At 65.7% G+C, this 56,994-nt stretch carries 49 protein-coding genes (1 of these 49 only partly in view); 21 read left to right on the top strand and 28 right to left on the bottom strand.

The features are described 5' to 3' along the window. On the top strand, positions 1-519 hold the end of the coding sequence (ppc, locus tag LQR33_RS08445) for a phosphoenolpyruvate carboxylase (RefSeq protein WP_231468335.1). 2,178 nt of this gene lie to the left of the window's left edge; 519 of the gene's 2,697 nt are visible here — the last part of the coding sequence; its start codon lies off the left edge, out of view; it ends in the stop codon at positions 517-519. 158 nt (positions 520-677) lie between these two features. On the opposite strand, the gene LQR33_RS08440 is transcribed toward ppc, so the two are convergent. After that, complete coding sequence (locus LQR33_RS08440) at positions 678-1,925, bottom strand: M28 family metallopeptidase (protein ID WP_221668974.1); 1,248 nt, start codon at positions 1,923-1,925, stop codon at positions 678-680. A 91-nt stretch (positions 1,926-2,016) separates the two neighbouring features. Continuing rightward, positions 2,017-3,486, bottom strand: coding sequence for a M4 family metallopeptidase (locus LQR33_RS08435; protein ID WP_166438852.1), 1,470 nt, complete (start codon positions 3,484-3,486; stop codon positions 2,017-2,019). A 352-nt stretch (positions 3,487-3,838) separates the two neighbouring features. On the opposite strand from LQR33_RS08435, the gene LQR33_RS08430 reads away from it, so the two are divergent. Continuing rightward, positions 3,839-4,105, top strand: coding sequence for a hypothetical protein (locus LQR33_RS08430; protein ID WP_221668973.1), 267 nt, complete (start codon positions 3,839-3,841; stop codon positions 4,103-4,105). Positions 4,106-4,151: 46 nt separating this feature from the next. Here the strand turns inward: LQR33_RS08430 and pdxH are convergent, their stop codons facing one another. The 3 genes from pdxH to LQR33_RS08415 all read right to left on the bottom strand — a co-directional run bounded on the left by pdxH (position 4,152) and on the right by LQR33_RS08415 (position 6,764). Further along, positions 4,152-4,793, bottom strand: a complete 642-nt coding sequence (gene pdxH / locus LQR33_RS08425) for a pyridoxamine 5'-phosphate oxidase (protein ID WP_221664563.1) — start codon at positions 4,791-4,793, stop codon at positions 4,152-4,154. Between the two features lie 101 nt (positions 4,794-4,894). Further along, entirely contained in the window at positions 4,895-5,719 is an 825-nt protein-coding gene (locus tag LQR33_RS08420) for a S1/P1 nuclease (RefSeq protein ID WP_021478874.1), read from the bottom strand. Between the two features lie 145 nt (positions 5,720-5,864). Then, positions 5,865-6,764: a LysR family transcriptional regulator gene (locus LQR33_RS08415; RefSeq protein WP_231468333.1), complete on the bottom strand. Its 900-nt coding sequence runs from the start codon at positions 6,762-6,764 to the stop codon at positions 5,865-5,867. Between the two features lie 91 nt (positions 6,765-6,855). On the opposite strand from LQR33_RS08415, the gene LQR33_RS08410 reads away from it, so the two are divergent. Continuing rightward, positions 6,856-7,770 (top strand): DMT family transporter, encoded by a 915-nt coding sequence (locus LQR33_RS08410; protein ID WP_221668972.1) that lies wholly within the window; start codon positions 6,856-6,858, stop codon positions 7,768-7,770. A gap of 74 nt (positions 7,771-7,844) precedes the next feature. Here LQR33_RS08410 and LQR33_RS08405 read toward each other — a convergent pair whose 3' ends face one another. From LQR33_RS08405 to LQR33_RS08375, 7 genes are all read right to left on the bottom strand, one after another. Further along, positions 7,845-8,651: a DUF2145 domain-containing protein gene (locus LQR33_RS08405; RefSeq protein ID WP_231468331.1), complete on the bottom strand. Its 807-nt coding sequence runs from the start codon at positions 8,649-8,651 to the stop codon at positions 7,845-7,847. After that, positions 8,648-9,112, bottom strand: a complete 465-nt coding sequence (locus LQR33_RS08400) for a hypothetical protein (RefSeq protein WP_221668970.1) — start codon at positions 9,110-9,112, stop codon at positions 8,648-8,650. The genes LQR33_RS08405 and LQR33_RS08400 overlap by 4 nt, the downstream gene beginning before the upstream one ends. A gap of 69 nt (positions 9,113-9,181) precedes the next feature. Next, positions 9,182-11,914, bottom strand: coding sequence for a DEAD/DEAH box helicase (locus LQR33_RS08395; RefSeq protein ID WP_231468329.1), 2,733 nt, complete (start codon positions 11,912-11,914; stop codon positions 9,182-9,184). Between the two features lie 100 nt (positions 11,915-12,014). Further along, positions 12,015-13,304: a hypothetical protein gene (locus LQR33_RS08390; protein ID WP_231468327.1), complete on the bottom strand. Its 1,290-nt coding sequence runs from the start codon at positions 13,302-13,304 to the stop codon at positions 12,015-12,017. A 153-nt stretch (positions 13,305-13,457) separates the two neighbouring features. Next, positions 13,458-14,735 (bottom strand): glutamate-1-semialdehyde 2,1-aminomutase, encoded by a 1,278-nt coding sequence (gene hemL, locus LQR33_RS08385; protein WP_221664558.1) that lies wholly within the window; start codon positions 14,733-14,735, stop codon positions 13,458-13,460. A gap of 85 nt (positions 14,736-14,820) precedes the next feature. Further along, positions 14,821-17,004 carry a peptidase domain-containing ABC transporter gene (locus LQR33_RS08380; protein WP_231468325.1) on the bottom strand — a complete coding sequence of 728 codons (2,184 nt, stop codon included), beginning with the start codon at positions 17,002-17,004 and terminating at the stop codon, positions 14,821-14,823. A 1-nt stretch (position 17,005) separates the two neighbouring features. Next, positions 17,006-18,256 carry an HlyD family secretion protein gene (locus LQR33_RS08375; RefSeq protein ID WP_221664556.1) on the bottom strand — a complete coding sequence of 417 codons (1,251 nt, stop codon included), beginning with the start codon at positions 18,254-18,256 and terminating at the stop codon, positions 17,006-17,008. A 497-nt stretch (positions 18,257-18,753) separates the two neighbouring features. Between LQR33_RS08375 and LQR33_RS08370 the strand changes: the two genes are divergently transcribed. From LQR33_RS08370 to LQR33_RS08350, 5 genes are all read left to right on the top strand, one after another. Next, the gene (locus LQR33_RS08370) at positions 18,754-18,924 is read left to right on the top strand and encodes a hypothetical protein (RefSeq protein WP_221664555.1); all 171 of its coding nucleotides are present in this window, start codon (positions 18,754-18,756) and stop codon (positions 18,922-18,924) included. Positions 18,925-19,031: 107 nt separating this feature from the next. Next, on the top strand, positions 19,032-20,309 hold the full coding sequence (locus LQR33_RS08365) for a cupin domain-containing protein (protein WP_221668966.1): 1,278 nt from the start codon (positions 19,032-19,034) through the stop codon (positions 20,307-20,309). Positions 20,310-20,343: 34 nt separating this feature from the next. Further along, positions 20,344-21,645, top strand: coding sequence for a hypothetical protein (locus tag LQR33_RS08360; RefSeq protein WP_231468323.1), 1,302 nt, complete (start codon positions 20,344-20,346; stop codon positions 21,643-21,645). A 91-nt stretch (positions 21,646-21,736) separates the two neighbouring features. After that, complete coding sequence (locus tag LQR33_RS08355; protein WP_021478861.1) at positions 21,737-21,910, top strand: hypothetical protein; 174 nt, start codon at positions 21,737-21,739, stop codon at positions 21,908-21,910. A gap of 188 nt (positions 21,911-22,098) precedes the next feature. Further along, the gene (locus LQR33_RS08350) at positions 22,099-23,484 is read left to right on the top strand and encodes a radical SAM/SPASM domain-containing protein (RefSeq protein ID WP_231176395.1); all 1,386 of its coding nucleotides are present in this window, start codon (positions 22,099-22,101) and stop codon (positions 23,482-23,484) included. A 51-nt stretch (positions 23,485-23,535) separates the two neighbouring features. Here the strand turns inward: LQR33_RS08350 and LQR33_RS08345 are convergent, their stop codons facing one another. The 3 genes from LQR33_RS08345 to parC are packed head-to-tail and all read right to left on the bottom strand — an operon-like array spanning position 23,536 to position 28,752. Next, positions 23,536-24,852, bottom strand: coding sequence for a sigma-54-dependent transcriptional regulator (locus LQR33_RS08345; RefSeq protein ID WP_166438835.1), 1,317 nt, complete (start codon positions 24,850-24,852; stop codon positions 23,536-23,538). Beyond that, positions 24,845-26,401, bottom strand: a complete 1,557-nt coding sequence (locus tag LQR33_RS08340) for a two-component system sensor histidine kinase NtrB (protein WP_166438869.1) — start codon at positions 26,399-26,401, stop codon at positions 24,845-24,847. The genes LQR33_RS08345 and LQR33_RS08340 overlap by 8 nt, the downstream gene beginning before the upstream one ends. Then, complete coding sequence (parC, locus tag LQR33_RS08335; protein WP_231468321.1) at positions 26,401-28,752, bottom strand: DNA topoisomerase IV subunit A; 2,352 nt, start codon at positions 28,750-28,752, stop codon at positions 26,401-26,403. The genes LQR33_RS08340 and parC overlap by 1 nt, the downstream gene beginning before the upstream one ends. A 98-nt stretch (positions 28,753-28,850) precedes the next feature. On the opposite strand from parC, the gene LQR33_RS08330 reads away from it, so the two are divergent. Next, complete coding sequence (locus LQR33_RS08330; RefSeq protein WP_221664549.1) at positions 28,851-29,312, top strand: GNAT family N-acetyltransferase; 462 nt, start codon at positions 28,851-28,853, stop codon at positions 29,310-29,312. A gap of 52 nt (positions 29,313-29,364) precedes the next feature. Here LQR33_RS08330 and LQR33_RS08325 read toward each other — a convergent pair whose 3' ends face one another. Beyond that, on the bottom strand, positions 29,365-31,992 hold the full coding sequence (locus LQR33_RS08325) for a TonB-dependent receptor (RefSeq protein WP_166438833.1): 2,628 nt from the start codon (positions 31,990-31,992) through the stop codon (positions 29,365-29,367). A gap of 405 nt (positions 31,993-32,397) precedes the next feature. Between LQR33_RS08325 and hemA the strand changes: the two genes are divergently transcribed. Further along, positions 32,398-33,651, top strand: coding sequence for a glutamyl-tRNA reductase (gene hemA / locus LQR33_RS08320; protein ID WP_221664548.1), 1,254 nt, complete (start codon positions 32,398-32,400; stop codon positions 33,649-33,651). Continuing rightward, a complete protein-coding gene (gene prfA, locus LQR33_RS08315) occupies positions 33,651-34,727 on the top strand; it encodes a peptide chain release factor 1 (RefSeq protein WP_166438831.1) in 1,077 nt (358 codons plus the stop codon). The genes hemA and prfA overlap by 1 nt, the downstream gene beginning before the upstream one ends. Before the next feature lie 149 nt (positions 34,728-34,876). Here the strand turns inward: prfA and LQR33_RS08310 are convergent, their stop codons facing one another. The 4 genes from LQR33_RS08310 to LQR33_RS08295 form a co-directional block, all read right to left on the bottom strand. Then, positions 34,877-35,470 carry a c-type cytochrome gene (locus LQR33_RS08310; protein WP_231468319.1) on the bottom strand — a complete coding sequence of 198 codons (594 nt, stop codon included), beginning with the start codon at positions 35,468-35,470 and terminating at the stop codon, positions 34,877-34,879. A gap of 77 nt (positions 35,471-35,547) precedes the next feature. Then, on the bottom strand, positions 35,548-35,955 hold the full coding sequence (locus tag LQR33_RS08305) for a DUF6691 family protein (RefSeq protein WP_231468317.1): 408 nt from the start codon (positions 35,953-35,955) through the stop codon (positions 35,548-35,550). A 9-nt stretch (positions 35,956-35,964) separates the two neighbouring features. After that, a complete protein-coding gene (locus tag LQR33_RS08300) occupies positions 35,965-36,393 on the bottom strand; it encodes a YeeE/YedE family protein (RefSeq protein WP_231468315.1) in 429 nt (142 codons plus the stop codon). Further along, entirely contained in the window at positions 36,393-36,710 is a 318-nt protein-coding gene (locus LQR33_RS08295) for an ArsR/SmtB family transcription factor (RefSeq protein ID WP_166438827.1), read from the bottom strand. Before LQR33_RS08295 ends, LQR33_RS08300 begins: the two co-directional genes overlap by 1 nt. A gap of 111 nt (positions 36,711-36,821) precedes the next feature. On the opposite strand from LQR33_RS08295, the gene LQR33_RS08290 reads away from it, so the two are divergent. The 5 genes from LQR33_RS08290 to LQR33_RS08270 all read left to right on the top strand — a co-directional run bounded on the left by LQR33_RS08290 (position 36,822) and on the right by LQR33_RS08270 (position 41,262). Next, positions 36,822-37,178, top strand: a complete 357-nt coding sequence (locus LQR33_RS08290) for a carboxymuconolactone decarboxylase family protein (protein ID WP_166438826.1) — start codon at positions 36,822-36,824, stop codon at positions 37,176-37,178. Positions 37,179-37,278: 100 nt separating this feature from the next. Continuing rightward, positions 37,279-39,189 (top strand): B12-binding domain-containing radical SAM protein, encoded by a 1,911-nt coding sequence (locus tag LQR33_RS08285; RefSeq protein WP_231468313.1) that lies wholly within the window; start codon positions 37,279-37,281, stop codon positions 39,187-39,189. A 67-nt stretch (positions 39,190-39,256) separates the two neighbouring features. Next, complete coding sequence (locus LQR33_RS08280) at positions 39,257-39,907, top strand: MBL fold metallo-hydrolase (RefSeq protein WP_269326228.1); 651 nt, start codon at positions 39,257-39,259, stop codon at positions 39,905-39,907. Further along, entirely contained in the window at positions 39,907-40,224 is a 318-nt protein-coding gene (locus LQR33_RS08275) for an MGMT family protein (RefSeq protein ID WP_166438823.1), read from the top strand. Before LQR33_RS08280 ends, LQR33_RS08275 begins: the two co-directional genes overlap by 1 nt. 246 nt (positions 40,225-40,470) lie before the next feature. Next, entirely contained in the window at positions 40,471-41,262 is a 792-nt protein-coding gene (locus LQR33_RS08270; RefSeq protein ID WP_221664542.1) for an outer membrane protein OmpK, read from the top strand. An 85-nt stretch (positions 41,263-41,347) separates the two neighbouring features. Here the strand turns inward: LQR33_RS08270 and LQR33_RS08265 are convergent, their stop codons facing one another. Further along, on the bottom strand, positions 41,348-42,943 hold the full coding sequence (locus LQR33_RS08265) for a GGDEF domain-containing protein (RefSeq protein ID WP_231176414.1): 1,596 nt from the start codon (positions 42,941-42,943) through the stop codon (positions 41,348-41,350). A 117-nt stretch (positions 42,944-43,060) separates the two neighbouring features. Between LQR33_RS08265 and LQR33_RS08260 the strand changes: the two genes are divergently transcribed. Together LQR33_RS08260 and LQR33_RS08255 are read left to right on the top strand one after the other, a co-directional pair. Continuing rightward, the gene (locus tag LQR33_RS08260) at positions 43,061-44,935 is read left to right on the top strand and encodes a ribonuclease catalytic domain-containing protein (protein WP_166438821.1); all 1,875 of its coding nucleotides are present in this window, start codon (positions 43,061-43,063) and stop codon (positions 44,933-44,935) included. A 292-nt stretch (positions 44,936-45,227) separates the two neighbouring features. Further along, complete coding sequence (locus tag LQR33_RS08255) at positions 45,228-46,889, top strand: AMP-binding protein (protein WP_221664541.1); 1,662 nt, start codon at positions 45,228-45,230, stop codon at positions 46,887-46,889. Between the two features lie 11 nt (positions 46,890-46,900). Here LQR33_RS08255 and LQR33_RS08250 read toward each other — a convergent pair whose 3' ends face one another. Further along, on the bottom strand, positions 46,901-47,722 hold the full coding sequence (locus tag LQR33_RS08250) for an HDOD domain-containing protein (protein ID WP_166438819.1): 822 nt from the start codon (positions 47,720-47,722) through the stop codon (positions 46,901-46,903). Between the two features lie 223 nt (positions 47,723-47,945). Here LQR33_RS08250 and LQR33_RS08245 point away from each other — a divergent pair, with 223 nt between their 5' ends. Next, positions 47,946-49,574 (top strand): methyl-accepting chemotaxis protein, encoded by a 1,629-nt coding sequence (locus LQR33_RS08245; protein WP_221664540.1) that lies wholly within the window; start codon positions 47,946-47,948, stop codon positions 49,572-49,574. A 98-nt stretch (positions 49,575-49,672) separates the two neighbouring features. Beyond that, on the top strand, positions 49,673-50,413 hold the full coding sequence (locus LQR33_RS08240; protein WP_221664539.1) for a glycoside hydrolase family 16 protein: 741 nt from the start codon (positions 49,673-49,675) through the stop codon (positions 50,411-50,413). A gap of 48 nt (positions 50,414-50,461) precedes the next feature. On the opposite strand, the gene LQR33_RS08235 is transcribed toward LQR33_RS08240, so the two are convergent. The 6 genes from LQR33_RS08235 to LQR33_RS08210 form a co-directional block, all read right to left on the bottom strand. Continuing rightward, a complete protein-coding gene (locus LQR33_RS08235; RefSeq protein WP_221664538.1) occupies positions 50,462-51,283 on the bottom strand; it encodes a class I SAM-dependent methyltransferase in 822 nt (273 codons plus the stop codon). A 551-nt stretch (positions 51,284-51,834) separates the two neighbouring features. After that, complete coding sequence (locus LQR33_RS08230) at positions 51,835-52,503, bottom strand: META and DUF4377 domain-containing protein (protein ID WP_231176422.1); 669 nt, start codon at positions 52,501-52,503, stop codon at positions 51,835-51,837. 55 nt (positions 52,504-52,558) lie between these two features. Further along, entirely contained in the window at positions 52,559-53,212 is a 654-nt protein-coding gene (locus tag LQR33_RS08225; protein WP_231468311.1) for an META domain-containing protein, read from the bottom strand. A 75-nt stretch (positions 53,213-53,287) separates the two neighbouring features. Then, complete coding sequence (locus LQR33_RS08220) at positions 53,288-54,661, bottom strand: NAD(P)(+) transhydrogenase (Re/Si-specific) subunit beta (protein ID WP_221663790.1); 1,374 nt, start codon at positions 54,659-54,661, stop codon at positions 53,288-53,290. A gap of 2 nt (positions 54,662-54,663) precedes the next feature. Next, a complete protein-coding gene (locus LQR33_RS08215; RefSeq protein ID WP_166438812.1) occupies positions 54,664-54,963 on the bottom strand; it encodes a proton-translocating transhydrogenase family protein in 300 nt (99 codons plus the stop codon). Further along, on the bottom strand, positions 54,956-56,122 hold the full coding sequence (locus LQR33_RS08210) for a Re/Si-specific NAD(P)(+) transhydrogenase subunit alpha (protein ID WP_231176427.1): 1,167 nt from the start codon (positions 56,120-56,122) through the stop codon (positions 54,956-54,958). The genes LQR33_RS08215 and LQR33_RS08210 overlap by 8 nt, the downstream gene beginning before the upstream one ends. Positions 56,123-56,627: 505 nt before the next feature. On the opposite strand from LQR33_RS08210, the gene LQR33_RS08205 reads away from it, so the two are divergent. Next, the coding region (locus tag LQR33_RS08205) for a hypothetical protein (RefSeq protein ID WP_231468309.1) at positions 56,628-56,994 on the top strand (367 nt) is incomplete at its 3' end.

The raw sequence follows: 56,994 nt of genomic DNA, 5'->3' as shown, positions 1-56,994 counted from the left end.
GACCTGCGGGCGATACCGTGGGTGTTCTCGTGGTCGCAGTCGCGGCTGATGCTGCCGGGCTGGTTCGGCGTCGGCTCGGCGGTGGCCGCCTATGTGCAGAAGCACGGCGACGCCGGCCTGGCCAAGCTGCAGCATCTGTACCGCCATTCGCCGTTCTTCCAGGTGGTGCTGTCCAATATGGAGCAGGTACTGGCCAAGGCCGACCTGGGCATCGCCCGCCGCTTCTCCGAGCTGGTGGACGACCGCGAGCTGGCGGCGCGGCTGTTCGACGCGATCGAGGCCGAATGGCGCAAGACCCACGACGCCTTCTTCGCCATCACCGGACAGGCCGAGCTGCTGGAAAGCAACCCGACGCTGCGCCGCAGCCTGGAAACGCGGCTGCCCTTCCTCGACGCGCTGGGCCTGCTGCAAGCCGACTTGCTGGCCAGGCTGCGCGCCGAGCCGGAGGACGAGGACACGCTGTACGCGATCCACCTGACCATCAACGGCACCTCGGCCGGCCTGCGCAACACCGGCTGAGCGTCCGCCAGGCGCGGCATCAAGCTTCCTGGCGATTCGTCTGGAGGCCCGCCGCGAACCGGCGGGTGGTTGCCGACAAAAAGAACGCGGGGCCGGCAAAACCGGCTCCGCGTCGCGGCAACCGCCGCGGCAGGAGCGCCGCCGCGGCGAAAACAGACTCAGCGCAACTTGGCCGCCGGGCCGTCGCTGCCCAGCTCAACCGCGTAGGCCAGCGCCAGCTGCGAGAATTTCAGCGCATGCTTGGCCTGGTTGCCCGAGCTCGCCAGCGTATCGTTGCGGCTATGGATGTAGGGATTGGAGTTGTTGAAGCTGGACTCGAACGGGAACGATGCCGCATAGCCCTGCGCGTTCCACGAAGCGTGGTCGGAGCAAGCGTAGCCGCACTGGCTGTAGCCGACTTTCAGGCTGGGCAGGTAGACCTTGGCCAGATTGGCCAGGAAGGTGTTCTGCGCGGCGTTGGTGTAGTCGGTGAACAGGAAGATGTCCTGCGCGTCGCCCTGATAGTTGGTCATGTCCAGCTGCAGCGCACCCACCACCTTGGCCTGCTGCTGCTTGAAGCGCTTGGCGATGTCGGCCGAGCCGCGCAGGCCCACTTCTTCCGCCGAGTACGCCATGAACTTGATGGTGCGGCGCGGCTGGTAGTTGCCGGCCAGCAACACGCGGATCACCTCGGTCAGGCTGGCGACGCCGGAAGCGTCGTCGTCGGCGCCCGGCGCGCGGCTGCTCTCGCCGGTGCCGCTGCCGACGGTGGAGTCCAGATGGCCGCCCAGCACGATGGTCTCGGCCGAGTTGTCGGTGCCCTTGATGGTCAGGATCACCGATTTCTGCGGCCAGCTGGCGTGGGCGAACTGCTCGACGGTGACGTCGCCGCGGTTGCCAGCGAGCTGCTTCCATTGGGCGGCGATCCAGTTGGACGCGTTGACGCCGTGGCTGGTGGTGTAGAAGCGGTTCTGATAGTTGGACAGCGACTGGATGGTGCCGAGGATGTTGCTGTCCTGCAGTTGCGGCAGCAGCTGGTTGACCGCGGCCTGATTGTCTATCGCGTAGCTGGGCGCGACGAGGCCGGCCAGCGGCGCGGCCGCGCCTTTCAGCGCGGCCTGGGCCTCCTTCAGGTCGCGATGGACGATGAAGCCGCCGCAATGGCGCAGGTTTTCATGGATGGAGTCGGACAGCTTGGGCAGCAAGGCCTCGTCCACCTGAACCAGATGCACGGTTTCTCCGACGGCTCCTTTGGCGAGACGGCCGTCCGCCGCCAGCTGGCGGCTTTCCCGGCTCTTGGCGCCGGCATCGAGCTTGCGCAGCAGCTGGTAGCCCTGATCGCCTACCGAAATCCAGACCGGCTGGGCCTGGGCGACACCGGCCAGGCCCAACAGGACCAGCAGGGCGCTTTGACGCAGTTTCAACATATGAGGGACTCCCGAGCGAAGGCCGGCGCCTCACAGCGCCGGCCGGGCAGTCAGATGCGACCCCGGACGGGGCCGCGTTGGCAATGATGGCTTATTGGCAAGTCACGCCGACAGCGGCGAAGGCCTTGGTGACGTCGGCGCTGCTGTAGCCGCGCGCATCGGCCGCCTTGATCACGCCGCAAGCGGCGCTGTTGTAGGTGGCGTTGGCGGTCCAGTACAGGCGGTTAGCGTCGACGAACACTTCAAAAGCCTTGCGGGTGTTCCAGCTCGGGCTGGTGGCGATCAGGTAGAACGCCTTGTTGTACACGCCGCTGGAGTAGTGCACATCCAGACCGTTGTAGTAGTCCTTGGCGTGGCCGATCGACTGGCCATCCTTGGTCGGATCAGCGAAGTAGCGCAGCGCGCCGGTCTTCTTGAAGATTTCAGCGCCGACCAGGAAGTCGTTCTTGCCCTTCATGTAGTACTCGGCGGCTTCGCCGGCCATGTCGGAGAACGCCTCGTTGATGCCGCCGGACTGGCCGCTGTAGACCAGGCCGGAGTTCTGCTCGGTAAAGCCGTGGCTGACCTCATGCGCGGACACGTCCAGCGACACCAGCGGATAGAAGGTGCTGGCGCCATCGCCGAAGGTCATCGCGGTGCCGTCCCAGAACGCGTTCTCGTAGTTGCGGCTGTAGTGCACCTTCATCAGCAGCTTCTGGTTGATCGGCTTCAGGTTGAACCAGTCCTTGTACAGGTTGAACACCACGTTGCCGAAATAGTGGGCATCGTTCAGCGGCGAATAGGCGCCGTTGATCTGCTTGTAGGTATTGGTCGGGCAGGCGAATTTGTACGGGGTGGTGCCGCTGGTGCCGCCGTTCAGGTTGACGGTGGCGACGTTGCCGCTGTCCATCTTGCAATCGCTAGTGACGATCAACGGACCGTAGTCGGTGCCGTACAGGTACTTGCCGGTCTTAGTGTTGCCGCCAGGGCCGTTGGCCTCGGCATGGTTCAGGCCTTCCCACTGCTTCAACACTTGGCCGCTGTTGGCGTCGATGATCAGGTGAGGACGGCTCGGCTCCTTGCCGTCGACGACGAAGGACACCAGGTAAACCAGCTGAGCGACGTTGCGCTCGTTCAGACGCACTACCAGCTCGGCTTTGTCGTTGTAGGTGGGGTTGCCGTTGGCCTTCAGCGACTTGGCCTGGCTCAGCACCTGCGCGCCGCTCAGCGTCGGCTTGGCCGAAGCCAGATCCGACTGGATGCCGGCGATGTAGCTGCCGGACAGCTTGCCTTGAACCGCCTTCAGCGCGGCGGCCGGCTTCTCTTCCACCACGGCCTCGCCCCATACCGGCACGCCCTGGTAGTACTGCTGATAGCGGGTCACCACCTTGCCGGAGGCGAATTGGGTGCTGCGCAGCGGCTTCAAATCAGCCTGGTTGACGCCGGCGAACGCCGAGGCGCTGCTGGCCTGGGCCTTGCCCAATTTTTCCAGGTCGATACGCTCGGCAGCCATCGCCGAGGCGCTGAAGACAGCCAAAGCGGACAGGACCAAACCACGCAGCATCAGTTGCTGTTTTCTCATCACGGAACTCCAAATGTAGACGGAGCGGGACGGGATGCGTCCCGCGCAACACCGCCAGCTCATGGCCGGCGGTACCGGGAGCCGCGATCTGGCCGGGTCGGGTGGGTCGCTCCGCGGCGGAAGCGCCGTCGGAGAAGGCGGATGGCCGCGACAGACGATGATGGCCGCCGGCGCCATTCTGTGCGGGCCGTGCGCATCGTCTGCCACCGCCGGCCGCCGCCCGGTACTGCTGCCGGACAGGCCTGCGACTAGCCTTGGGACGAGCTGGAAGCGTCTGCCACGCCTCCGGACTTAACCCGGATTATCCCGGCCCGTTAAATCCCAAATGCATAAAATATGTATTGGATTTTTCTTGCCGAGATTCATCTGTACTTTTGATCAGTTGCTGAAATCATTGCAAAAAAAGACTGCGCTGAATCAATTGTCAATCAATGAATTACGTGATGATCTTGGAGTTCCGATTCAAACTGAAGAACAACAAATATTTACACATTTGTTTTTCTGTACCGGTCCTATTTGCAAAAATATGACAATTGCAGAAGAGCATGCGCCACGCGATGGCGAGGACCGCCGGAGCAGAGGAATGGCAAAGGCCCGGTTGACCGGGCCTTTTCAATGACAGGGAGAGAGAAGCGGACCGCGAACCCAGCCCGGAGGGCCAGGGGTCAGGGCGCGAGGCGGGAGCGGCGCCAGAGGCCGTCAGGCTGCAGCGTGTACAACACCCGGTCGTGCAGGCGGCTGGGGCGGCCCTGCCAAAACTCGACCCGCTCCGGCACCACCGCGTAGCCGCCCCAATGCGGCGGGCGCGGCACATTGATAGGGTGCCGGGCGCCGAACATCGCGGCGCGCGTCACCAGCACGGCCTTGGACGCGATCTCGCTGCTCTGCTCGCTGGCCCAGGCGCCTAGGCGGCTGGTATACGGACGGCTGGCGAAATAGGCGTCCGACACCTCCGGCGCCACGCGCGCGGCCTTGCCCTCCACCCTCACCTGGCGCTCCAACTCCGGCCAAAAGAAATTCAAGGCGACATAAGGATTGGCTTCCAGCGCCTGCCCCTTGCGGCTGTGGTAGTTGGTGTAGAACAGCAGCTGGCCATCCTCCACGCCCTTGAGCAAGACGATGCGGGACGACGGCCGGCCATCGGCGCCGACCGCGGCGAGGTTCATCGCCGTCGGCTCCGGCACCTGCGCGGCGATCGCCTCGTTCAGCCAGACTTCGAACTGCGCCGCCGCGTCGGGCAGGCAATCTTCCGGCGACAATTCTTTCTTCGAGTATTCCAGACGGATATCGGCAAGGTTCAGCGACATGTTTCCTCCTTGGCCGTCCATCTTAGTCGAACGCGGCCGCGCCGGAAATGCGCGCGATCAGGTTCCGCCCGCGACAGGCGGAACCTGAACCGGCGCGGCGCTTAGTTCAGCGCCTGGTTGATCACCGCCGCGATGCGGGCGCCGGCCTTGGCCAGCTGTTGGTCCACCAGCAAGCCGCCGGCGCGCAGATAGGTGTTGTCCAGATAGACCGGCGTGGACGGCGATGCGCCGCAGCTGAAGCCGGCCAGCGGGCCGTAAACATCGGCGCGCGCGTACTGGTTGGACTCATGCACCCAGTCCATCACGCTGCCGCTTTGCCAGCCGGCGACGTTGCGCTGGTACTGCTGCAGATCGCTGGCGGCCCAGGTCTTCTCGTTGGCGCCGTTCAGCTCCTGCTGCACCAGCGCGGTATCCCACACCGAGTGCAGATTGCTGACCTTCTTGCTGCCCGGCAGCTGCACCTTGAAGTCGTTGCCGCCGCGGTCCAGGTTGTCTGCCGCATGCAGCGGCTGGTGGATGTCGCCGACCATGTGGATCAGGAAGGTCAGCGCCTGCGCGCGGTCAGCCTTGCTAGCGGCGCGGTCGGCCAGCACCTTGCGGTAATGGTCGATCTGGTTGGACGCGCAGTTGCCGTCCGGGCACTCGTCCTCGGTCACGCCGCTGCAGACCGGCTCGTCGTTGTAATGCCATTGGTCGGAGCCCGGCAGGGTCTGCTTCAGATCCTGCTTGTGCTGGTCCATATACAGCGCCAGCTGGGCGAAATCGGCGTTGGGAACCAGCTTGGCCACTTCGGCCTTGGCCTTGGCGCTCAACAGTTGCTGGGCGATGTAGCCGGTGATGCGGTGGCCTTCCTGGCCCCAGGCCAGCGCCTGGGCGCTGCTGGCGGCGAACGCGGCGGACAACAGCAGTGCGAGTGCTTTCTTCATGTTCTCTCCCGGATGATTGCTTTTGTTTTGGTGGCCGGCGGAATGCCAGCGCGGCGCATCATACGGGACAAATATGAAAAACAGATAAATATTTTCACATCGAACTAATTTGATGATTTATTTTTCAGCATGAAAATATTTCAAATCAATCATTTGTGGAATCGCCTAGCCCGCTTCCCGCCCAAGCGCGCTTAATCAGCATTGTTTCCAAAGCGTGCAAGGCCGGCAGACAAGTCTGCCGGCGGCGGATCAGCAAGGTCGGCGCGCGGGACAGGTCGTCCGGCAGCGCGTGCGTCGACACCTGCGCCGCCATCTGCGGCATGCTGTCCAACAAAGCTTGGGGCAGCAAGGCCAGGCCCATGCCGCAAGCCACGCAGCTGAGCATCGCATGGTAGGAGCCCAACTCGACGATGCGCCGCGGCTGCACGCCCTGGCGCCGCAGCCAAGCCTCCAGCCGCTGGCGGTACGAGCAACCGCTGCCGAAGGTCAGCAAGGTGGAATCGGCCAGTTCTTCCAGCGACGGCGCGCCCCGCGCCGCGGCGGCCACCAGCACGATATCCTCCACCGCCACCACGGTCTGCTCCAGCCTGTCGTCGTCCAGCGGCCCGCTGGCCAGCGCCGCGTCCAACCGTCCGTCCAGCACCGCGGCGGTCAGCGTCCGCGACTCCCCGGTCTGCAACTCCAGCTGCACCGCCGGATAGCGCGCGTGATAATCGGCCAGTACCGGCGCCAACCTGGCCGCCGCCGTGCTCTCCATCGCGCCCAGCCGCAGCCGTCCGCTGGGCGCGGCGTCCGCCATCGCCAGCCTGGCCTCCTCGGCCAGGTCCAGCAGCCGCTGGGCGTAATCGTTGAGCCGCCAGGCAGCGGCGGTGGGTACCAGCCGCTTGCCCTCGCGCAGAAACAGCGCCACGCCCAGCTTGTCCTCCAGCTGGCGCAAGCGGGTGGTGACGTTGGACTGCACCCGGTGCAGCCGCTGCGCGGCGCGGGTGATGCCGTCCTCCTGCAGCACCGCCTGGAAGATTCTCAGCTCGTCCAGCTCCATCATTCTTTCCTTGAGATTATTTCAATCACAATAATTCATTTTTTAAGAATAATGAAGCGGTCTAGGATGCGGGAAACCCTTCTGGAGAATCATCATGACCTCACCAAGCATCAAGCAAGGCTATCTGGCGGCGGCCGGAGCCGTCGCCATCTGGACAGGCTTCAACATCGTGTCGCGGCTGGCCGGCAAGAGCGCGCTGGCCGGCGCCGACATCCTGGCGCTGCGCGTCGGCACCGCCGCGTTGATCCTGCTGGCCTGCGGCGGCCTGCCGCGCGGCGCGCTGCGCGACGCCCGGCTGTGGCTGCTGACCTTGCTCGGCGGCCTCGGCGTCAGCATCTTCGCCTATTGCGCGTTCAAATTCGCGCCGGCGGCGCACGGCGGCCTGTTGCTGCCCGGCCTGCAGCCCTTCTTAGTGGCGCTGGCCGCCTGGCCGCTGCTGGGGGAGACGCCGCAAAAACACAAGCTGCCCGGCTATGCGCTGATCGCGCTGGGCTTGCTGCTGAGCGCGCTGCCGCAGTTGGGCGGACACGATGCCGGCCAGGCCTGGATAGGCGATCTGATGTTGCTCGCCGCTTCGGTCAGCTGGGCGGTGTTCGGCGTGCTGGCCCGGCGCTGGAGTTTCGCAGCCTGGCCGCTGACACGCGCGATCACCATCATGGCCGCGCTGCTCTACCTGCCGGTCTATCTGCTGTGGCTGCCCAAGCATCTGGCGGAAGCCTCCTGGGGCATGCTGGCCTTCCAGGCGCTGTACCAGGGCGTGGGCGCGGCGATCCTGGCGATGCTGTTCTACCTGCGGGCGGCGGCCGTGCTGGGCGCGGTGAAGATGGGCGTGCTGTTCGCGCTGATTCCGATTCTGGCCGGCCTGTTGGCCGCGCCCTTGCTGGGAGAGCCCCTGACAACCAGCTTGGCGGCGGGCCTCGGCAGCGTCAGCCTGGGGGCATGGCTGGCGGCGCGGGAACAAAAGGCAGCGTCTCAGCCAATTCCCGCGCCCGCCGCGAGCAAGGCCTAAACACCACGCTCATGATGCGGCCAAACGCGAAAACGGCCCCGCGGGGCCGTTCAGCTCTGGTAGCCAGGAAAGTCTCAGTAGCGGCGCGGCTGCGCCCCGGCGATCTCCTCCACCTTCCAGCCTTCCTCGCGCGCGTCGAGGAACTGGATGATGGAATCGACCGACACCGTCTGGATGCGATCGGCGAAACGCAGTTCGTTGGGGTGGTCGTCGAAGGCGACGTTGGCCTTGAACATGCGGCCGCCCAGCCGGGTCATCGGCCCCAGCTTCAGCTCGGTGGGCTGGTAACCGTTCAGCTTCAGCCACATCTGCGCCTGCTCGCGGCTGCGTATCGCCGTCTCATGGCTTTCCGCCGCCACCAGCTGCTCCAGCACCCAGACGTTGGAATTCTCGTAACGGGTGGAGAACGGATAGGCCAGCAGGTTGTACTTCGCGGTGTGCAGCTCGCGCAGCTTGGCCGGCTGGTTCAGCCGCGCCAGCAAGCGCGACGCGACCTGGGGCGGCGGCACCAATGCCACCGAGTCGAAGCGGAACATGTCGTCGAGGAAGAAATTTCCCAGACCCTCGTACCACAGCTCGGAATGGTCGGTGCCGCAGTCGTTCAGCAAATGCGCCACCCGCCAGCGACGGTCCGGCTCGGCGCGATAGACGATGCCGGCGTGGGTGTAGCGCAGATTGTACTGGCTGAGGTCCTGGCCCATCCGGCCCAGCACCACTACGTCGCTGCCCAGCTGGTCCAGCCGCTGCTGCACTTTCTGCGCGGTCTGCATCGCCATGCGGAAAGTCTCCGGCGTCAGCGGCTTTTCCTCGCAGCTCTGACCGGCGACGGCCAATGCCGGCAGCATCAGCGCGAGCGCGGCAAGCAAGCGCGCCGGCCTCATCCCGGAATCCTCGAATGTTCCAGCAGCGCCTCGCCCACCTTGTTGGGGATGAAGGCCAGCACCTTGCCCGAGGCCACCAGCAGCGTGCCGCTGGCGGTGGCGGTCACCTGCACCGAAGCGCCGACGGCGGCGCCGGACGCCTTCACCGCGGAGCCGGAAACCTTGACCAGCAGCTTGGCGCCGCCCTGCACCGATTCCAGCGTCAGCTCGGCCACGTCGCCCACGCCCTGGACGATGCCGGCGATCACATAGGCACTGCCGGTCACCGCCAGCACCGGGCCCAATGCCGATTCGCCATGGCCCTGCGACGCGCCGCCCACGCTCACCACAGGCGCGGCCAGGATGGACAAGGCCCCCATGCCTATGGTTTGCGAGCCGTTATTGCCGATGGAGGGATCCGCCAACGCGGGCCAGGAAGCGGCCAGCAGCACAGCGCCGGCCAACAGGGAGTAACGCGACATGATGCAACCTTGGTGTCATGAAGATGGCTGCCATCATGCCAATTCAATTGTAAACAGGCAATTGTCCCATTACCGGACATCGCCGCGCAGCAAGGCCAGCAAGGCCTCGCCGTCCAGCCTGGCGCTGGCGTCGCCGCCAGCCAGCAGGCTGTCGGCCAGCGCGCGCTTGTCGCGGTGCAGCTCGACAATCTTTTCTTCGATGGTGCCGGCAGCCACCAGCCGGTACACCGTCACCGGCCGCTGCTGGCCCATGCGGTAGGCGCGGTCGGACGCCTGGTCTTCCACCGCCGGGTTCCACCACGGGTCCAGATGGATCACGTAGTCGGCGGCGGTAAGGTTGAGGCCGGTACCGCCGGCCTTCAGGCTGATCAGGAACATGTCGCCGTCGCCGGCCTGGAACGCGTCCATGCTGGCCTTGCGCTGCTTGGTCGGCGTGCCGCCGTCCAGATAATGGAAGCGGATGCCTTGCTGCTTCAGGTGCTCGGCCGCCAGCGCCAGGTGGTCGACGAACTGGCTGAACACCAGCGCCTTGTGCCCATTGTCCAGCAGTTCCTCGCAAATCTCGGCGAAAGCCGCCAGCTTGCTGGCCGGCAGCGCGCTGTCGGGCTGGGTGAGCCTGGGATGGCAGCAAAAGCGCCGCAGCCGGGTCAGTTCCGCCAGCGCCTGCATGCTCTGGCCGCCGGCGGCCGGATCGGCCTCCGCCACCCGCGCCAGCGCTTCCTGCCGCATCGCTTCGTAGACGTGGCGTTCTTGCTCGGACAATTCGATCAAGCGCGTGGTCTCGGTCTTGGGAGGCAATTCGGTCAGCACCTCGCGCTTGGTCCGCCTGAGCAAATAAGGCTGGATCAAGGCTTTCAGCTGCGCGCGCGCGGTTTCGTCGCCGTCGGCGATCGGCTGGGCGTAGCGCTGCTCGAACTGCGCCAGATTGCCGAGCAGGCCCGGCGCGATGAAACGGAACAGGCTCCACAGCTCGCCCAGGTGATTCTCCACCGGGGTGCCGCTGGCGGCCAGGCGGAAATCGGCGCGCAGGCTTTGCGCCACCTGGGCGCGCTGGCTTTGCGGGTTCTTGATCGCCTGGGCTTCGTCCAGCACCACCGACGCCCAATGCACGTCACCGAACGCCTCGGCCTCCCGCTGCAGCAGGCCATAGCTGACGATCACCAGATCGCCCGGCCCGACGTCGTCCAGCCTGCGCTGCTGGTGGTAGGCGCGCAAGCGCAGGCTGGGCGCGAAGCGGGCAGCCTCGGCCAGCCAGTTCAACGCCACCGAGGTCGGCGCCACCGCCAGCTGCGGGCCCAGATGGGCGCGGGTCAGCAACAGCGACAGCGTCTGCACCGTCTTGCCCAGCCCCATGTCGTCGGCGAGGCAGGCCCCCATACCCCAGTGCGCCAGCCGCGCCATCCAGGCGAAACCTTGCAGCTGGTAAGGCCGCAACGTGGCGTTAAGGTTTGGCGGCACCCGCGGCTCGAACGCCGCCGCCTCGCGCCAGCGCGCAGCCTGCTGTCGCCAGCCATCGTCGCCGTCGAACTGGCCGGCCTCCTCGCCCAGCGCCTGCAAGCGCGGGCCGGCCAAGGGGCTGATCGCCAGCCCGTCCGGCCCGGCGTGGTCCACCATCCGCGCCAATTCGCCCAGGCGCTCGCCCAGGCTGCCGGACAAGGCCAGCCAGTCGCCGTCGGACAGCTGCAGATACTTGCCCTTTTGGTTGGCCAGCGCCGCCAGCAGATGGCGCAGCGTCAGGATGCGGCCATCGTCCAGCTCCAGTTCGCCGTCGGCCTGCAGCCAGCCGCCGCGCCGCTTCACTTTCAGTTTCAGCTGCGGCATACCGTCGGCGGCGGCCAGGCGGATCTTGTCGCCCTGCGGCCACAGGCAGACGACGCGCGCCTCGCCGGCCTCCTGCAATTGCGACAATAGCGACAGGGCCGAATGCTGGTCTGCGAACAGCCAGCCGTCGCCGTCGCGCTGGCCGCGTCCTATCGCCGGGCAGGCCTCGCGCAGCGCGCGCAGCCGGGCGGCCTCCGCGGCCAAGTCGCGGATGAATTGGCGGTACGCCCCATCGACATCCAGCACCAATCCGGCCGCGCCGCGGCCCGGCGCGCTCCAGGCGGCGGCTGGATGCGGCTTGACCTTCAACTGCAAACGCAAGCCCTCCGGTTGCCGGGTCAGCAAGGCGAACAAAGTCGGATCTGCCGCCTCACTGGGCAGCGCCGGATCGAAAGCCGGGCTGGCATCCACCAAGGGCAGCCCAGGCGCGACATCGCGTATCGCCTCCAGCACCCGCTGCCGCGCCTGCCACGGCACGGTCAGGCCATGGCCGACCAAATCGGCCAGCGCCTTCAGCTCGTCGGTCAGCTGGTAGACCAGCAGCCGCTCCGGCTGCGGCCGCTGCCACAGCGCGCCGCCGCAGCCGGCCAGGCCATCCGGCAACAGCTTCAAGCGCAGCTCCGCGCCCACCCGCTCCATCTGCAGCGCCGCCTGGCCGGCCTCGACGCGGATGCGCCGCGCCGGCGCGTCGGCATCGAACAGTAGCGGATGGTCGACCAGCGCCGGCAGCAATGGCGCGGCGTCGATCAGGCCGGCGTCGCCGTCGTGCCGCTCCAGCAGCGCCAGTAACTGGCGCAACAACGGCAGGTCGTGCGGCCGCACCACCTCGGCCTGGTCTTGCAGCAAGCCGGACAGCGCACAGGCGCGGCCGCGGCTCCAGCCATCGGGGCCGGCGGTTTGCAGCAAGGGCTGCAACTGGGCGCCGGAGTCGGCCAGGCGCAAGCGCCAGATCAAGCGGGAAGAGGGTTGCGGTTCGGTCATTACGCATCGAGAAACGAGAGGTGGGGCCGATGTTGCCGGATTCGGGGCGAGCTGCAAAGGCGAATGCGAAAACGGCGGACTCAGCCGCCGTTTCCATTCGCTACGCGCTGCCGCCGTCGCAGCCGCCGGCCTGGGTGGGGATGTTCAGCAGATGGATGAAGGCCTTGCCGTTCCAGCGCCACAAGCGGTCGCAAAAGCCCGCCGAGCCCACGCGCAGATCATGCACGCCCGCCGACACATCCCGGGTGCGGCGCACCTGGGCGGCCGGCATGCCCAGATTGGCGCGCAGGCGCCCCCCGCCATCGCGGACGAAAACCCAGACGGAAGCGCCGGCCGCGCCCGAGGTGCAGCCATTGCCGCCGCGCACCCATAATTGCTCTTGTCCGCCGTCGCGTTCGAAATGGCCATTCAACGGGTAAGGATCGTCGCAACCGTTCGCGCCGACGAATCCCGCCTCGCCATCCTCAGAGACGTAGCGCATGTCCAGCTGCGCCAATACATCTTGCAAATCGATCTCAGACAACTTGCGCCCCTTGCCGAATAAAGCCTCGTTGGCATCGGCCGCCAGCATGGCCGGCTCCTGGGCCTGCGCCTCGCGCTCCGGCCGCGTCGGCAGGCCGGCGCGCACCCGGCAATCGACATCGGCGCAGACATATTCCCAACGGCGGCGGTCGAAGCGGAAATCGAAACTGGCCAGCTGCTTGCCTTTGCCGTCGCGGACAATCGCCGACAAGGGATAGGCCGCGGCCTCGCCCCGGCCGCTGTCGAGCTGGTAGGCGAACTTCATCCCGGCGACGGTATCGGCGTCGCGGCCGAACACGTCGCCGCCGATTGCCACCACCTTATCGTCTTTGGGCGCGTAAAACTGCGGGAAATCCTCGGATGCGTCGCTTCCGGCGGCGAACCAGCCCATATAGCCGTCACGGGACAAACGCAGCAATTGCGCCTGGTCGGGGCCGGCGGCGCGGCGATTGAGGAAATCCAGCTCGCGGCTGCCGGCGATAGGCGCCAAGGTATCGGCGTCGGCGACGAAGGCGCCGACCAGACCGCTCAGGTCTTCGTCGCCCGCGCCGTCCTTGGCGCCGCTGGCCAACAAATACAGCCTCCGCTCGCGGCCGGCGGCGACGCGATCCAGCGCCACTGGCCGCAGGCAGTAATCGCCGCCGTCCTCGCGCAGATAATGCCAGCAGTCCCGCTGCGGATCGCGCTGCTCGCTGCCGTAAGCGCGGTTCATAATGGCCGCCGCCAGCCCGCGCGCGGATGCGTCGGCCAGCGCCAACCTCTCCACTTTGACCTGATCGCCGCCTCGCAGCAGCACGCCTCCGGCCAGGATCGCAACCGCCAGCACGACACCACCGGCGGCCAGGCGCAGCCTGGTCTTCCTTTCCATCCACATCCCCTTCACTGCCACTAATGTCCCGCGGACCCAGCGGGTCCGTATATTTTTTTCATTCGGGGCAATATTACCAATTCGCCCCGTTTTTTCCAGCGCAATGAAAAAAGGGAGCCGAAGCTCCCTGGTTCTTTACCTGCCGCTGATTATTCAGATGCTCGCGAAAGCCCTGCCGGCGGCGGCGAGGGTTTGCTCGATCATTTCATCGCTATGCGCGGCGGAGACGAAGCCGGCCTCGTAGGCTGACGGCGCGAAGTAGATGCCCTCGTCCAGCATCGCGTGGAAGAAGCGCTTGAAGCGCTCGATGTCGCAGCCGGTGGCTTCGGCGTAGGACTTGGGTGCCTTGTCGCTGAAATAGAAGCCGAACATGCCGCCGACGCTGTCGGTGGACAGCGTGACGCCGGCCTTCCTGGCTTCCTCCGCCAGACCCTGGGCCAGGCGGGCGGTGCGGCTGCCCAGCGTTTCATAGAATCCGGGCTGCTGGATCAGCTTCAACGTGGCGAGGCCGGCGGCGACGGACAGCGGGTTGCCGGACAGGGTGCCGGCCTGGTAGACGGTGCCCAGCGGCGCGATCTTGCCCATGATGTCGGCGCGGCCGCCGAAAGCCGCCAGCGGCATGCCGCCGCCCACCACCTTGCCCAGCGTGGTCAGATCCGGCGTGACGCCGTGCAGGCCCTGGGCGCAGCCTTTGGCCACGCGGAAGCCGGTCATCACTTCGTCGTAGATCAGCACCGCGCCGTGCTGTTCGGTCAGGCTGCGCAGCGCCTGGACGAATTCACGCGACGGCTGGATCAGATTCATATTGCCGGCGATCGGCTCCAGGATCACGCAGGCGATCTTGTCGCCGATTTCGGAGAAGGTGCGCGCCAACTGCTCTACGTCGTTGTACTGCAGCACCAGGGTGTGCTTGGTGAAGTCGGCCGGTACGCCGCCTGACGACGGGTTGCCGAAGGTCAGCAGGCCGGAGCCGGCCTTGACCAGCAGGCTGTCGGAATGGCCGTGATAGCAGCCCTCGAACTTGACGATCAGGTCGCGGCCGGTGAAGCCACGCGCCAGGCGGATCGCGGTCATGGTCGCCTCGGTGCCGGACGACACCAGGCGCACCTGCTCGACCGACGGCAGCAGCTTGCAGATTTCCTCGGCGATCACCACCTCGCCCTCGGTCGGCGCGCCGAACGACAGGCCGCCGACGGCGGCGTCCTGCACCGCCTTCACCACCTCGGGATGAGCGTGGCCGACGATGGCGGGTCCCCAGGAGCCGACATAATCCAGATACTGTTTGCCGTCGGCGTCCCAGAAATAGGCGCCCTCGGCGCGGGCGACGAAACGCGGCGTGCCGCCGACTTGGCCAAAGGCGCGCACCGGCGAATTGACGCCGCCGGGGATCACTTGCTTGCCACGTTCGAACAGTTCCAGATTGCGGGACATGAGGTTTTCCTTGTCTGGCGGCGCGGGCCGCGCCGCGGAATATGGGGATGCGCGGCGGAGCGTCTGCGGGTGCCGCCGGGCGCGATCATTCTACATGATCGCCGGCCCGCCCGGGACCGCCGCCGGCCCTCGCCCTCCGCTGTTCTGCCGCGGCCGCCGCCGGAGAATCCTGCACGATGCGCCCCTGTTCCAACACCACCACCCGCTCGGCCATGGCGATGGTTTCCGGCCGGTGGGCGACCAGAATGCGCGTCATGTCGATATCCCGCACCGCGGCGTTGACCAGCTGCTCGTTCCATACGTCCAGATGGCTGGTGGCCTCGTCCAGCACCAACAGCCGCGGCTGCTTGTACAGCGCCCGTGCCAGCAGCACGCGCTGTTTCTGGCCGCCGGACAGGCCGGAGCCGATGTCGCCGACCAGGGTGTTGTAGTTCATCGGCATCGCCATGATTTCGTCGTGGATGGCGGCGAAACCGGCGCAACGGCGGATGCGCTCCTGATCAGGTTGCGGATCGAAAAAGCAGATGTTGTCGGCGATGGAGCCGGAAAACAGCAGATCGTCCTGCATCACCGTGCCCAGCATCTGGCGATAATTGCCCAGGCCCAGCTGCCTGAGCGGCACGCCGCCCACCAGCACCTCGCCCTCGGTCGGCTCCATCAGGCCGAGGACCAGCTTCAGCAGCGTGGTCTTGCCGCAGCCGGAGGCGCCGGTGACGGCCAGGCACTGGCCGGCCGGAATCGCCAGGCTCAGCTCGCGCAGCACATAGGGCTCGCTGTCGGAATAGCGGAAGGAAACATTGCGCAGTTCGATCGCCGCCTGGACATGGGCCGGATCGATCTCGACATCGTTCAGTTCCGGCTCCGGCTCGGTCAGCAGGATGTCGGCGACGCGTTCGCCGTGCAGCCGCAGCATGCGCAGCTCGAACAACTTGTCTATCAGCGCGGCGATGCGCTGGCTGAACTGGTCCTTGTAGCTGAGGAAGGCGAACAGCATGCCCGCCGAGAAGCGGCCATCCATCACCGCCAGCGCCGCCAGCCACACCACGATCACCCGCTCGGCGTTGAACAGCAGCGCATTGGCGGTCTGGAACGACAGGCTGAGCCGGGCGATGCGCAAATCGGCGTTGAACTGCTCGGCCAACGCGTTCATCCAGCCTATGCGCCGCTCCTCCTGGCGGCCGAACAGCCGCACGCTCTGCGCGCCGCGCGCCGACTCGATGAAATGGGTGTTCTGCCGCGACGCGTGGATGATCTGCTCGGCGGTGGCCTCGCGCAGCGCGCGGAAGATGCTCCAGCGCAGCAGCGCGTACAGCGCCACCGCGATCAGGCTCACCATGGCCAGCGACGCGCTGTACAGCAGCATCACGATCAGCGTGGCGATCACCAGCAAACCATCGATCACCCCTTCCACGAACTGGGTGGTCAGGCTTTTCTGTATGGTCTGGATCGAGCCGAAACGCGAGGTGATGTCGCCCAGATGGCGCTTCTCGAACCACGGCAGCGGCAAACGCATCAGGTGGGCGAAGGCGTTGCCCAGCCACTGGAAATTGAGGCTGGTGGCCAGCGCCGTGGTCGCCCAGGAGCGCACCGCGCCGATCGCGGTCTGCAACAGCACCAGCAGCAGGAAGCCGATGCCCAGCACGGTGATCAGGTCGCGGTCGGCCGCCACCAGCGCCTCGTCCACCACCCACTGCAAATAGAACGGCGCGGCCAGCGCGCATACCTGCAGCGCCAGGCCCAGCAACAGCAACTGGAGCAAGCCGCCGCCCAGGCCGTCCACCCGGCCCATCAGCGACAGCAGGCTGAACTGCAGCTTCTCCTCGGTCTTGCGGAACGAGGTGTCCGGCGTCAACTCCAGCGCCACCCCGGTGAAATGCTTGGACGCCTCGTCCAGGCTCAGCTTGCGCTCGCCCACTCCCGGATCGTGGATGACGATGTGGCGCGCCGACACCTGTTTCAACACCACGAAATGGTTCATGTCCCAATGCAGCACGCAGGGCAGCTTCAACTGCGGCAGATGCTGCAGGTCCAGCTTCAGCGGCCGCGACGCCAAGCCCAGCCCCTGGGCCATCGCGATCAGGCTCTTCAGCGTGCTGCCCTTCAGCGACACCGAGAAACGGCGGCGCATATTTGCCAGATCGATGCGATGCCCCCAATAGCCGGCCACCATCGCCAGGCTGGCCAGGCCGCATTCGGCGGCCTCGGTCTGCAGCAGCAGCGGCAGCCGGCGGCGGCCCCAGAATCGCAAGGTCGGTTGCTGATAGCTCATCTCACACCTTTCCGCTGATGCTGTAGAGCGGCTCCAGCACCCATTCGTACAGCTTGCGCCGCTCCAGCAGCACGCTGGCGTCCAGCGCCATGCCGGCCTTCAACGACTGGTTCTGGCCATAGGTGATGACGCTCTGGCGCTCCAGCCTCACCCGCACCCGGTACAGCTGCTCGCCGGAGCCACCCTGGCCCCCGGGCAGGTACAGCTCCTCCGGCCGCAGCGCGCTGCGCGACACTTCGCGCACCGTGCCCTTGAACTGGCCGAACTTCTGGTAGGGATAAGCCTGGTAGCGGATCAGCACCGCCATGCCAGGCTTGACGAAACCGGCGGCGCGCGACGGCGCGTACAGTTCCGCCTCCAGCGGCGAGCCGGCCGGCGACAGATTCGCCAGCGTCTGTCCGGACGCCACGGTCTGCCCGGCCTGGGCGGCGATGCCGCTGACCATGCCGGCCTGCGGCGCGCGCACCAGCAATTTGCGCTTGGCTTCGTTCTCGGTCAGATCCTGCTCCAGCTCCGCCATGCCGCGCTGCGCCGCCGCCTCGTCGCGTTTGGCTTGCAGCTGCAGGTCGCCCAGATCGGACAAGGCCGCGTCATGCTCGCTCTGCAGGGCGGCGCGGCTGCGCTGGAGGTCGGCCAGCTTGGTCTGCTGGTCTATCACTTCCGCCTGCTTGTCCTGCAGCGCGGCGGCGGAGATGAACTGCGACGCCAGCAGCTTGCGGTTGCGCTGCAGCGTGTCCTCGGCCAGCGCCACCCGCCGCCGCTGCAGGCCGATCTGTTCGTCCATCCGCTGCAATTCGCGCGCCAGGTCGTCCGCCTTGCGCCGCAACGTCTCCTGTTTTTGCCTGGCCTGCATGCGCAGCATCGCCTGGTCCCCGGCCAGGCTGTCGCGCCGCGATTGCAGCAGCGCGGTGATCTCGCGCCCGGCGTCGCCGCGGGTGGCGCTCTCGCGCTCGTTGCCGAGCACGAACAGCACGTCGCCGGCCCGCACTTGCTGGCCCTCGCGCACCTTCACCTCGGCCACCACGCCGGACTGAGCCGGCTGCAGCCGGATCAGACCCAGGCTGGGCAGCAGCACGCCCGGCACCTGCGCCTTGCGGGTATAGCTGGCCAGGGAAAAGAACAGGACGATGGCGATGGCGATCAGCGCGAACACGCCGGTCAGCCAAGCGAAGCTGGCGGGACGCAGCAGCACGATGCGACCATAGCGCCGGTCTGAGGCGTGGCTGAGAGCGGCGGAACGAAAAAGTGGCACGGATAGGACGCCTTTGGTAGGCATGCCGCGCCGCGGCATGCGGAGATTCGAAACTCTATCATCAATTCCATTGGCATTTTAAGCGGCAAGAAACGCAGCCTGGCACTCCAACTCCATAACGTTTGGACGGCCGCCGCGGCGACTTGGTCTTCTTCTTTAAATTCTCATAACGGACTACATGCGCGCCACACTGTCCATTAGGACTGGCCGATAACCATCATTTCGAACAAGTTCCGCCTTCTCCATCCGCAATAACCATGCTGGGCAAGGATTACTGATCTGTTGCGCGATGCAGACAAGCCGCCCCGGTTCCGCCGTTGCCACGCATCCGTAATCGCCCGGGTTGCTCCCCCATCGGGGCCGTCCAATAGTTCACTGTCATCAATGGAATGATCCATACCTCTTCTCCCATCGGCCATCGCCAGGCCGCGGGATCCATATGATGACGCGTTCGGGCCGACCCCTGTCGACCCCCACACACGCAAAGGAGAAGCACCATGCAAACCGACAAGCAAGTGGAGCAGACCGAACTGGATCAGGACCAGGAAATCGCCGACATCCTCGGCATCACCGTCCTGTCCCCGCTGGAGGAAGGCGCGGTCAGCGGCGGCCTGGAACCCGTCCACACCGACGAGGACCACGTCCACGTCCACCCGAGCGCCAGCTAGACCGGCCCGGCTACCCCTGAGCCAGCGTCAGCCGCCCGGCTCCCCCTGGAGACCGGGCGTGCCACTTCCGCGCCGCACGCCAACGACCATTTCGGAGAGCCCGCTCAATGGACAAGCACACCGCAAGCTTCAGCGACGCATGGTGGGAGGACTTCCTGCACGAGTCCCGGCAACTGAGTAATCCGGTCGTATTCAAAGGCGCGCTCGACGACGGCCGGGTCGCCGCCTTCCGGCAAGCGGTGCTGGAACTTCTGGCCACGCGGGCCGCCCTGCGCGAACGTCCCTACGGCCTTCGCGTTTACGCCGCCGGACGGCTGTTGAACCGCGATGAGCTGGAGCGTTTCTATGACTGCCCGCCTCTGCCGGGAGAAAGCCTGGAAGCATGGGGCGGGCGGGCGTTTCCCGGCATGCCGTACGGCATCATTCTCAATGCCGGGGAGAAATTCCACCATCAACTCTCGCGCGAGATCGCGCTGCTGCTGGCGCCGTTATTCCAGAAAATCGGCCTGCCGCGGGACGGCGTCCAGTTCAGCATCTTCATCGGCGATTACGACAAAACCCCGCTCGGCGTACACCAGGACCTGCGCGGAGAGAACGTCATCCACTTCCACGTCGGCCCCGGCGCCAAGACCATGTATCTATGGGAGCCGGAGCGCTACCGCCAGCTGACGGAGGAAGAGGGGTTAGCCAAACGCGACTTCGCCGCGCTCAAACCCTATGCCAGAACCTTCCACTTCGAAGCCGGCGACCTGTTCTTCATGCCGGAAGGCACCTTCCACATCGGCGAGCAGAGCGAGCTGTCCATCGGCATCACCGTCTGGCAATACACCCACACCAACCAGGCGATGGCAAAGAACCTGCACGCCTTTCTGCTCAAACAGCTGGATGGCGAAGCGGACGACGCCATTGTCCACGATCCTTCACCGCCGGACGACGCCCGAGCGCTGGACGCCATCCTCGCCAAGCGGCGGCTGCCGGAGGAATACCGCGGGCGGGACTACGACCAGTTGCTGCGCCTGGCTTATCTGGACTGGCGCCACTGTCTGGCCAGCAACGCCGGCTACCGCAGCCCGCCGTTTCCACGGGAAGACAAGGCCAGCCTGGCGCCTGACGACCGGGTACAGGCGGAAACGCCGTACCGGATGCTGACGCGCGACACGACGCCGGGACGGATGGCCGTCTACGTGCGCGGCAACAAGCTGGAAATGAACCGCCACCCCGGCCTGATCGCGATGCTGGACCGGCTGAACCAGGGCCAGGCCTGCGCCGTGGCCGAACTGCTGGGCCTGCTGGACCCGCGCTGGCCGGCCAAGGTTGGCTTGCATCTGCTGGGCGAGCTGCTCCATTGGCGCGGCATCCGCCAGCTGGATGCGCCAACGGGCTGACTTCCGTCTCCACATCCGCGCCAGGGACCCGAACATGAACCATCCCAGCGAGAACGAAACGATGGACAACAGCCTTTCACCCGCCCGGCTGCGGCAGCAATTCGACGCCGGCTGGTGGAGCGGCTTCCTAGCCCGAACCGAGCAGATGAGCCAGCCCTGCGTCTTCGATGACGCGCTGGACGCCTGCCAGGCCCGCGCCATGCGCCGCCAGGTGCTGGACATCCTGGCCGAGCTCGGCCAGGTGCACAAGGCGAAATACGGTTACCGCCTGTGGCTGGACGGTCTGAAGGTCGATGAACTCGACGCGCACTTCGCCCTGCATCCGCTGCCGCACGAGAATGTGGAAGACTGGGTGGGCCGCGCCTTCGGCGAACGCAAGTTCGGCATCATTCTGAACCGCGGCGAGAAGTTCAGCCCCGGCCTGTCCCAGGCGATCGCGCACATTCTGGAACCGGCGCTGAAGACGATAGGCATGCCGACCGAAGGCATCCTGTTCACCGTGTTCATCGGCAATTACGACATGACGCCGCTGGGCATACACAAAGACTCGCCCGGCAAGAGCGTGATCCACTTCCACCTCGGACCAGGCCCTAAAACCATGTACACCTGGCGCGACGACGACTATGTCACCGCGCCCGGCCAGAAGCGCCACAACAATCGGGACATCGCGCCGCACCTGCCCAGCGCAGTCCGCCACACCTTCGGCGAGGGCCAGCTCTACTTCATGCCGGAAAACATGTTCCACCTGGGCACTCAGGACCAGCTGTCCATCAGCATCGCCTGCTGGTTCTACAACCGCTCCGATCACGACTTCGCCTGTGAACTGCTGCACCGCGTCCGGGAAGCCCATCTGCGGCCATCCGGGATCATGCTGAAGGCCGACCGGCGGCCGATAGACGATATCGGCACCGTCGAATCCGCGCTGTCGCTGCTGGCGCTGCCGAGCGACGGCGATCTGCGCGCGCTGATGCGCGATGTCTATCGCGACCTGCGCTACTCGCTGTTCAGCAATGGCGGCTACCGCAACAGCCCGGTGCCGCGCGAGGACAAACCCGCGATGCATGCCGACAGCCGCATCGCCATCGAACCGCCGTACCGGATGCTGTGCCGCCCGGCGCCGAAGGCCGGCCGGCTGGAGCTCTATGTGCGCGGCACCAAGATCTCGCTCGGCAGCTTCCCGGGGCTGGAGGGCATCGTCGACAGGTTGAACGGCGGCGGCAAACTCGCCGTCGCAGACATCGTCGCGATGGTCGACGACCCGCTGGCCGAAAAGAAAGTCCACTACCTGCTCGGCCTGCTGCACCGTTATCGCGGCATCGCCGTCACGCCGGACTGATCGCGGACCGATTCCGGCACATCCTTTGCCATGCGACCGATCCGGGCTTGATGTCGCAAAACTAGCAGCCTGAGCCACTTAGGAGACGCATATGAAGAATCAGAGCTTGCAAACCATGCTGGACGAGCTGGGCGAAGAATCGTCGTCGACCATGCACGAAATCGCCGACCAGGACCTGGAATTCGTTTCCGGCGGCGAAATGGAAGAGGATCCGACGCAATGCGACTCGGGTTATGTCAGGTGTGACAAGGGCTTCTCCGGCTAAGGCAGTCCCAGCCGGCTGACTGTGGAGGGCCGGATTCGGCGCGCCGCGCGAAGCGGGGAAATACGCGATGCGCCCTTCAGCCCGCCGCTCCGAAACGACAAAGGCGGCCCGCCCCAGGCCATGGCAGTGGCCGGGCCGCCTGCGTCGCCCGCATGGCCTTGCCGTTCCGATGACCTGGGAGAGCCAGCATGCATGGCGAATACGTTCTGTCCCGATACCTGATCGCCTCGGACATCGTCAGTCCGGCCCACCATCCCGATCCTTCCCGCCTGCTGTTCGCCAGCCGGACCGGCAAGTCGCTGCTGGTCAAGGAAAGGATCTATCGCAGCCTGCTCGCCGGCGAGTTCGACCGCATCGATCAGGCGACGCTGCTGCAATTGCGGGCCGACGAGGTGCTGGTCCCGCCCACCAGCGACGAATTCCTGGACCTGCTGGAAAAGAACCAGCGCGGCATACGCGAAACCCATACCCTCAGCCTGACATTGCAGCCTACAGCCAATTGCCAGCTGGGCTGCGGATACTGCGGCCAGCAGCACGTCAAAAAGAACCTGGATAACGACACCTCCGCCCGCATCGTCGCCCGCATCATGGACACGCTGCGGCGCAAGTCCTACACCAGGCTGGCGATCAACTGGTATGGCGGCGAACCCATTCTGGCGCTGAAGCAGATAGAGGACATCAGCGGCCAGTTGATTGAACAATGCGGGCCGGCCGGCGTCCATTTCTTCGCCTCCATGGTCACCAACGGGCTCAGCTTCAAACCCGACGTGTATCTGCGCCTGCAGCGACAACGCGTCAACAGCTTCCAGATCACGCTGGACGGCATCGGCCACACCCACGACCTGATGCGGCCGGTCAAGGCCGGCGGCGGCAGTTTCGACATCATCCTGCAAAATCTGGTCGACGTGACCGGCATGCCCGAATTCAGCGCCAATCGCAGCGGCGTCACAATCCGCATCAATATCAACCGCCACAACCAGGACAAGGTTGCCGATCTGATAGACCTGCTGGCCGATCGGGGGCTGGCGGCGCGCAATGTGGGGCTGGATTTTCGCCCGGTGGTGGATTGGGGCGGCAACCAGGCCGACCGCGACAGCCTGGCGGCGGCGGACTTCGCCGCGCGGGAAATAGACTGGACGGCGCATGCGATCCGGCGGGGTTTTGAATTCGACCGCATCCTGCCGGCCCGCTCCATCGCGCCCTGCATGGTGGTGATGCCCGACGCCGAGGTCTATGACGCCTACGGCAATATCTACCCCTGCTACGAGTTTCCGTATACGCCCAAATACGATGCGCCCAAATACAAGATCGGCCACATCCGCACCATAGACCAGGCGCGCAACGATAAGGCCGTTACCCGCGAATGGTACGCCGACATCCAGACTGGCCTATCGCCCTGTCCCCGCTGCCCGCTGTTTCCGGTATGCGGCGGCGGCTGCGCCAAGCTGTGGTACAACGGCGAAACTGGCTGCCCATCGTTCAAATTGAACCTTCCCGAGCGGCTGGTGCTGGATTACTGGATGCGCAAGCGGAAGCGCCGGCAAGCTGCCGAGCCGGCGCCGGCAGCCGTCTAGGCTCGACGGGAAAGAAGAGCGGCCATCCTACGCATCCCTATGCGACCGCGCCTACTTCACCCCCAGCCTCTCCATCCGGTAGCGCAATGAGCGGAAAGTGACGCCCAGTTTTTTCGCGGCCTGGGTACGGTTGTAGCGGGTGCCTTCCAGCGCCTTGACGATGGCTTCTCGCTCGACTCGATCCAGATAGTCCTGCAGCGGCTCGTCGCTGCCGAGCTCCGGCGCATAGTCGGCGCAAGGAGTCAGCTGCAGGTCGGCGCGGGACAGCGTGTGGCCGGCGGCCAGGGCCACCGCCCGCTCCAGAATGTTTTCCAGTTCGCGGAAGTTGCCTGGGTAGGCATAGTCCAGCAGCGCGCGGCGCGCGTCTGCCGACAACTGCGGCGCGGCCGGGCCGCCGAAGCGCTGCAGCAGCCTGTCGGCGAACAAGGGAATGTCGTCGCGCAGCTCCCGCAATGGCGGCATCTTCAGCGGCAGGACATTGAGACGGTAATACAGATCCTGGCGGAACTGCCCCGAGTCCACCCGCGCCGCCAGATCGCGGTGGGTGGCGCAGATGATGCGGACGTCCAAGGCCTCTTCCTGGCTGGCGCCCAGCTTGCGCACCGTCTTTTCCTGGATCGCGCGCAGCAGCTTCACCTGCATCGCTAGCGGCAGCTCCGCCACTTCGTCCAGGAACAGCGTGCCGCCCTGGGCCTGCTGGAAAAAGCCGTCGCGGTCGGCGTCGGCGCCGGTGAAGGCGCCCTTGCGGCAGCCGAAGAATTCGCTCTCCATCAAGGCTTCCGGAATCGCGCCGCAGTTGACGGCGACGAAGGGCTTGTCCGCGCGCGGCCCCAGTTCGTGGATCAGGCGCGCCGCCTGTTCCTTGCCGGTGCCGGACTCGCCGCCGATATACACCGCAGCCTGGCTGCGCGACAGCTTGTCCGCCAGCCGCAGCGCCTCCTGGATCGCCGGCGACTCGCCGAGCAGCCTTTGCTGCGCAACCGCCTTGGCGACCGGCGTTTCCACCTTCAACGCGGTCTTCACCAGACTGCGCAGCTGCGCCAGGCTGACTGGCTTCTGCAAATAGTCGAACGCGCCGGCCTTCATCGCCCGAACCGCGTTGTCGGCGCTGCCGTAGGCGGTGATCACGGCGATGGGCACGTCCAGCCCGGCCTCGCCGATGTGGTTGACCACGTCCAATCCCTCGCCGTCCGGCAGCCGCATATCGGTCAGCGCCAGATCGAAGCCGCCGGCGTCCAGCGCGGCGCGCGCTTCGGCCACGCTGCCGGCGCATGCCGGCGCGAGGCCCATTTTCAGCAAGGTCAGCTCCAGCAGCTCCCGGATGTCCGGCTCGTCGTCGACGATCAATACGCGCAGTGTCTTAGTCATGGGCCAGGTGACAGATCAGCCGGAAAACGCCGCCGGGCGGGCTGTAGTCCAGCCGCGCGCCGTTGGCCTCGGCCAACTCGCGGGCGATGTACAGACCCAGGCCGCTGCCGGCGCTTTCCGTGGTGAAAAAGGGTTCGAACAGCCGCGCCTGGTCGGCTTCGGCCACGCCGGGGCCGTCGTCGATCACGCGCAGGATCAGGTGGTTTTCGGCGACGCCGGCCTGCAGCCGCACCGAGCCGGGCCGGCGGCTGCCGTGGCGCCAGGCGTTGGCCAGCAGATTGCCCAGTATCTGGGCCAGATGGCCGCGGTCGAAGCTCAACCGGCAATCGTCGGCCAACTCGCAGCGCACGGCGCCGGCAGCTTCAGGCTGCGACATCGAGAAATGCTCGAGCTGCTGGACGACGAAGGGGGCGAGTTCTATCGGTTCGCGGCGGACGCGGTCTCGCCGGCCCAGCGTCAGCACATCCTCCACCATGCCGTTGATGCGGCGGGCGTTGTCCTGGACGATGCGCAGCAGGCGCTGCCGCGCCGGGTCGGTCTCATCCTCGGCCAGCAGGTCGCCGGCATGGCTGATGGCGGACAGCGGATTGCGGATCTCATGCGCGATATTGGCGGTGAGGCGGCCCAGCGCCGCCAGCTTCACCCGCTTGGCTTCCTCGGCCATGTCGGCCATGTCGCGCATGAACAGCACTACGCCGCGCATCTGGCCTTCAGGCACCGGCACCGGCACCAGCCGCCCCACCAGCTGGCGGCCGCGCGCGCTGTGCTCGACGAAGGTGGACAGCGCCGGCGAGCCGTCGTCGCGCCAGCGGCTCACCAGCGGCAGCAGCTCGGGCAACAGCTGGCCGCGCTGCAGCCGGTTGAAATAGCGTTCCGCCTGCAGGTTGAACTGGCGCAGGTGGCCGTCCTCGTCCAGCACCACCACCGCGTCGCGCTGGCTTTGCAGGATCAGTTCGTTCAGGTGGTGGAGGTTGGCGATCTCGCCGCCGCGCTGCGCCGCCAGTTCCTCCGACGCCCGCGCCATCCGGCCCAGTCGCCAGGTGGCGATGGCGGTGACGAAGCAGGCGGAAGCCAGCAGCGCGCTGTAGGACAAGTCAAACTGGCGGGCCAAGCCCAGCCAGTGCTCAAAACCGGAATAGCTGAACAGCGCCAGCGTGGCGATCGCGGCGTAGAACAACGCATAGCGGCCAGTGGACAACAGACCGGCGGCGGCGAGGTAGGGCAGCAGCAGCAGGCCAAAGCCGCCGTGGATGCCGTCGTTCATCGCCATCAACCATACCATCATCGCGATGTCGGCAGCGATGGCCAACGTCAGCTGCAGCGTGTGGCCCAACTTGCCTTCGCGCAACAGATACCAGATGCCGATCAGCAACAGGTAGATGCCGGACCAGGCGTAGAACTGCCGGCTGCCCTCGATCAGCGACTGGCCGTCGCTGCCGGGCAGCAGCGACAGCGTGAACAGCACCAGCAGCAGCAACGCGCGGAAGCCGTTGACGAACAACAAGGCGGCGCGGGGACTGAGCGTTTGCGGCTGGGCTGTCCTGAACATCACATCGGCAGCTCCCGGATCGCGCCCACCAGCCACTTCTTGGGCATCAGCTTGCCTTTCTTGGCGCGCTTGCCGACGAACTCCTCCAGCGCCAGCTTCTCGTCGGCCGCTTTGCCGCGGACGGAGGTGGTGGACAGCAACGCCTTGTCGCCGGCCACCAGGCCGACCGCGGTCATCGCCGCGCCGTCGTCCAGCGCCATCAGCATCAGGCCGCGGCCCTTGGCCAGCTCTTTCAGCTCGGCCGCGGGGAAGGCCAGCAGGCGGCCGCTGTCGCTGGCGGCCACCAGTTGCAGTTGCTCCAGCGGCGCGGCGGGCAGCCTCACCGGCGCCAGCACCGTTTCCTTGTCGTCCAGCGTGATGAAGGCCTTGCCGGCCTTCACCCGTCCGGCCATGTCGCCGATCTTGGCGATGAAGCCGTAGCCGCCGCTGCCGGCCACCACGAACTTATCCTCGTCGCGGCCGGAAATCAGCTGCGCCGGCTTGGCGCCGTCCTGCAGGTCCACCAAGGACGCCACCGGCACGCCGTCGCCGCGGCCGGTCGGCACCGTGGCCGGATCGATGGTGTAGGCGCGGCCGTTGTGGTCGAGCACGATGGCGTTCCACACCGTGCGCGTCTCCACCACCGCCGCCAGCTCGTCGCCATCCTTGAAGCTCAGCGTTTCCAGCTCCACGTTGTGGCCGACGCGGGCGCGGATCCAGCCCTTCTGCGACAGGATCAGCGTCACCGGCTCGTCGGCGGTGGTCTGGGTCAGCACCGCGCGCTCGGCGGCCTTGATCTCGCTGCGGCGCTTGTCGCCGTACTTGGCGGCGTCGGCCTGGATTTCGTCTCGGATCAGGCGGGTCAGCGCGTCCGGGGTGTCCAAGATGTGGCGCAGGCCCTCACGCTCCTCGCGCAGATCGGACAGTTCCTTCTCCAGCTTGAAGCCTTCCAGCCGCGCCAATTGGCGCAGGCGGATTTCCAGGATGTCCTCGGCCTGGATCTCGGTGAGGCCGAAGGCCTTGATCAGGTCAGGCTTGGGCTCGTCCGACTCGCGGATCACCCGGATCACTTCATCGATGTGGATGAAGGCGACCATCCGGCCTTCCAGGATGTGGATGCGCTTGTCCACCTGGGCCAGGCGGTGCGCCAGCCGACGGGTGACCGTGGCGCGGCGGAAGTCTATCCACTCGGTAAGAATCGGCTTCAGGCCCTTCTGCCCCGGCCGGCCATCCAGGCCTATCATCACCAGGTTCATCGAGGCGTTGCCTTCCAGGCTGGTTTGCGCCAGCAGGATGTTCATGAATTCGTCCGGGTCCTGGCGGCTGGACTTGGGCTCGAACACCAGCCGCACCGGGCTTTGGCTGTCGGACTCGTCGCGGACGCGGTCCAGCAGGTCCAGCATCAGCTTCTTCAGGTTCTGCTGATCCTGCGATAGCTGCTTCTTGCCGGCCTTCAGCTTGGGATTGGTCGCTTCCTCAATCTCCGCCAGCACCTTCTGCGCCGACGAGCCGGGCGGCAATTCGGTGACGATGGCGCGCCACTGGCCGCGCGCCAGCTTGTCGATTTCCCACTTGGCGCGCACCCGCACGCTGCCCCTGCCGGTTTCGTAGGCGGCCAGGATGTCGGCGGCCGGGGTGATGATCTGGCCGCCGCCGGGAAAGTCCGGGCCCGGCACGTATTGCATCAACGCCGCGGTATCGAGCGTCGGATCGTCCAGCAACGCCACGCAGGCGGCGGCCACCTCGGTCAGATTGTGCGGCGGGATTTCCGTCGCCATGCCGACGGCGATGCCGGAGGCGCCGTTGAGCAGCACCATCGGCAGCCGGGCCGGCAGCAGCGACGGCTCTTCGAAGGCGCCGTCATAATTGGGGACGAAGTCCACCGTGCCCATGTCGATCTCGGACAACAAGAGCTCGGCAATCGGCGTCAGCCGCGCCTCGGTGTAACGCATCGCCGCCGCGCCGTCGCCGTCGCGGGAACCGAAGTTGCCCTGGCCGTCGATCAGCGGATAGCGCAGCGTGAAGTCCTGCGCCATCCGCACCAGCGCCTCATAAGCCGAGCTGTCGCCGTGCGGGTGGTATTTACCCAGGATTTCGCCCACCACGCGGGCCGACTTCACCGGCTTGGCGCCGTGGACCAGGCCCATGTCGCGCATCGCGTACAGGATGCGGCGCTGCACCGGCTTCTGGCCGTCGGCCACCTCCGGCAGCGCGCGGCCCTTGACCACGCTCATCGCGTATTCCAGATAGGCGCGCTCGGCGTAGAGGTCGAGCGGAATCCAGTCGCCGCCGACGGTATCCGGCGCGGCGGGCGGCGGCGGCAGGTTATCGCCGGCAGCGTCCGGCTGGGCGAAGAGATCGTGGTCGTTCATATTCTTGATGTTGGTGTCTTGATCTGGATAAGGGCATATGGCCGCGCCGGATGGCATAACATCGAGGGCGACCGTTACCGGGATGAGGGGATTCTACTATGGCAAACAAGATAGCGTGGCACTGCCACGGTTTCGACGGCTTCACGCCGCTCGCGCTGTACCAGGCGCTGCAACTGCGCGACCAAGTGTTCGTGGTGGAGCAGCAGTCGATCTACGGCGACGTGGACGGCGTGGACACCCGCTGCCTGCACCTGTCCGGCCGCGACGACGCCGGCCGGCTGCTCGCCTACGCGCGCTTGATCGCCCCGGGCGAAAAATACCCGGACGCGGCGGCCATCGGCCGGGTGGTGGTGGCGCCGGAAGCGCGCGGCCGAGGCCTGGGCAAGGCGCTGATGGAGCAGGCTGTGGCGCAGTGCCAGGCCCACTTCCCGGATGCGCCCGTCATGCTGTCGGCCCAGGTGGACGCCAGCGCGCTCTACGCGTCATTCGGCTTCCAGCAGGTTTCGGAGCCATACGACGACGGCGGGATTCTGCATGTGGACATGAGGCGGGTAGACTGAGGCGAAAACGCAAACAGCCACCCGGAGGTGGCTGTCTGGCAGAACGGAACTATCAGAACTTGTAGTTGACGTTCACATAGTAGGTTCGGCCCCACAAATCGGTCGAACTGCCGGAGAAGGTGCCCGGCGTCTGGCCGTTGATGAAGTACGGCGGAATGCGGTTGCCGATGTTCTTGATGCCGCCGCCCACCGTCAGTTTTTTCAGCGGTGAAACGCTGAAGTCAACGTCGAAAGCGGTATACGACGGTATCCGCGCCGGTTTGCCCTTCAACAAGCGAGGGCTGCTGCTGGCTTGCGTCAGATCCTTATAACCAGCATAGCTGCGAGCGGTCACGCCAGCCGAAAACTTATTGATGCTGTATTCGGCGGTGAACACATTCTTCCAACGCGGTTGGATCGCATAATCCACTTCTTCCAGCCACGGATCGGATGCGAGCTTGTGATCCTTGTAGCTCAGCAGGCGGCTATGCTGGTTTTCCAGCTTCACCTTGCCGAAACTACCCAGAGACCAGCTGTAGCTCAAATCGAAGTCCAGGCCGGAAGTGGTCAGGCCGCCCGCATTCTGGTACGGGGTATTGATGTAGTCGATTTCGCCCAACTGGCCGGCAGGAGCCGGTTTGCGCACGATAGCGCCGGGGTACTTGCTCGGGTTGTTGACCACATCGTCCGTATCGAGCGCATTGATGACATTCTTCTGGTTGATCCGGTAGAAGTCGACAGAGGCGTACAGATCCTTGATGGGTTGCAGCACCATGCCCAGGCTGAAGCTGTCATTGGTTTCCGGCTGCAGGTTGGGGTTGCCGCCACTGCGGATTTGAGTGCTGGTGGGCGTGCAATTGGAAACATGCTGTTGATCGCACAGCGCCTGATCAGTCACCGAGTCATAAGCGGTACGGTTCAGACGCAGTTGCGAGAACGATGGCGCCTTGAAGCCCGAGGTGGCGGAACCGCGGAACATCACTTCCTTCAGGGGGCGATACGTGAAGGCGATCTTCGGATTGATAGTGTTGCCGAAGTCGTTGTAATGGTCGGCGCGCAGCGCCAATTGCACTTCCAGGTTCTTGACCACCGGCAGGTTCAGCTCGCTATAAGCCGCGAAAATGCTGTGGCTGGCGTTCAGGTAGGACTGCGGTCCCGCATTCAGAACTAGCCCTTGCTGCGAGTAATCGCTGGGTATGCTCTCCAGCGTCTCGCGCCACCATTGGATGCCTGCGGCGAAGCCGGCCGCGCCGCCCGGCAGCTGGAACAGCTCGCTCTTGGATGCTTTCAGCTCCAAGGCTTGCAGGCTGGTCGAGGCGGTATCGGTCGTCAGCACCTGGTAAGGCGTCAGGCTGGAGGCCGGATTGCCATGAATGAACGGATTGTAGGTCGGGCCGCTGGGGTTGCCCGTCTGCAGAGAATCCGTCAGCGAGGTCAGATAGGACTGGTTTTTATTGGTGATATTGTTGCCGCTGAAGTTGACGGAAGCGTCGTAATCCCAGTCCTTGTAGTAGGTGGAATAACCAAATACGGCGTGATAGGTATTGCTGGTCGAATCGACGTCCCGGCCCCAGCCCTCATTCAGGCCGCGGTAGACGGTGATGCTGTCCTTGCCGGGCGTGAACGGCTGCTGAGCCTGCAACGCGGAGATCAACTTAGGATCCGTCGGATAGGCCGCATCGCCCGGATTCAGCTTGACGCCATTGAGGAAATTGTTGCCGCCGCGCAGAGCGGTGTTGGACTGGTTGAAGCCCAGCTCCATGTAGAACTGGCTATCGGCGTCCAGCTTTCTGGTCAGCGTGGTCAACAGACCGTAACGGCTGGTGCGAGGAGAAACCTGAGCGTCTTCCTGATCGTAGTCGATCGGGCAGATCGTGGAGCCATTGCCCTTGGTCACCAAGGATTTTTGGCAATACGGCATCGCATAGTACGGTTTGGACGACGGATCGGTCGACCAACCGCCCCACGTGCTCAGATAGCGATTATCGGCGCCGCCGAAGCGACGGAAATCGCGGGTCTTGATCGCTTCATGCTTGCTGTAGAACACGGGCTCGCGATGATAGGCGTCGAAAGACACCATAAGGTTGTAGCCATCCTTGTCCAGATCGCCTACGCCCGCCGAAACGCCTGCCGCCTGTTCTTTGCCATCCCCTGCTTGCGTCTGGCCATAGCGGGCATAGGTATCAACGCCTTGGTAATTGCGCTTGGTCTTGAAATTGATCACGCCGGCCACGGCATCGGAGCCATAAATCGCCGACGCGCCATCGCGCAGGATTTCCACCGACTCGATGACGGACAGCGGCAGCGTATTCAGATCCGTGAAAGCGTCAGTACCGCTTTCCAACTGCGCGTAAGTCGCCAACCGGCGGCCATTCAACAGCACCAGCGTGTACTTGTCGTTCATGCCACGCAGGCCAGCGTGGGCCGCGCCAGGCACGAAACTATTGCTGTCAGTGCCTGAAGTGACGCCATTCACCGCAGTCAAGGTTTCCAGCAGCTGGACAACCGTGGATGCACCGGTCTTGGCGATGTCTTCTTTCTTCAGCACTTCAACCGGCAGCGCGCCTTGGGAGGCGATCCGCTTGATATTGGAACCGGTGATCGTCACCCGTTCCAGTTGGCTGTCTTCCGCGGCGTGCGCAAAGCCGCTGCCCAGCAGGCCGATCGCGGCGATCGCCTGGGCAAGAGTCTTGACTCTCATCTCGTTTCCCTTTGTTCATCACGGTGTTTGCGCTGCGTGGGCGCAAATCTATGCCGTCGTTGTCACATGGCTGCAACACGGCGGCAGGGAATGAAAATGGCATCAAAACATGTCAACGGCAAATGGTTTGCCTTGCCGCCTCTCGCCAGAAAGAGCGGAGAAGCAGCGTCCCCATTTGTTAATCCATTGATGAAAAGTGTGTTTTTCCATTAACACCTCTCAATATTCAGCGCGAAGACTGTGTCAACAAAACAACAAGTTGTCATGATCCCCATTCTTCACCCAATCATTCCGGTCAGGCGGCCTCATCGGGCCAGCCAAACCCATGCTCGCGTCACGCCTCGCGGGACGGCATCGGCGACTTAGGCTAAAATGTCCTGTTTTCGTCCCGCGGCGTTTCCGCCCATGCATCTGCTTGCCTTCGGACTCAACCATCACACCGCACCGCTGTCGATACGGGAAAAGCTGGCCTTCCCGGCCGAAACCCTGCCGCGCGCGCTGGAAAGTCTGCTGGCCTCGCAGGCTGCGCGGGAGGCGGCCATCGTCTCCACCTGCAACCGCACCGAGATCTACTGCAGCAGCCCGGATCCGCACGCCGCGCTGGACTGGCTGTGCCAGTTCCACGGCCTGAACCGGACCGAGCTGGAGCCGTATCTGTACCGGCTGGAAGCGTCCCAGGCCGCGCGCCACGCCTTCCGCGTCGCGTCGGGGCTGGACTCGATGGTGCTGGGCGAGACGCAGATCCTGGGCCAGCTGAAGGACGCGGTGCGCAGCGCCGAACACGCCGGCACCCTGGGCACGCTGCTGAACGGACTGTTCCAGCGCACATTCGCGGTGGCCAAGGAAGTGCGGTCCAACACCGCGGTCGGTTCCAGCTCGGTGTCGATGTCGGCGGCGGCGGTGAAGCTGGCGGAGCAGATCTTTCCGTCCATCGCCGAACTGAACGTGCTGTTCGTCGGCGCCGGCGAGATGATCGAGCTGGTGGCCACCCACTTCGCCGCCCGCAACCCGTCCTGTATCACCGTGGCCAACCGCACGCTGGAGCGCGGGCAACGGCTGGCCGAGCAGTTCGGCGGCAATGCCGTCACGCTGGCCGAGCTGCCGGAAACGCTGGCGCGCTACGACGTGGTGGTGACCTCCACCGCCAGCCAGTTGCCCATCATCGGCAAGGGCATGGTGGAGCGGGCGATCAAGGCGCGCCGCCATCGGCCGATGTTCATGCTGGACCTCGCCGTGCCGCGCGACGTCGAACTGGAGGTGGGCAAGCTGGACGACGTGTTCCTGTACAGCGTCGACGACATCGCCGGCATCGTCGAAGTAGGCAAGGAGGCGCGGCAGAGCGCCGCCGAAGAGGCCGAAACCATCATCCAGACGCGGGTGGCGGAGTTCACCGACTGGCTGAAGAAACGAGAAACCGTGCCGCTGATCCGCGCCTTGCGCGACGAGGCCGACCGCGCCCGGCGCCACGCGCTGGAAGGCGCGATGAAGCAACTGGCGCGCGGCGACGCGCCGGAAAAAGTGCTGGAGGCCCTGTCCGTCCAGCTGACCAACAAACTGATGCACCCGCCGACCCAGGCCCTGTCCTCGGGCAGCGGCGCGGAGCATGACGCGCAGGTGCAAGCCATCGCGCGGCTTTACCGTTTACACCCGGAGTCGTAATGAAAGCGTCTATCGCGGCCAGGCTCGCCCAGCTGGCCGACCGTCTGGAAGAGGTAACCCACCTGCTTGCCAGCGAAACGGCCACCCAGGACATGGAGGCCTTCCGCAAACTCACCCGCGAACACGCCGAGCTGACGCCGGTGGTGGAAACCTTCGCCGCCTACCGGCAGTGCGAGGGCGACATCGCCGCTGCCGAGGACATGCTGGCCGATCCGGAAATGAAGGAATTCGCCCAGGCGGAAATCGCCGAGGGCAAGGACAGGCTGGAAGCGCTGGACTTCGAGCTGCAGAAACTGCTGCTGCCCAAGGATCCCAACGACGACAAGAACATCTTCCTGGAAATCCGCGCCGGCACCGGCGGCGACGAGGCGGCGCTGTTCGCGGCCGACCTGCTGCGCATGTACACCCGCTACGCCGAGCGCAACCGCTGGCAGGTGGAGATCGTGTCCGCCAGCGAGTCCGATCTGGGCGGCTACAAGGAAGCCATCGTCCGCCTGGTGGGCCAGGGCGCGTACTCGCGGCTGAAGTTCGAATCCGGCGGCCACCGCGTGCAGCGCGTGCCGGCCACCGAAACCCAGGGCCGCATCCACACCAGCGCCTGCACGGTGGCGGTGATGGCCGAGGCCGACGAGATCGCCGAGGTGGTGCTGAACCCGGCCGACCTGCGCATCGATACGTTCAGAGCCAGCGGCGCCGGGGGCCAGCACATCAACAAGACCGACTCGGCGGTGCGCATCACCCACCTGCCGACGGGGATTGTGGCGGAGTGTCAGGACGGCCGCTCGCAGCACGCCAACAAGGCCAGCGCGATGCAAGTTTTGGCGGCGCGCATCTACGACATCCAGCTGCGCGAAAAGAACCAGAAGGAAGCCGCCGAGCGCAAGAGCCTGATCGGCTCCGGCGACCGCTCCGAGCGCATCCGCACCTACAACTATCCGCAAGGCCGCATCACCGACCATCGCATCAACCTGACGCTGTACAAGCTGGATCAGGTGATGGACGGCGACCTGGTCGAACTGACCAGCGCGCTGATCGCCGAACAGCAGGCGGAGCTGCTGGCCGCGCTGGGCGACTGAAACGATTGCCGCGCGCCATCGTCGGCGTTAGAATCATTGCCTGAAAAAGACGGGCCGCTCGCGGCCCGTGTCCATCCGGACCGCCGTGCCGGACGGACTTTTTTCTCCGAAACTTGAGGCCACCTTGCGTGGCCTTTTCTTTTATCCGGCTACAGCGTGGCCAGATAGCCCAGCAGCGCCTTGATGTCGTCAGCGCTCATCGTCTTCAGGATTTCCTGCATCTCCATCGCCGAATCCGGCTGCGGCGCGTCCGACACCCGCATGCGCCGGGCCAGGTAAGCAGCATGCTGGCCCGCCAGCCGGGGCGCGGCGCTGCCGCCCTCGCCACGGTCGCCGTGACAGGAAAAGCACGGCGGCGTGCCCACCGCCAGATTGCCCTCCACATACAGCTTGCGGCCAGCGGCCAGCAAGGCCGGATCGCCGCCGGCGGACCGCGCCGGAGCCGGCGGCTGCGCGGCGAAATAAGCGGCGAGCGCTTTGATGTCCCCCTCGCTCTTCAACGCCGCCATCGCCGCGCCGTGGGCGCCACCGTCGGCGCGCTGATGCAGACGGAACGCCTGCCATTGCTGCTCGATATAGCCAGCCTGCTGGCCGGCCAGCCGCGGCGCCGGCCCCGGGCCGTTGCCGTCCGCGCCGTGGCAACTGGCGCACAACTGCCGGGCCAGCTGCGCCGGTTCGGCCCGCGCCGGCGCGCCCGCCAGCAGTCCCCATCCAAGCAGCGCGGCGAGTATCCATCGCTTCATGACCGCCTCCATTCAAATGACATGAAGAGGAATATAGATCGCCGCGCCCGTCGCTGCCCATGCCTTTGCGGCGGCACTCACCCCGCGCGGGCGCGCTGGAGCCGCATCCCAGCCAGCATCGCCGCCAGAAACAGCAGGCCGGAAGGCAAGCCGCTGCCCGCCAGCACCAGCGCCGGCCCCGGACAGACGCCGGCCAGCCCCCAGCCCGCGCCGAAGACCAGGCTGCCCAGCAGCAGGCGACGATCCACGCTCCGCGTGGCCGGCAATTGCATTTCATCGCCCAGCAGCGCGCGGCCGCGCCGCTTCGCCAGAACAAACGCCGGCAGCGCCACAACGACGGCGCCTGCCATCACCAGCGCCAGCGATGGGTCCCAGCTCCCGGCGATATCCAGGAACCCCAACACCTTGGCCGGGTTGGCCATGCCGGCAACGATCAGGCCGACGCCGAACACCAGCCCGGCCAGAAAAGCGCTGACAAGCTTCATCTTGTCCTCCTATCCGATCCAGTGCCGCATCAGCCACACCGCGGCGAAGCCTGCGGCCATGAAGACCAGCGTCGCCGCCAGCGAACGCGGCGACAGCCGCGCCAAGCCGCACACGCCATGGCCACTGGTGCAGCCCGAACCCAGCCGGCTGCCGTAGCCGACCAGCAGGCCGGCGGCGATCAACAGCCACCATCGGTCGTCCAGCCGGATGTCCGGCGGCGCGGCGAACAGCCGGTACAACCACGGCGACAACACCAGGCCGGCGACAAAGGCTAGCCGCCAGCCCTTGTCGCCGCCCGGCGCCAGCAGATTGCCGACGATGCCGCTGATGCCGGCCACGCGGCCGTTCAGCAAAATCAGCCAGGCGGCGGCAAGGCCGATCATCGCGCCGCCGGCCAGCACGCTCCACGGCGTGAAATGGCTCCAGTCGATCATCATCACCCCTCCTTGGGACAAAAGCGTTGGTACAGCGTGGCCAGCACCGCCAGCGCGTTGGCGTCGGCCACCGAATAATGGATGCGCTTGCCGTCGCGGCGGGTGGCCACCAGGCCCTCCTTGCGCAGCACGCCCAGTTGCTGCGACAAGGTTGGCTGACGAATGCCCACCGCCTCCTCCAGCTCGCTCACCGACCGCTCCCCCTGGCTGAGCTGGCACAGCAGCAGCAGGCGGTCTTCATTGGCCAGCGCGCGCAGCAGGCCGCAAGCTTGGCCGGCGGCGGCGCGCATGTCGGCGAGATTGGGAGAAGCTTGATTCATGACGGACTCTCTTGCGTAACGGCTTGACTTCAATATATCAATTGATATTATATAAATCAACATATCAATATGCGGTTCGCCGCCCATCTTCAACAACAGGGAGTCCTGAGCATGAGCAATGAAGTCAACTACCCGGAACTGACCCACGCCATTTCCAAGCACCTGGCCACGCTTCGCGCCGACGTGCCCGAAGTGATGCAGGGCTTCAACGACATGGCCCGCGCCGCCACCCGCGACGGCGCGCTGGACAAGAAAACCAAGGAGCTGATCGCGCTGGCGCTGGGCGTGGCCGCGCGCTGCGACGGCTGCCTGGGCTTCCACGCCCAGGCATTGGTCAAGCTGGGCGCCAGCAAGACGGAAGTTGAAGAGGCGCTGGCGATGGCCGTCTACATGGGCGGCGGCCCGTCATTGATGTATTCCGCCCACGCTTTGGCCGCCTTCGAGCAGTTCAGCGCCACAACCGCCTAGTCTCGCATCGTCCGCTGTGGGACAATCACGCGCAGCCGGGTCATGAGCAGGTTCTTGATCCGGCTATGCTTTTTGAACCACCCGCCGGATTTCACGCATCATGTCTGTCTCTTCTCTGCGCGTGCTGTCGCTCATCCCGCCGATGACGCAGCTGAACACGCCCTACCCGTCCACCGCCTATCTGACCGGCTTCCTGCGCTCGCGCGGCGTGGCGGCGTTCCAGGAGGACCTGGCGCTGGCGCTGGTGCTGCGGCTGTTCTCCCGCCAAGGCCTGGCCACGCTGCGCGAGCACGTGCACCGCATCCCGATGCGCCAGCGCAGCGATTGCATGATGCAGTTCGACATTTCCTACGACCGCTACGCCGCGACGGTGGACGCGACGATAGGCTTCCTGCAGGGCCGCGACGCCACGCTGTCCTACCGCATCGCCGGCCGCAACTACCTGCCGGAAGGCCCGCGCTTCGCCTCGCTGGACGTGTATGTGGACCCGGACGATCCGGACGGCGGCGATCCGCTGGCCTGGGCCTTCGGCGCGCTGGGCACCCAGGACCGCGCCCGCCACCTGGCCACGCTGTACCTGAACGACATCGCCGACGTGCTGCGCGAGGCGGTGGACCCGCGCTTCGAATTCGTCCGCTACGCCGAATCGCTGGCCCTGTCGCAACCCAGCTTCGAGCCGCTGGCGCGCGCGCTGGCCGCGGCGCCGAACTGGGTGGACGACACGCTGGACGCGCTGACCCGCGAGGCGATCGACCGGCACCAGCCGCAACTGGTGCTGATCTCGGTGCCTTTCCCCGGCGCGGTGTACGCGGCCTTCCGCATCGCCCAGACCATCAAGCGCCACTGGCCGGACATCAAGATCTGCCTCGGCGGCGGCTACGCCAACACCGAGCTGCGCGAACTGGCCGAGCCGCGGGTGTTCGATTACTTCGACTACGTGACGCTAGACGACGGCGAACGGCCGCTGCTGGCGCTGATGGAGCACATCGAGGGCAAGCGCGGCGCGAGCCGGCTGGTGCGCACCTTCCTGCGCCAGGACGGCGCGGTGCGCTATGTGAACATGCAGGAAGCCGACGTGCCGTTCTCCGAAGTGGGCACCCCCACCTGGGACGGCCTGCCGATAGACCGCTACCTGTCGCTCTTGGACATGCTGAACCCGATGCACCGGCTGTGGAGCGACGGCCGCTGGAACAAGCTGACCATCGCCCACGGCTGTTACTGGAAAAAGTGCAGCTTCTGCGACGTGACGCTGGACTACATCTCGCGCTACGAGACGGCGTCGGCCGAGCTGTTGGTGGACCGCATCGAGGCCATCATCGCCGAAACCGGCCAGACCGGCTTCCACTTCGTCGACGAGGCCGCGCCGCCCAAGATGCTGAAGGCGCTGGCCGAGGAGTTGCTGCGGCGCAAGGTGTCCATCTCCTGGTGGGGCAATATCCGCTTCGAAAAATCGTTCACGCCGGAACTGGCCCAATTGTTGGCGGAATCCGGCTGCATCGCCATCTCCGGCGGCTTGGAGGTCGCGTCGGACCGGCTGTTGAAGCTGATGAAGAAGGGCGTGTCGGTGGAGCAGGTGGCCCGCGTCACCCATGGTTTCGCCGAGGCCGGCGTGCTGGTGCACGCCTACCTGATGTACGGCTTTCCCACCCAGACCGAGCAAGACACGGTGGACGCGCTGGAATACGTGCGCCAGCTGTTCGACAACGGCTGCATCCAGTCCGGCTTCTTCCACCGCTTCGCCTGCACCGTGCATTCGCCGGTGGGGCAGAATCCGGAAGAATACGGCGTCAAGCTGGTGCCGCTGCCGAAAGGCGACTTCGCCAAGAACGACGTCGGCTTCATCGACCCCACCGGCACCGACCACGAGCTGATGGGCAAGGCGCTGAACAAGGCGCTGTACAACTTCATGCACGGCATCGGCCTGGATGGCGACGTGCGCGGCTGGTTCGACGTGCGGGTGCCCAAGCCCAAGGTGCCGCGCCACTTCATCGAACGCGCGCTGTACCAGTAAGCGGCGCTCCCCAAGCGCCGCCGGTCGTGACAAAATGGCGGATTGAGACTCCGCCGCGAGCAATGCCATGGCCTTGAAATACCACGTGATCCCGGTCACCCCGTTCGCCCAGAACTGCAGCGTGCTGTGGTGCGACGCCAGCCGCAAGGCCGCCATCGTCGACGCAGGCGGCGACATCGACCGCATCCAGGCCTGGGTGGACAGCCAGGGCCTGACGGTGGAAAAGCTGCTGCTGACCCACGGCCACATCGACCACGCCGGCGGCGCCGCCGTTCTGGCCGATCGGCTGGGGGTGGAGATAGAAGGGCCCCAGCGCGCGGAAAGCTTCTGGCTGGACCAGCTGCCCACCCAGGGCCAGATGTTCGGCTTCCCGCGCAGCGAGCCGCTGACGCCGCAGCGCTGGCTGGAAGAGGGCGACGCCGTCACCGTCGGCGAGGAAACCTTGAACGTGATCCACTGCCCGGGCCACACCCCCGGCCACGTGGTGTTCCACAGCCCGGCGGCCAAGGTGCTGGTGGCCGGCGACGTGCTGTTCCAGGGTTCGATCGGCCGCACCGACTTCCCGATGGGCAACCACCAGCAGCTGGTAGACGCGATCCAGCAAAAGCTGTTCATCCTGCCGGACGACACTGTAGTCATCCCCGGCCACGGCCCGTTCACCACCATAGGCGCGGAAAAGCGCGGCAATCCCTACGTCGCCAATCCGCGCTACCGCTGATGCCGCCCGAATTCGCCCGCCGCGTGCTGGCGCTGCTGGCCGAAGTGCCGCCCGGCCGCGTCACCACCTACGGCACGCTAGCCGAGCTGGCCGGCTACCCGCGCCACTCGCGCCACGTCGGCCATCTGTTGGGCAAGCTGCCCGAGGGCGTCGCTGCGCCCTGGTACCGGGTGCTGGGCGCCGGCGGCAGGCTGTCGCGCCCGGGCAGCCATCACGCCGACTGGCAGCGGCTGCAGCTGGAGGAGGAAGGCGTGGAATTCAATGCCAGCGGCAAGGTGGACCTGAGGATTTTCGGCTGGCCCGACCAGATGGTTTGACCTGAAACAAGCCAGAAACCGGCGCGCGCTCAGATACTTATCTCCACGTGGAGATATTTCCATGTGGCATTATGGCAACAGGATGTAACTCTGATGTCATTTTGCTACAACATCTCAACGTTTCTTTGCAGAAAAGCGACAGACAGATGACAAATTGTTTGCATACGTCCGGTTCTGCGTCTAATCTGCGCGCGCTCGCCGACGCCTTGTCGGATGCTTACTACACGAAAATAGTCTGGTGAAACAATGAATACTCGCAAGTCGCTGCTGGCCCTGTCCTTGTTGGCCGCCTCCGCACTGGCTCACGCCGGTGGTGAATACTCTTTCGCAAACGTCAGCGCCAACTGGCTGGACTGGTCGGATCGCACCACCCAACAATCCGGCAAACAAGATTTTGGCTACCTGGAAGCCGAAGGCGGCCTGGGCGCCAAGTGGGGCGAACTGTACGGCTTCTTCGACATCGAGAATCCGGGCAAGGGCAATGGCAATACCGAGGGCCGCGACCGCCGTTTCACCACCAAAGTAGTCGGCCGTTACAACTTGGCTGAAGTCGGCGGCGTGCCGGTGCAGCTGTACGGCCACATCTACGACACCCGTGGCAACGGCCCCGCCGACCGCCACTTCTTCACCCAAAACCGCGTACTGGGCCTGGGCACCGACCTGAGCTTCGGCGCATTGAGCATCAAACCGTTCTTCGGTGTCCACAACCAAATGGATGCCTTGATGCCTGCTGGCTCGGCATCCGGCTACAACGGTTTCATGACCGGTTACGTGATGCTGTACCCGTTCCAGGCTTTCGGCCAGAACCTGATGCTCACCCAATGGCATGAAACCGAGTTCAACCGCCAAGACAAGTTCATCGGCGCATACAAGAGCGGCGACCGTCCGCGCGTAGGCCAGAACGGCGCTGTCGCGCTGTGGTGGACCCCGACCAAGGCGGTCACCACCGGCATCCAGTACCGCTACGCCGACCAGAAGCTTGGCAAAACCGCGTACCAGAACGCCGTGATCTACTCGATCAAATACAACATCAAGTAATTGATGGACTCCCCGTCCCTCACAGGACGGACCGGCGGCTCCGGCCGCCGCTTGCACACCCCCGCCTCGCGGGGGTTTTGTTTTTCTAGCCGCCGTGGCATTCCACCCGGTTGCGGCCGGCCGCCTTGGCGCGGTACAGCGTTTCGTCGGCCTGCTGCACCAGGCTGGTGGCGTCTTCGGCGCTGGCCAGCGAGCTGACGCCGACGCTGAAAGTCTGGCGGAAGGTCCGCTCGCCCACCTGCTGCTCCAGCCGGCAGAAATCCTGCCGCAGCGTTTCCAGCATCCTGCACGCCTTGTCCGCCGGCGTGCCCGCCAACACGATGGCGAACTCCTCGCCGCCGTAGCGGCCCACCAAGTCGGTGCGCCGCAGCCTCTCCTTCAGGAAACGCGCCAGGTTGAGCAACACTTCGTCGCCGACCTGATGGCCGTAGTTGTCGTTCACCTGCTTGAAATAGTCGAGGTCCAGCATCGCCAGCGACAGCGGCTGCCCGGCGCGCCGGGCGCGCTCGACGGCGCTGTCCAGTTGGCCGTGCAGATGGGAGTGGTTGAGCAGGCCGGTCAGGCTGTCGTTGACGATGTAGGAGCGCAGCTTGCGGTAGCGGCGCGCTCGGTTCACCACCGTCACCACCAGTTCCTCCGGCGCCACCGGCTTGGTCAGGAAGCCGTCTATTCCCAGCGTCAGCGCGTCCAACTGCACCGTCTGGCGCTTTTCCACCGACAGGAAAACGATGGGAATGCCGTCCAGCAGCCGCTGCTGGCGTATCACCTTGGCCAGTTCGATGCCGTTGCTCTGCGGCATGTACATGTCCATCAGGATCAAGTCCGGATTGAATTGCTGGATCCGCTCCGGCACCCGCTCCGGATTGGTCTCGCTGGCGGCCTCCACCCCGTGCGCCGCCAGCACGCGCGAGTACAGCCCAGCCAGCGACGCCATATCCTCGACGATCAGCACCCGCAGCGGATCGCGCCGCTCGCCGATGTCGCCGAAGCTGAGCAAGTCCACCAGCTGATTGACCTGCAGCGGCCAGTCGAGAAAGCCGCAGGCCCCCATCCGCACCGCCTCCAGCCGGGCAGGAAAGTCGCGCCGCGGCGAGGTGACCACCAGCGGGCAGCTGCTGCTGATCGCCGAAGCCAGCTGCCGGATGGGATCGTTGTCGGTGAAGTCGGCGAACGCCACCACCGCGGCCGGCGCCTGCCGCTGCAACGCCTTGGCCAGCTTGGCCGCCTGCGACATCACCGTCACCTCGAAACCGAAGCAGGCCAGCTGGCGCTGCAGCCTGCCATCGTCCAGGCCGGCCGGCAGCCACATGTACAGTGTGGCGTCCTCCGCGCCCGGCTGCAGCAAGCCGTCCAGGTTGCCCAGATTCTGCTGGCGCTCCATCAGCCCCAGCTGGCAAACCACGCCCAGATGATGGCGCAGCTGGCCGTAGCGCACCCGCTCCGACGGCGCCGCCTCAGGCTGCTGCAGCCACTGCTCCAGCAGCGCGGCCAACGCGCGCGCCTCCTTGGCCAACTCAAGCAGGCTGATGGCGCGCACCAGGTTTTCCATCCGCGTCACCAGCGATAGCAGATGCGCGGCCAGCGGCCGCTCCCAGCGCGACACCAGCATATAGCCAATACGGTCGATTTCCCGCGCCAGATGGATGCGCTGGCCCGGATGGATGGATGCGGCCTGTTTCATCGGGCGATGGTTCCGTTTTCTGTTGGATCCGGCCGGCCAAGCGGCAAAGTTTGTGGCTATGCCGCCGGAGCGAACTGCTATAATCCGCCCTTAAATTCAACGGCCTGGCAAGTTTTGATGAACGTTTTTTACGAAGAGAGCGGTAGTTTCAAAGTCGGCAGCATCGTGTCGCGCAGCGACGCCAGCCTGCAGGTGGACACCCAGCACGGCAAACGCGCCAAGATCAAGAGCGCCAACGTCTTCCTGGAGTTTAGTTCCTCGTTGGCGGATTTTCTGCCGTCGGCCGACAACGTGGCCACGGACATCGACCTGGATTTCCTGTGGGAATGCAGTCCCGACGACGAGTTCGGCTACCAGGATCTGGCCGCAGACTATTTCGGCCGCGAGCCATCCGCGATCGAGGCCGCCGCGCTGATCAGCCGGCTGCACGGCGCGCCGATGTACTTCTACAAGAAGGGCAAGGGCCGCTACAAGAAAGCGCCGCAGGACGCGCTGCAGGCCGCGCTGGCCGGCGTCGAGCGCAAGAAGCGCGAGCAAGAACAGATCGACGGCTGGGTGGGCGAGCTGAAGGCCGGCGCGCTGCCGGAAGCCATCCGCGCCCAGTTGATGCAGCTGCTGTGGAAGCCCGACAAGAACACGCTGGAATTCAAGGCCTTCGACCAGGCCAGCCGCGAACAGAACCTGCCGCCCCTGCGCTTGGCGCACAAGGTGGGTGGAATTCCGTCGGTGCCCGACTACCTGATGGCCGGTTTCCTGATGGAGTACTTCCCCAAGGGCGCCGGCTTCGGCAAATACGCGCCGCCGGCCGATCAGCCGGAGCTGCCGGTTGCCGCTGTGCGCGCCTTCTCCATCGACGACGCCAACACCACCGAGATCGACGACGCGCTGTCGGTGGAAGACCTGCCGAATGGCAACAAGCGCGTCGGCATCCACATCGCCGCGCCGACGCTGGGCGTGCCGCTGGATTCCGACATCGAGAAGATGGTGCTGTCGCGGCTGTCCACCGCCTACTTCCCCGGCGACAAGATCACCATGCTGCCGGACGACGTGGTGCAGGCGTTCACGCTGCAGGAAGGCCGCGACTGCCCGGCCTTCTCGCTGTACGCAGAGGTGACGCCGGAGTTCGAGCTGGTTGCCTTCGAAAACCGCATCGAGCGGGTGCCGGTGGCAGCCAACCTGCGCCACGGCGAGCTGGAACAGGTGTTCAACGAAGAGACGCTGGCCAACGACCCCGGCGTCGACTACCCGTTCAAGCGCGAACTGGTATGGCTGTGGCAGTTCGCCGAGGCGCTGGAGAAGCGCCGCGGCAAATACGACCCCAGCCGCCCGGCGCAGCACGACTACAACATCGACGTCGTCGATGGCCAGGTGTCCATCACCATCCGCAAGCGCGGCGCACCGATGGACAAACTAGTGTCCGAATTGATGATCCTGGCCAATAGCGAGTGGGGCAGGATGCTGGCCGAGGCCGACATCCCGGCGATGTACCGCGCGCAAAGCATGGGCAAGGTGCGGATGACCACCCGCCCCGAGCCGCACATGGGCCTGGGCGTCGCCCAGTACGCGTGGAGCACCTCGCCGCTGCGCCGCGCCAGCGACTTCATCAACCAGCGCCAACTGGCATCCATGATCCGCGGCGAGAAGCCGCAATTCGCCCAGGGCGACGCGATGCTGTTCGCCATCTTGCGCGACTTCGACGCCACTTACGGCGCCTACCTGTCGTTCCAGGACAAGATGGAGCACTACTGGTGCCTGAAGTACCTGCTGCAGGAAAACATCACCGAGCCGACCGCGTCCGTGATCAAGGAAGATCTGGTGCGCATCGACGGCCTGCCGCTGAGGCTGCGCATCCCCGGCCTGCCGGAACTGGCGCGCGGCGACCGCGTGCAGCTGTCGGTGGTGAAAGTGGACCTGCTGACCCAGGACGTGGAGCTACGCTACACCGGCCGCCTCGACCATGTCGAAGAAGCCGGCGAGGACGAGGAAAGCTGAGCGCTCTCCCCTCCTGATGGAAAGCCGCCGCGCCGCGAGGCCCGGCGGCTTTTTCGCGCTTGTCCGCCCCAGAACCTGTTCAAGGCTGGCGGGCGCGCGCCTGTTATATCCGCGCGTCAGCCGGCGGACTTTTCCGGTTTCTCCCCCGCATGCGGACGTTCGATTGAAATTGCAATGACATTGGATTAACGTCCCGGGTGCAATCCCGTCTTGCCGCATGTCGCATCACCCGCATCCCACGATAACAAGATTCATCCGCGGAGGGTTTCCCGCCGCGCGCACAGGAGGAAACATGCAGGATTTCGCCCGCCACCCGGCCACTCCCGACCGGATAGACGCCTTGCCGGCCACCTCGCTGGGAGAGATGTTGGCGCAGACCGTCGCCCGCTATCCCAACCACACCGCCTTCCACAATATGGGCCGCGACCTCAACTACCGCGAGCTGGACCGGCAAAGCGCCCAACTGGCCGATTACCTGACCCGCGGCCTAGGGCTGCGCGCCGGCGAGCGAGTGGCGCTGATGATGCCCAATCTGCTGCAATATCCGGTGGCCTTGTACGCGGTGTTGCGCGCCGGCCTAGTGGCGGTCAACGTCAATCCGCTTTACACCGCGCGCGAGCTGCGCCACCAGCTGGCCGACTCCCAGGCCCGCGCCATCGTGGTGCTGGAGAACTTCGCCCAGGTGGTGCAAGAAGCCCGCGCCGACACCTCGCTGCAACATGTGGTCGTCACTGCCGTCGGCGACATGCTGCCGGCGCCCAAGCGCTGGCTGGTCAACGCGGCGGTGCGCTACGTGAAAAAACTGGTGCCGCCCTACCATTTGCCGGGCGCCGTTCCCTTCCGCCGGGCGCTGGCTGGCGGCGAGGCCGGGCGCTGGCGCGACGCCAAGCTGGCCCCAGACACGCTGGCCATCCTGCAATACACCGGCGGCACCACCGGCTTGGCCAAGGGCGCGATGCTCAGCCACCGCAACCTGCTGGCCAACGTCGAGCAGGCGCGGCTGGTACTGGGCGGCGCACTGCGGGAAGGCCAGGCCGTGGTGGCCACGCCGCTGCCGCTCTACCACGTGTTCGCGCTGACCATCAACTGCCTGCTGATCGCCCGGCTGGGCGGCAACAGCCTGCTGATCACCAATCCGCGCGATCTGGACGGTCTGGTGGCCGAGCTGGCCCGTCATCCGGTCAACGCCTTCACCGGCGTCAACACCCTGTTCAACGCGCTGTCGCACCACGCCGGCTTCGCCAAGCTAGACTTCAGCCGCTGGCGGGTAACGATAGGCGGCGGCGCGGCAGTGCAACAGGCGGTGGCCGAAGCCTGGCAGCGCGCGACCGGCCTCGTGCTGCTGGAAGGCTACGGCTTGACCGAAGCCTCCCCTCTGGTATCGGTCAACGCGCTGGCAGTGGAACGCTATACCGGCACCGTCGGCATACCGGTGCCCGGCACCGAGGTGGAGCTGCGGGACGACGCAGGCCGGCCCGCCGCCGACGGCGAGCCGGGCGAAGTCTGCGTGCGCGGGCCGCAGGTGATGGCCGGTTACTGGCAACGGCCGGAGGAGACGGCCAAGGTGTTCCACGCCGACGGCTTCTTCGCCACCGGCGATATCGGCGTCCGCACCGCCGACGGCCTGCTCAAGCTGGTGGACCGCAAAAAGGACATGGTGCTGGTATCGGGCTTCAACGTGTATCCGAACGAAGTGGAGGACGTGGTGACCCAGCATCCCGGCGTGCGCGAGGTGGCCTGCATCGGCGTGCCGGACGAGCGCACCGGCGAGGCGGTGAAGATCGTGGTGGTGCGCAAGGATCCGTCGCTGACGGCCGACGCGCTGCTGCGCCACTGCCGCGACAATATGACCGCCTACAAGGTGCCGCGCCACGTCGAGTTCCGCGACGAGCTGCCCAAGTCCAACGTCGGCAAGATACTGCGCCGCGAATTGCGCAGCGGCCAGCCCACCTGAGACGGCCGGCGCTAGAACAGGTCGTCGACCAGGGTGCTGGACTGCTGCAGCGGCTCGATCGAGGCGGCGACGCGGTCGCGGTCCAGCCCCAGCCGCTCCAGCACGCCTTCGGGCAGGCCGGCCAGCATGTCCTCGGCGCTCATGCCATGGCGGAAGCCGGACACCACGAAGGAGGTCAGGCCGATCAGCAGCGCGTACGGGGAGGCCTCGTCGTTCAAGAGGTCGTGCTGGCGGTAGATCGCCCCCTGGATTTCATCGGGGAAATTCCAGCGCCGCGCCAGCTCAGCGCCCAGCTCGGTCAAATCCAGGCCCAGCAGCATGCGTTCGGTGGCGATGCGCTCGGCGCCGCCGGCGACGATGCGGTCTATCTGCTGCGCCTGCTCCGGCACCGCGACGTACAACACCAGCTCGCCGATATTGGCCAGCAGGCCGCAGGTATAGCCCAGCTGCGGCTCCAGCCCGGCCAGCCTGGCCAGCAGCTTGGCGGTGTTGGCCATCGCGAAGCTGCGTTGCCAGAACGCCTTCATGTCGAAGCCGCTGATGCCCAGCGTGGCGCCGGTGACGCCGGAGGCGATCACCAGCACCCGCAGGTTGTCGAAGCCCAGCAGGATCACCGCGTCGTCCAGCGAGCCAACCCGGCGGCTGCTGCCGAAACGCGCGCTGTTGGCCAGCCGCAGCACCCGCGCGCTCAGCACCTGATCGTGCATCACCTTGTCAGTGACATCGTTGATGTTGACGTCGGAACGATGGAAGCTGGCCACCAGCTCCTGCACCACCTTGGGAACCATGGGCAGCTTGCCCGAGGCCTTTTCGAAAATCTCGCCCACCTGCATCGACGCGCCCCTTTGCCGGTTTAGCAGGTTTGAGCTTAGGCAATGGCAACGGGAAGAGAAAGCCGCCGCCCGCTCCGGTAAGCCTGTTGGACGGCCAAACAAGAATGAGTTTTGCCTAGCCGCGCCGCAGCGGCTATTTTTCATTCATGCAGCGCGTAGGCAAGCGGTTGAACCATCGGGACATCGAATCCGCCCGGCGCAGCGCCTTTACCGGGAGAATCCCATGCTGTCCCAGCTTTCCGTCAAACAGAAGCTCCTGGCCGGCTACGGCCTGCTGATCGTGATCCTGGCCGCCATCGTGCTGTCCTCGATCTCCAAGCTCAACATCATAGAAGCTCAGATCCAGGATATCACCGAGAACCGCTACCCGAAGGCCGAGCTGGCGAACAAGATCGTGCTGGTCAGCTATGACGTGGCGCGCAAGGTGCGCGACGCCATCATGGCCAGCAGCCCTCAGGAAGTCGACGCCGTCATCGCCAAGATCGAGACGCTGCGCGCGCAGAACACTGATTACCTGAAGGAACTGGATCGGACACTGGTCTCGCCCAAGGGCCGCGAGATCCTGACCCGGGCGCTGCAGGCGCGGGAAACGCTGTCCGCACAATACGCGCCCTTGTACGCGCTGACGCGCGCCAACAAGGACGCCGAGGCCCAGGCCTTTCTCAAACAGCATTTCGTACCCGCCAACGAAGGCTTCATGAAAACGCTGACCGAACTGACCGCCTACCAGAACGATCGGGTGCGGCAAGCGGTGGAAGACAGCAAGAGCGCGTACCGGCAAACCATAGTCATTCTGCTGGGATCAGCCGCCGCGGCGCTGCTGCTGTCGGTGGCGGTGGCGCTGTTCATCTCCAACCTAGTGACCACCCCGCTGAAAAAATCGGTGACGCTGGTGCGCAATATCCAGCAGGGCGACCTGTCCGGCCCCGATGAGGCGCTGCCGGTGTCGCGCGACGAGGCGATGGAGATCGCCCGCAACGTCCAGAACATGCGCCAGGGACTGCGCGAAGTGGTGGCCAGCATCCAGGACAACGCCAATCAGGTGTCCGATTCCGCGCACCAACTATCCAGCATGGCGCAGCAAGTGGCCACCAGCGCGCAGCGGCAATCCGAAGCCACCTCCGAAGCCGCCGCCACCATCGAGCAGCTGACCGTCAGCATCAATCACGTCGCCGACAACTCCGACCAGGCCTCGCGCCAGGCGCGCGACGCCGGCGACCTGGCCGGCCGCGGCGGCCACGCGGTGCAGGCCTCGGTCGGCAAGATCCAGTCGGTCAGCACCGCGGTGGCCGCCACCTCGGAAGAGATGCGCACTCTGACCGGCGAGGTGCAGCGCATCGGCAACATCGTCACCGTGATCCGCGACGTGGCCGACCAGACCAACCTGTTGGCGCTGAACGCGGCGATCGAGGCGGCGCGCGCCGGCGAGATGGGGCGCGGCTTCGCCGTGGTGGCCGACGAGGTGCGCAAGCTGGCCGAGCGCACCGCCAGCTCGGCGCAGGAAATCACCCAGATGATCCACGCGATCCAGCAGGGCGTGGAAAAAGTGGTGGGCAGCATGGACCAGAGCCTGTCCAGCGTGGACGCCGTCTCCGGCAGCGCGCGCGAGGCCAGCGACTCGATGGAGGAGATAGAAGGCAGCACCCGCGACATCGTCGGCACCATAGGCAACATCACCAGCGCCTTGGGCGAGCAGCGCACCGCCAGCCTCAGCCTAGCGCAGAGCATGGAGCAGGTGTCGCAGATGGCCGAATCCAATAGCGCTACCGTGGAGGAGCTGGCCACCACCTCCAGCGAGCTGAACGCGCTGTCCCACAATCTGCAGAACGTCACCGCGCGCTTCCGCCTGTAGGAAAAAGTTCTCAGCTGGACTGTCCTGACGGACTGGAGGCCCCCCGCCGGGCGCGGCCCGTGGCAACATGGCGGTTTTCCCCCACAGGAACCGCCGTCATGAAAACCGCGTTCGCGCTCGGCTGCGCGCTATCGGCCGCGCTGGCCTTCGCCCAGCCCGCCGCCGCCAAGACCCTCCGCTTCTCCGGCTACGACTGGGAAGTGCGCAACCAGGGCAGCAGCGGCCCGGGCCCCAATATCTGGGACGAGAACAACGTCTGGCTGGACGCCCAGGGCCGGCTGCATCTGAAAATCGCCAAGCGCGGCAGCCAATGGACCGCCGCCGAACTCTATCTGCCGCAACGGCTGGGTTTCGGCCGCTACCAGTTCAAGCTGATCGGCCGCCCGGACCGTTTCGACCCTAATGTAGTGCTGGGCCTGTTCAACTACCCGACGCCGGACGTCGGCCCCGACGGCAGCAACGAGATCGACATCGAGTTCTCGCGCTGGGGCAGCCCGGCCAATCCGATGGGCAACTACACCGTCTACCCGGCGCGGCCGGGCCCGGCCCCCACCTCCTACACCTTCGATTTCGCGCTGGGCGGCGATTACAGCACCCACCGCTTCGACTGGAGCGCGGCCGCGGTGGAATACCAGTCGCTGCACGGCTTCCAGGACGGCGACCGTTATCCGATCGCCCATTGGCGCTTCAACCCGGTCGACACGGCGCAGCGCGTGCCGCAGCAGCCGCTGCCGGTGCATCTGAACCTGTGGTTGTTCCAGGGCAAGCCGCCGGCGGACGGCAAGGAAGTGGAAGTGGTGATACAGGAGTTCAAGTTCATCCCGGCGGCGGCGCGCTAAGACGAAAGACGGGCGGCGGAACGTACATCCCGCCGCATCGCTCCGCCATCAATAGGCGAAGCGTTCGCGCAGATCCATCAGGTTCAGTTCGTCCAGGATGGCCAGCTGGCGCTCGCGGGCGCTGTTTTTGCCCTTGCCGGTCTTCTTGGCGATGATCAGCTCGTTCTTCATCGAGTGCTCCCAGCCGACCAGCTCGGTGACGGTCAGCTGGTAGCCGCGCGCCTCCAGCTGCAGGCAGCGCAGCACATTGGTCAGCTGGCTGCCGAACTCGCGGGTGTGGATGGGATGGCGCCACAGCTCGGACAGCGGCGTCTTGCCGAAGGTCTCGTTCTTCTTCTGCCGCAGCGCCGACGCCACCTCGGCCTGGCAGCACGGCACCAGCACGATGTACTGGGCGTTCTTGGCCAGCGCGAAGCGGATGGCGTCGTCGGTGGCGGTGTTGCAGGCGTGCAGCGCGGTGATGACGTCCACCTGTTCCGGCAGCTCGGTCGAGGTGATCGACTGCTCCACCGTCAGGTTGAGAAAGCCCATGCGATCGAAACCCAGGCGCTCAGCCAGCTCGCGCGACTTGTCCACCAGTTCCTGCCGCGTCTCCACGCCGTAGACATGCCCGGCGCCTTTGTCCTTCAGGAACAGGTCGTACAGGATGAAGCCGAGGTAGGACTTGCCGGCGCCGTGGTCGGCCAGCGTCATCGCGCCTTTCTTGTCCAGCACGTCGGCCATCAGTGGCTCGATGAACTGATACAGGTGGTAAACCTGCTTCAGCTTGCGGCGGGTGTCCTGGTTGATCTTGCCGTCGCGGGTGAGGATGTGCAGCTCTTTGAGCAATTCCAACGATTGCTGCGGTTTGATTTCGGGAATCAGGCTCATGGCGGCCTCCTGCAATTTCAATGCCGCGATTGTAGCAGAGCGGCTGTCATAGCCCGTTTTACAGACAGACGCTTTAGAGCTGCTAACAAAAATCCTGATGCTGCGTTGCGCCGACTTGCCGTACTGCTTGTATTGTCTACGTCGGCGCGCCTTGCCTCAGGCGTGAAACAGAATTTTGTTAGCCGCTCTTAACCACGGCCATGTCGTGGCTGTGTATTCCCAGACGATGAAAACACGTATGCGACGTGCCCCATCTCCCCCTTCTGCGCGCGCCGGGGAAAATGCGGCGGGCAAGGTTTTAAGCCGCCGATCTGTTCGACGCCGCGCGACGGTAGCGCGTACTGCTGAGCGAATCAAAGATTCGCACGCATGTAGTTTCGGCGGCGCCTTGCCTGGCGCATTTTTCTCGGGGTTTCGCGGGCGGCAGGGGCGGCCTGGGGTTGCAAGGGGGCTGGCCGCGCAGCCCCCTTGTCCGTCCGCCGGGCGGAACCGGCACTCAAACCATCATCCGCGCAGCGGATTCAAATTCCATGCCGCACGGAAACAGCCACTCAAGGCTTCTTCACCACTTCCTGCTCAACCACCAGATCCAGAATCCAGCGGATGGAAGATGCGTCGGCCGGCGGATTGTCCACCTTCACTTCCTTGATCCGCAGCCGGTAAGCGACGCCGGGCTCGGGCTGGAAGCCCTCGATCTCGCCGTAATGCAGCTCCCAGGGCTTGGACTTGTCCGCGCGCACCTGCAAGCACTGCATCGGCGCCACTCCGGTACAAGCCTTGCGCTCGGCGGCGACGTAGATGAACTTGATCTCGCCCTGCGGCTGGCGTTCGAAGGTGAGCGCGTCCTTGCCGTCGGACAGCTTCAGACGCTCGCCGTCCAGGCTGACATCCATGCCGGCCTCCAGCTGGCGCGACAGCTTGGCGTCGCGCTGCATCGCCTCCGGCGGGCACATCATCAGCGTCGAGGCCAGGCGCTCGGCGCGCAGCTTGCCGCCGTCGATCGCGGCCGGGCCGAACATGCCGTTGCAGCCGGCCTTGGCGAACAGCCGCTGCTGGTCGATGCGCAGCAGGATGCCCTTGTCGCCGGCGCCGGTCTGCTTCCACTCGCCTTGCAGTTGCTCCATCGTCGGCGCGGGGCCCTGGCGAACCGGAGCGGTGGGGCTGGCGCAGCCCGCCAGCAGAGCGGCGCCGAGCGCCAGCAGGGTCAGTCGGTAAGACATCGCGATATCCTGAACAAGAAACAGACTATGACGCCTGAGGAGCTCACAGGTTCCGTCAATCGACAACCGACGTCACCGTCTCCTGGTAGATCACTTTCACCAATTGCAGCGCGGTGCCGCCGCCGCGTTCCGGCTCGCCTTGCAGCTTCAGGTAGTAGCTGCGGCCAGCCTCGGGAGTGAAGCCGGCGATCTCGCCGTGGTAATCGCGCCACGGCTCGCCCTCATTGCCGCGCAGCCGCAGGCAGACGCCGTCCGCGCAATCGCCGCGCGTCGCGTACCAGTATTGCTCGCCCGCCCGCGGCCGCCATGCCGCCTGTGGCGAAACCAAAGCCGCCTGGGCGGCGTCCGCTTTCGCAAAGCGGTAGACGGTCTTGCCGGCCGCCAGCGTCAGATAGCGGCCATCGGAAGACGGCAGCAGGCGGAACGGCGCGCCCAACAGTTTCAGCAAGGCCTGCTCGCGCGCCATCGCCTCCAGCGCGCACGCCATGCGAGTGGTGGAAACCTGGTGGCGGCCTTCTTCGTCTATGCCCAGCGTGAAGCGGTTGCAGCCGGCGAAGCCGCTGATGCGGCTGTCGGAGATGCTCAGGGTAGGCTGCGGCGCCGGTTGGGCCGGCGACTGGAGCCGCCATTCGGTGTGTTGCAGATCGGGCAGGGCTTGAGTCGGCAGCATCATGCTGCCGCTGATCAACAGGGCGCCGAGAGAAGGCATGCGGGTTTCCTTTTCCATGACTGCGGACGGCAAAACGCCCGCCAATGGCGGGCGTTCGGGACGGCGGACGAGCGCTCAGTGCACAGCGTTCTTGAGCAGGTCTTCCACCACTTTCTTGGCATCGCCGAACACCATCATGGTTTTATCCATGTAAAACAGCTCGTTGTCCAGCCCCGCGTATCCCGCGTTCATGGAACGCTTGACCACGATGACATTGCGCGCCTTGTGCGCCTCCAGAATGGGCATGCCGTAGATGGGGCTTTGCTTATCCTTCTGCGCGGCCGGATTGACCACGTCGTTGGCGCCGATCACCAGCACCACGTCGGTGGTGGAGAAATCGGCGTTGATCTCCTCCATCTCCAGCACCTGCTCGTACGGCACCTCAGCCTCGGCCAGCAACACATTCATGTGGCCCGGCATCCGGCCCGCCACCGGGTGGATGGCGTAGCGGACGCCGACGCCCTGCTCGTGCAGCAGTTCGGCGAATTCCTGCAAGGCATGCTGCGCGCGCGACACCGCCAGGCCGTAGCCGGGCACGATCACCACCTGGTCGGCGTTGGCCATCAGGAAGGCGGCGTCCTCCGCGCTGCCGGCCTTGTAGGCCTTGGCCGGCCCCGCGTCGCCGGCCGGACCGGCGACGGTCTCCGCGCCGAAGCCGCCCAGCAGCACGCTGACGATGGAGCGGTTCATCGCCTTGCACATGATGTAGGACAGGATGGCGCCGGACGAGCCGACGCAGGCGCCGGCGATGATCAGCACCGGGTTGTTCAGCGTGAAGCCTATGCCGGCCGCCGCCCAGCCCGAGTAGCTGTTCAGCATCGACACCACCACCGGCATGTCGGCGCCGCCGATCGGGATGATCAGCGTCACCCCCAGAGCCAGCGCCACCGCCACCATGGCGAGGAAAGCGGCCTGGCTGTCGGTGAAGAAATAGGCCGCGCCGAAACCGACCATGGCCAGCGCCAGCAGCAGATTGAGCGGATGCTGGCCGGCGAAGCTGATCGCCTTGGCGCCGAAGCGGCCGGACAGCTTGCCATAGGCGACCACCGAGGCGGTGAAGGTGATGGCGCCGATGAAGGCGCCGATGAACAGCTCCACCTTTTGCACCGGCGTGTGCTCGACGCCGCCGTGGAAGATGGCCGCCACCGCGATCAGCACCGCGGACAGGCCCACCAGCGAGTGCATCGCCGCCACCAGCTCCGGCATGCCGGTCATCTCCACCGTGCGCGCCTTCCAGGCGCCGACGACCGCGCCGGCGGCAATGGCCCCGGCGATCAGCGCCAGCACCGGCTTGTCGATGATCAGCAGCGTGGTCAGCACCGCGATCGCCATGCCGACGATGCCGTACAGATTGCCGCGCCGCGCCGAAGCCGGGCTGGACAAGCCCTTCAGCGCCAGGACAAACAGCACCGCGGCGACCAGATAAAGAACAGCCGAAACATTCTGCATCGTCATCCCCTGTTTTTCTTCTTGAACATGTCCAGCATGCGCTGGGTGACCAGGAAACCGCCGAAGATATTGATGCTGGCGAGGAAGATGGCGACGGCGCCCAGCACCGAGGTGACGGTGATCTCCTGGCCGTTGATATCCACCACCTGCAGCATGGCGCCGACGACGATGATGCCGGAGATGGCGTTGGTGACCGCCATCAGCGGCGTGTGCAGCGCCGGGGTAACGTTCCACACCACGTGGTAGCCGACGAACACCGCCAGCACGAAAATGGTGAAGCTGGTGATGAAGGGATCAGCCATGGTGCGGCTCCTTGTCGTGGTTGGCGGCTTCCGCCGGACGGGCGACGGCGCCGAAGCGCTGCTCGCCCTGGTGCGTGACCAGCGTGGCGGCGACCAGCTCGTCGTCGAGATCCAGCGTCAGGCCGCCCTCTCCCAGCAGCAGGCCGAGGAAGGTATGAAGGTTGCGCGCGTACAGGCTGGAGGCGTCGGCCGCCAGCATCGCGGGCAGATTGGCCAGGCCCACCAGATGCACACCGTTATCGGACAGCCAGGCTTCGCCGGGACGGGTCAGCTCGCAGTTGCCGCCGGCTTCGGCCGCCAGGTCGACGATCACCGAGCCCGGCTTCATCGCCGCCACCGCGTCGGCGGACAGCAGCCGCGGCGCCGGCTTGCCGGGAATCAGCGCGGTGGAGATGACGATGTCGGCGGCGGCGGCGCGCTTGGCCAGCAATTCGTTCTGCCGCGCCAGGAATTCGGCCGACATCTCGCGGGCGTAGACGCCGCCGCTGGCGGCTTTCTCCTCATCAGTCATCGGCATCTCGACGAACTTGGCGCCCAGCGATTCCACCTGCTCGCGGGTGGCGGGGCGCACGTCGTAGGCCTCCACCACCGCGCCCAGCCGCTTGGCGGTAGCAATGGCCTGCAAACCGGCGACGCCGACGCCCAGCACCAACACCTTGGCGGCCTTCACCGTGCCGGCGGCGGTCATCAGCATCGGCATGAAGCGGGGGTAGAACTGGCCGGCCAGCAGCACCGCCTTGTAGCCGGCGATGTTGTTCTGGCTGGACAGCACATCCATGCTCTGGGCGCGGGTGGTGCGCGGCAGCAGCTCCAGCGCGAAAGCCGACACGCGCTGCGCCGCCAACTGCGGCAGCAGCGGGTTTTGGTACGGCGCCAGCATGCCGACCAGCACCGCGCCGGGCTTCAGCGCGGCGACGTCGGCGGCCTCGGGCATGCGCACTGCCAGCACGATGTCGGCCGCGGCCAGCATCTCCTGCCGCCGCTCGGCGATGGTCGCCCCGGCGGCCACAAAGGCGGCGTCGGGCAGCGCGGCTGCCAGGCCGGCGCCCTGCTCCACGGCGACGGCGTGACCGGCGCCGACCAGCTTCTTCACCGTGTCCGGCGTCGCCGCTACACGATGCTCGCCGGCCAGCCGCTCGGCTGGAATGACGATATTCATACCGGATATCTCCTGCAAGTGGATGGTGGAATCAGAAACGGGAACGATCGTGCGCGGCGGTCGGGAACGATCGTTTGGAAATCATTAAATGCATGCTGCGCCGCATTATGCAAGATATATATTGGTTACCGTATATCGTCTGACAGGCTTGATTCAACCGGGAAATCTGACATGTCAAAATCATTGCGCGGCGCAATAAATCCAGTCGTTGGAACCATGCGCCGCCCATTCGACAAGCGGGTCGATCGCCGGCCATCAGGCAGCGATGCAAATTAGATTTATCTGATATTCCTGAAAACTGACACTAGCGCCGGCGCGCCCGGTTTGTAAAGCGGGGAAAACCGCCATTCGCGAGCAAGTTTGCGCCAGATCAGCTCCGGCGCATCACGCCGCGGCGTGCATCCAGGGCGGAGCGGGCAACGGACTGCCTTCGCTTTTCTTTATATACGGCGGCGGTTTCCATCGCCGGGCGCTATCATCGCAGCATCGCCCCCGGAGACCCGCCATGTCCCGCCCGATTCCGACGCCGCTGCCGGATTTCCGCCAACCCGGCGTGATGCTGCGCATCCTGCAGCTGCCGGCGCTGCTGCTGTGCGCCGACGGCCTGCTGGCGCTGACGGCCGAGCAGCCGCTATGGCGTTGGCTGCAATCGGCGTTGGCGCTGATCCCGGGCAGCCTGCTGTCGCTGGCGCTGCTGGCGCTGGCCTCCCCCTGGCTGTCGCGGCGGCGGCGCGGAGCCGCCTGGACGGCGCTGATCGCCGGAGCCAGTTTCGCCTTGTGCCAATGGCGGCTGCAGGACGACTGGCCGCGGACCTGGACTGCCGCGGCGCTGGCGATGGCGGCGGCGCCGCTGCTGCTGCACTACCTGGCGC

Origin of the sequence: Chromobacterium piscinae (assembly GCF_021129175.1) — a bacterium.
Lineage (GTDB): Bacteria > Pseudomonadota > Gammaproteobacteria > Burkholderiales > Chromobacteriaceae > Chromobacterium > Chromobacterium piscinae.
The sequence above is the reverse complement of the archived record's forward strand: the minus strand, read 5'-3'. Positions and strand labels throughout refer to the sequence as shown.

Bases quoted from the DNA above. Each gene is read 5' to 3' on its own strand.
- LQR33_RS08410 (WP_221668972.1), top strand. From the start codon at position 6,856: ATGACCTCACCAAGCATCAAGCAAGGCTATCTGGCGGCGGCCGGAGCC.
- LQR33_RS08405 (WP_231468331.1), bottom strand. From the start codon at position 8,651: ATGAGGCCGGCGCGCTTGCTTGCCGCGCTCGCGCTGATGCTGCCGGCA.
- LQR33_RS08305 (WP_231468317.1), bottom strand. From the start codon at position 35,955: ATGAAGCTTGTCAGCGCTTTTCTGGCCGGGCTGGTGTTCGGCGTCGGC.
- LQR33_RS08230 (WP_231176422.1), bottom strand. From the start codon at position 52,503: ATGTCTTACCGACTGACCCTGCTGGCGCTCGGCGCCGCTCTGCTGGCG.
- LQR33_RS08215 (WP_166438812.1), bottom strand. From the start codon at position 54,963: ATGGCTGATCCCTTCATCACCAGCTTCACCATTTTCGTGCTGGCGGTG.
- LQR33_RS08220 (WP_221663790.1), bottom strand. From the start codon at position 54,661: ATGCAGAATGTTTCGGCTGTTCTTTATCTGGTCGCCGCGGTGCTGTTT.
- LQR33_RS08310 (WP_231468319.1), bottom strand. From the start codon at position 35,470: ATGAAGCGATGGATACTCGCCGCGCTGCTTGGATGGGGACTGCTGGCG.
- LQR33_RS08390 (WP_231468327.1), bottom strand. From the start codon at position 13,304: ATGGAAAGGAAGACCAGGCTGCGCCTGGCCGCCGGTGGTGTCGTGCTG.
- LQR33_RS08350 (WP_231176395.1), top strand. From the start codon at position 22,099: ATGCATGGCGAATACGTTCTGTCCCGATACCTGATCGCCTCGGACATC.
- hemL (WP_221664558.1), bottom strand. From the start codon at position 14,735: ATGTCCCGCAATCTGGAACTGTTCGAACGTGGCAAGCAAGTGATCCCC.
- LQR33_RS08300 (WP_231468315.1), bottom strand. From the start codon at position 36,393: ATGATGATCGACTGGAGCCATTTCACGCCGTGGAGCGTGCTGGCCGGC.
- LQR33_RS08330 (WP_221664549.1), top strand. From the start codon at position 28,851: ATGGCAAACAAGATAGCGTGGCACTGCCACGGTTTCGACGGCTTCACG.
- hemA (WP_221664548.1), top strand. From the start codon at position 32,398: ATGCATCTGCTTGCCTTCGGACTCAACCATCACACCGCACCGCTGTCG.
- parC (WP_231468321.1), bottom strand. From the start codon at position 28,752: ATGAACGACCACGATCTCTTCGCCCAGCCGGACGCTGCCGGCGATAAC.
- LQR33_RS08420 (WP_021478874.1), bottom strand. From the start codon at position 5,719: ATGAAGAAAGCACTCGCACTGCTGTTGTCCGCCGCGTTCGCCGCCAGC.
- LQR33_RS08440 (WP_221668974.1), bottom strand. From the start codon at position 1,925: ATGTTGAAACTGCGTCAAAGCGCCCTGCTGGTCCTGTTGGGCCTGGCC.
- LQR33_RS08370 (WP_221664555.1), top strand. From the start codon at position 18,754: ATGCAAACCGACAAGCAAGTGGAGCAGACCGAACTGGATCAGGACCAG.
- LQR33_RS08355 (WP_021478861.1), top strand. From the start codon at position 21,737: ATGAAGAATCAGAGCTTGCAAACCATGCTGGACGAGCTGGGCGAAGAA.
- LQR33_RS08415 (WP_231468333.1), bottom strand. From the start codon at position 6,764: ATGATGGAGCTGGACGAGCTGAGAATCTTCCAGGCGGTGCTGCAGGAG.
- LQR33_RS08365 (WP_221668966.1), top strand. From the start codon at position 19,032: ATGGACAAGCACACCGCAAGCTTCAGCGACGCATGGTGGGAGGACTTC.
- LQR33_RS08325 (WP_166438833.1), bottom strand. From the start codon at position 31,992: ATGAGAGTCAAGACTCTTGCCCAGGCGATCGCCGCGATCGGCCTGCTG.
- LQR33_RS08265 (WP_231176414.1), bottom strand. From the start codon at position 42,943: ATGAAACAGGCCGCATCCATCCATCCGGGCCAGCGCATCCATCTGGCG.
- LQR33_RS08235 (WP_221664538.1), bottom strand. From the start codon at position 51,283: ATGAGCCTGATTCCCGAAATCAAACCGCAGCAATCGTTGGAATTGCTC.
- LQR33_RS08270 (WP_221664542.1), top strand. From the start codon at position 40,471: ATGAATACTCGCAAGTCGCTGCTGGCCCTGTCCTTGTTGGCCGCCTCC.
- LQR33_RS08435 (WP_166438852.1), bottom strand. From the start codon at position 3,486: ATGAGAAAACAGCAACTGATGCTGCGTGGTTTGGTCCTGTCCGCTTTG.
- LQR33_RS08295 (WP_166438827.1), bottom strand. From the start codon at position 36,710: ATGAATCAAGCTTCTCCCAATCTCGCCGACATGCGCGCCGCCGCCGGC.
- LQR33_RS08260 (WP_166438821.1), top strand. From the start codon at position 43,061: ATGAACGTTTTTTACGAAGAGAGCGGTAGTTTCAAAGTCGGCAGCATC.
- LQR33_RS08340 (WP_166438869.1), bottom strand. From the start codon at position 26,401: ATGTTCAGGACAGCCCAGCCGCAAACGCTCAGTCCCCGCGCCGCCTTG.
- LQR33_RS08210 (WP_231176427.1), bottom strand. From the start codon at position 56,122: ATGAATATCGTCATTCCAGCCGAGCGGCTGGCCGGCGAGCATCGTGTA.
- LQR33_RS08285 (WP_231468313.1), top strand. From the start codon at position 37,279: ATGTCTGTCTCTTCTCTGCGCGTGCTGTCGCTCATCCCGCCGATGACG.
- LQR33_RS08250 (WP_166438819.1), bottom strand. From the start codon at position 47,722: ATGCAGGTGGGCGAGATTTTCGAAAAGGCCTCGGGCAAGCTGCCCATG.
- LQR33_RS08395 (WP_231468329.1), bottom strand. From the start codon at position 11,914: ATGACCGAACCGCAACCCTCTTCCCGCTTGATCTGGCGCTTGCGCCTG.
- LQR33_RS08240 (WP_221664539.1), top strand. From the start codon at position 49,673: ATGAAAACCGCGTTCGCGCTCGGCTGCGCGCTATCGGCCGCGCTGGCC.
- LQR33_RS08360 (WP_231468323.1), top strand. From the start codon at position 20,344: ATGAACCATCCCAGCGAGAACGAAACGATGGACAACAGCCTTTCACCC.
- LQR33_RS08225 (WP_231468311.1), bottom strand. From the start codon at position 53,212: ATGCCTTCTCTCGGCGCCCTGTTGATCAGCGGCAGCATGATGCTGCCG.
- LQR33_RS08280 (WP_269326228.1), top strand. From the start codon at position 39,257: ATGGCCTTGAAATACCACGTGATCCCGGTCACCCCGTTCGCCCAGAAC.
- LQR33_RS08245 (WP_221664540.1), top strand. From the start codon at position 47,946: ATGCTGTCCCAGCTTTCCGTCAAACAGAAGCTCCTGGCCGGCTACGGC.
- prfA (WP_166438831.1), top strand. From the start codon at position 33,651: ATGAAAGCGTCTATCGCGGCCAGGCTCGCCCAGCTGGCCGACCGTCTG.
- LQR33_RS08290 (WP_166438826.1), top strand. From the start codon at position 36,822: ATGAGCAATGAAGTCAACTACCCGGAACTGACCCACGCCATTTCCAAG.
- LQR33_RS08275 (WP_166438823.1), top strand. From the start codon at position 39,907: ATGCCGCCCGAATTCGCCCGCCGCGTGCTGGCGCTGCTGGCCGAAGTG.
- LQR33_RS08255 (WP_221664541.1), top strand. From the start codon at position 45,228: ATGCAGGATTTCGCCCGCCACCCGGCCACTCCCGACCGGATAGACGCC.
- LQR33_RS08345 (WP_166438835.1), bottom strand. From the start codon at position 24,852: ATGACTAAGACACTGCGCGTATTGATCGTCGACGACGAGCCGGACATC.
- pdxH (WP_221664563.1), bottom strand. From the start codon at position 4,793: ATGTCGCTGAACCTTGCCGATATCCGTCTGGAATACTCGAAGAAAGAA.
- LQR33_RS08400 (WP_221668970.1), bottom strand. From the start codon at position 9,112: ATGTCGCGTTACTCCCTGTTGGCCGGCGCTGTGCTGCTGGCCGCTTCC.
- LQR33_RS08380 (WP_231468325.1), bottom strand. From the start codon at position 17,004: ATGAGCTATCAGCAACCGACCTTGCGATTCTGGGGCCGCCGCCGGCTG.